General features: G+C 59.1%; 42 protein-coding genes and 2 pseudogenes (1 of these 44 only partly in view). 16 read left to right on the forward strand and 28 right to left on the reverse strand.

The window, feature by feature from the left end; all coding sequences use genetic code 11:
* From MHZ97_RS07960 to MHZ97_RS07980, 5 genes are all read right to left on the reverse strand, one after another.
* Positions 1 to 117, reverse strand: partial view of an ABC transporter ATP-binding protein gene (locus tag MHZ97_RS07960; protein ID WP_239314268.1) — the 5' end (the start) only. It extends 954 nt beyond the left edge of the window; only the first 117 of its 1,071 coding nucleotides appear in the window; the start codon lies at positions 115 to 117; its stop codon lies off the left edge, out of view.
* Positions 110 to 1,879, reverse strand: a complete 1,770-nt coding sequence (locus MHZ97_RS07965) for an iron ABC transporter permease (RefSeq protein WP_103794733.1) — start codon at positions 1,877 to 1,879, stop codon at positions 110 to 112. The genes MHZ97_RS07960 and MHZ97_RS07965 overlap by 8 nt, the downstream gene beginning before the upstream one ends.
* Positions 1,880 to 1,950: 71 nt before the next feature.
* Positions 1,951 to 3,039, reverse strand: coding sequence for an ABC transporter substrate-binding protein (locus MHZ97_RS07970; RefSeq protein WP_239314269.1), 1,089 nt, complete (start codon positions 3,037 to 3,039; stop codon positions 1,951 to 1,953).
* 176 nt (positions 3,040 to 3,215) lie between these two features.
* Positions 3,216 to 3,917, reverse strand: a complete 702-nt coding sequence (locus MHZ97_RS07975) for a response regulator (RefSeq protein WP_239314270.1) — start codon at positions 3,915 to 3,917, stop codon at positions 3,216 to 3,218.
* Positions 3,904 to 5,562: a sensor histidine kinase gene (locus MHZ97_RS07980; protein ID WP_239314271.1), complete on the reverse strand. Its 1,659-nt coding sequence runs from the start codon at positions 5,560 to 5,562 to the stop codon at positions 3,904 to 3,906. Before MHZ97_RS07980 ends, MHZ97_RS07975 begins: the two co-directional genes overlap by 14 nt.
* 411 nt (positions 5,563 to 5,973) lie before the next feature.
* On the opposite strand from MHZ97_RS07980, the gene cspA reads away from it, so the two are divergent.
* The 3 genes from cspA (at position 5,974) to MHZ97_RS07995 (ending at position 7,217) form a co-directional block, all read left to right on the forward strand.
* Entirely contained in the window at positions 5,974 to 6,186 is a 213-nt protein-coding gene (cspA, locus tag MHZ97_RS07985; RefSeq protein ID WP_023479762.1) for an RNA chaperone/antiterminator CspA, read from the forward strand.
* Positions 6,187 to 6,443: 257 nt separating this feature from the next.
* Positions 6,444 to 6,920 (forward strand): cold-shock protein, encoded by a 477-nt coding sequence (locus MHZ97_RS07990; protein ID WP_103794729.1) that lies wholly within the window; start codon positions 6,444 to 6,446, stop codon positions 6,918 to 6,920.
* Between the two features lie 51 nt (positions 6,921 to 6,971).
* The gene (locus tag MHZ97_RS07995) at positions 6,972 to 7,217 is read left to right on the forward strand and encodes a DUF2543 family protein (RefSeq protein ID WP_103794728.1); all 246 of its coding nucleotides are present in this window, start codon (positions 6,972 to 6,974) and stop codon (positions 7,215 to 7,217) included.
* Between the two features lie 42 nt (positions 7,218 to 7,259).
* Here the strand turns inward: MHZ97_RS07995 and MHZ97_RS08000 are convergent, their stop codons facing one another.
* The 3 genes from MHZ97_RS08000 to trmB form a co-directional block, all read right to left on the reverse strand.
* On the reverse strand, positions 7,260 to 7,973 hold the full coding sequence (locus tag MHZ97_RS08000; protein ID WP_103794727.1) for a DUF2884 domain-containing protein: 714 nt from the start codon (positions 7,971 to 7,973) through the stop codon (positions 7,260 to 7,262).
* 168 nt (positions 7,974 to 8,141) lie between these two features.
* Entirely contained in the window at positions 8,142 to 8,468 is a 327-nt protein-coding gene (locus MHZ97_RS08005; RefSeq protein WP_103794726.1) for a YggL family protein, read from the reverse strand.
* Positions 8,468 to 9,187, reverse strand: a complete 720-nt coding sequence (trmB, locus tag MHZ97_RS08010) for a tRNA (guanosine(46)-N7)-methyltransferase TrmB (protein ID WP_103794725.1) — start codon at positions 9,185 to 9,187, stop codon at positions 8,468 to 8,470. The genes MHZ97_RS08005 and trmB overlap by 1 nt, the downstream gene beginning before the upstream one ends.
* Positions 9,188 to 9,341: 154 nt before the next feature.
* On the opposite strand from trmB, the gene mutY reads away from it, so the two are divergent.
* From mutY to mltC, 3 genes are read left to right on the forward strand one after another with little or no spacing between them, the layout of a single operon-like run.
* Complete coding sequence (gene mutY / locus MHZ97_RS08015) at positions 9,342 to 10,427, forward strand: A/G-specific adenine glycosylase (RefSeq protein WP_103794724.1); 1,086 nt, start codon at positions 9,342 to 9,344, stop codon at positions 10,425 to 10,427.
* The gene (locus tag MHZ97_RS08020) at positions 10,427 to 10,699 is read left to right on the forward strand and encodes an oxidative damage protection protein (protein WP_033792153.1); all 273 of its coding nucleotides are present in this window, start codon (positions 10,427 to 10,429) and stop codon (positions 10,697 to 10,699) included. Before mutY ends, MHZ97_RS08020 begins: the two co-directional genes overlap by 1 nt.
* A 57-nt stretch (positions 10,700 to 10,756) precedes the next feature.
* Positions 10,757 to 11,836 (forward strand): membrane-bound lytic murein transglycosylase MltC, encoded by a 1,080-nt coding sequence (gene mltC / locus MHZ97_RS08025; RefSeq protein ID WP_103794723.1) that lies wholly within the window; start codon positions 10,757 to 10,759, stop codon positions 11,834 to 11,836.
* Between the two features lie 1,067 nt (positions 11,837 to 12,903).
* On the opposite strand, the gene MHZ97_RS08030 is transcribed toward mltC, so the two are convergent.
* Complete coding sequence (locus tag MHZ97_RS08030; RefSeq protein WP_239314272.1) at positions 12,904 to 15,066, reverse strand: ornithine decarboxylase; 2,163 nt, start codon at positions 15,064 to 15,066, stop codon at positions 12,904 to 12,906.
* Between the two features lie 555 nt (positions 15,067 to 15,621).
* Between MHZ97_RS08030 and MHZ97_RS08035 the strand changes: the two genes are divergently transcribed.
* Positions 15,622 to 16,605, forward strand: a complete 984-nt coding sequence (locus MHZ97_RS08035; RefSeq protein WP_103794721.1) for an MDR family oxidoreductase — start codon at positions 15,622 to 15,624, stop codon at positions 16,603 to 16,605.
* Here the strand turns inward: MHZ97_RS08035 and MHZ97_RS08040 are convergent.
* From MHZ97_RS08040 to MHZ97_RS08065, 6 genes and pseudogenes are all read right to left on the reverse strand, one after another.
* Positions 16,602 to 17,111, reverse strand: a complete 510-nt coding sequence (locus tag MHZ97_RS08040) for a CinA family protein (RefSeq protein ID WP_239314273.1) — start codon at positions 17,109 to 17,111, stop codon at positions 16,602 to 16,604. The two genes, MHZ97_RS08035 and MHZ97_RS08040, sit on opposite strands and share 4 nt — an antisense overlap.
* A 96-nt stretch (positions 17,112 to 17,207) precedes the next feature.
* Positions 17,208 to 17,982 (reverse strand): annotated as a pseudogene (locus tag MHZ97_RS08045) (heme ABC transporter ATP-binding protein).
* Positions 17,982 to 18,980, reverse strand: a complete 999-nt coding sequence (locus MHZ97_RS08050; RefSeq protein WP_239314274.1) for an iron ABC transporter permease — start codon at positions 18,978 to 18,980, stop codon at positions 17,982 to 17,984. The pseudogene MHZ97_RS08045 and the gene MHZ97_RS08050 overlap by 1 nt, the downstream one beginning before the upstream one ends.
* Positions 18,973 to 19,800, reverse strand: coding sequence for a hemin ABC transporter substrate-binding protein (locus MHZ97_RS08055; RefSeq protein ID WP_239314275.1), 828 nt, complete (start codon positions 19,798 to 19,800; stop codon positions 18,973 to 18,975). Before MHZ97_RS08055 ends, MHZ97_RS08050 begins: the two co-directional genes overlap by 8 nt.
* Positions 19,797 to 20,828 carry a hemin-degrading factor gene (locus MHZ97_RS08060; protein WP_239314276.1) on the reverse strand — a complete coding sequence of 344 codons (1,032 nt, stop codon included), beginning with the start codon at positions 20,826 to 20,828 and terminating at the stop codon, positions 19,797 to 19,799. The genes MHZ97_RS08055 and MHZ97_RS08060 overlap by 4 nt, the downstream gene beginning before the upstream one ends.
* A 55-nt stretch (positions 20,829 to 20,883) precedes the next feature.
* On the reverse strand, positions 20,884 to 23,208 hold the full coding sequence (locus MHZ97_RS08065; RefSeq protein WP_374044242.1) for a TonB-dependent receptor domain-containing protein: 2,325 nt from the start codon (positions 23,206 to 23,208) through the stop codon (positions 20,884 to 20,886).
* A 249-nt stretch (positions 23,209 to 23,457) separates the two neighbouring features.
* Here MHZ97_RS08065 and MHZ97_RS08070 point away from each other — a divergent pair, with 249 nt between their 5' ends.
* A complete protein-coding gene (locus MHZ97_RS08070) occupies positions 23,458 to 23,745 on the forward strand; it encodes a SelT/SelW/SelH family protein (RefSeq protein WP_239314278.1) in 288 nt (95 codons plus the stop codon).
* 10 nt (positions 23,746 to 23,755) lie between these two features.
* Here MHZ97_RS08070 and MHZ97_RS08075 read toward each other — a convergent pair whose 3' ends face one another.
* The 4 genes from MHZ97_RS08075 to MHZ97_RS08090 all read right to left on the reverse strand — a co-directional run bounded on the left by MHZ97_RS08075 (position 23,756) and on the right by MHZ97_RS08090 (position 26,655).
* Entirely contained in the window at positions 23,756 to 24,292 is a 537-nt protein-coding gene (locus MHZ97_RS08075; protein ID WP_239314279.1) for a PadR family transcriptional regulator, read from the reverse strand.
* 82 nt (positions 24,293 to 24,374) lie between these two features.
* A complete protein-coding gene (locus MHZ97_RS08080) occupies positions 24,375 to 25,166 on the reverse strand; it encodes a siderophore-interacting protein (protein WP_239314280.1) in 792 nt (263 codons plus the stop codon).
* A 233-nt stretch (positions 25,167 to 25,399) separates the two neighbouring features.
* The gene (locus MHZ97_RS08085) at positions 25,400 to 25,603 is read right to left on the reverse strand and encodes a hypothetical protein (RefSeq protein WP_239314281.1); all 204 of its coding nucleotides are present in this window, start codon (positions 25,601 to 25,603) and stop codon (positions 25,400 to 25,402) included.
* Between the two features lie 185 nt (positions 25,604 to 25,788).
* Complete coding sequence (locus tag MHZ97_RS08090; protein WP_239314282.1) at positions 25,789 to 26,655, reverse strand: helix-turn-helix domain-containing protein; 867 nt, start codon at positions 26,653 to 26,655, stop codon at positions 25,789 to 25,791.
* Positions 26,656 to 26,892: 237 nt separating this feature from the next.
* Between MHZ97_RS08090 and MHZ97_RS08095 the strand changes: the two genes are divergently transcribed.
* On the forward strand, positions 26,893 to 27,216 hold the full coding sequence (locus MHZ97_RS08095) for a hypothetical protein (protein ID WP_239314283.1): 324 nt from the start codon (positions 26,893 to 26,895) through the stop codon (positions 27,214 to 27,216).
* 10 nt (positions 27,217 to 27,226) lie between these two features.
* Here MHZ97_RS08095 and MHZ97_RS08100 read toward each other — a convergent pair whose 3' ends face one another.
* The 4 genes from MHZ97_RS08100 to MHZ97_RS08115 form a co-directional block, all read right to left on the reverse strand.
* Positions 27,227 to 27,394 carry a DUF2474 domain-containing protein gene (locus tag MHZ97_RS08100; protein ID WP_103794708.1) on the reverse strand — a complete coding sequence of 56 codons (168 nt, stop codon included), beginning with the start codon at positions 27,392 to 27,394 and terminating at the stop codon, positions 27,227 to 27,229.
* A gap of 1 nt (position 27,395) precedes the next feature.
* Positions 27,396 to 28,400: a cytochrome d ubiquinol oxidase subunit II gene (gene cydB, locus MHZ97_RS08105; protein ID WP_103794707.1), complete on the reverse strand. Its 1,005-nt coding sequence runs from the start codon at positions 28,398 to 28,400 to the stop codon at positions 27,396 to 27,398.
* 1 nt (position 28,401) lies between these two features.
* Positions 28,402 to 29,826, reverse strand: a complete 1,425-nt coding sequence (locus tag MHZ97_RS08110; protein WP_103794706.1) for a cytochrome ubiquinol oxidase subunit I — start codon at positions 29,824 to 29,826, stop codon at positions 28,402 to 28,404.
* 780 nt (positions 29,827 to 30,606) lie between these two features.
* A complete protein-coding gene (locus MHZ97_RS08115; protein WP_239314284.1) occupies positions 30,607 to 30,978 on the reverse strand; it encodes a helix-turn-helix domain-containing protein in 372 nt (123 codons plus the stop codon).
* Between the two features lie 103 nt (positions 30,979 to 31,081).
* Between MHZ97_RS08115 and MHZ97_RS08120 the strand changes: the two genes are divergently transcribed.
* The 4 genes from MHZ97_RS08120 to MHZ97_RS08135 all read left to right on the forward strand — a co-directional run bounded on the left by MHZ97_RS08120 (position 31,082) and on the right by MHZ97_RS08135 (position 36,334).
* The gene (locus tag MHZ97_RS08120) at positions 31,082 to 31,936 is read left to right on the forward strand and encodes an SDR family oxidoreductase (protein ID WP_103794704.1); all 855 of its coding nucleotides are present in this window, start codon (positions 31,082 to 31,084) and stop codon (positions 31,934 to 31,936) included.
* 183 nt (positions 31,937 to 32,119) lie between these two features.
* Entirely contained in the window at positions 32,120 to 33,220 is a 1,101-nt protein-coding gene (locus MHZ97_RS08125) for an NADH:flavin oxidoreductase/NADH oxidase (RefSeq protein ID WP_239314285.1), read from the forward strand.
* 398 nt (positions 33,221 to 33,618) lie between these two features.
* Complete coding sequence (locus MHZ97_RS08130; RefSeq protein ID WP_103794702.1) at positions 33,619 to 35,277, forward strand: alpha,alpha-trehalase; 1,659 nt, start codon at positions 33,619 to 33,621, stop codon at positions 35,275 to 35,277.
* A gap of 103 nt (positions 35,278 to 35,380) precedes the next feature.
* Positions 35,381 to 36,334 (forward strand): aliphatic sulfonate ABC transporter substrate-binding protein, encoded by a 954-nt coding sequence (locus MHZ97_RS08135; RefSeq protein WP_239314286.1) that lies wholly within the window; start codon positions 35,381 to 35,383, stop codon positions 36,332 to 36,334.
* 822 nt (positions 36,335 to 37,156) lie between these two features.
* Here the strand turns inward: MHZ97_RS08135 and MHZ97_RS08140 are convergent.
* The 3 genes and pseudogenes from MHZ97_RS08140 to MHZ97_RS08150 all read right to left on the reverse strand — a co-directional run bounded on the left by MHZ97_RS08140 (position 37,157) and on the right by MHZ97_RS08150 (position 39,962).
* On the reverse strand, positions 37,157 to 37,333 hold the full coding sequence (locus MHZ97_RS08140; RefSeq protein WP_103794700.1) for a general stress protein: 177 nt from the start codon (positions 37,331 to 37,333) through the stop codon (positions 37,157 to 37,159).
* Positions 37,334 to 37,936: 603 nt separating this feature from the next.
* Positions 37,937 to 38,758 (reverse strand): annotated as a pseudogene (locus MHZ97_RS08145) (alpha/beta fold hydrolase).
* Between the two features lie 259 nt (positions 38,759 to 39,017).
* Positions 39,018 to 39,962, reverse strand: coding sequence for a sensor domain-containing diguanylate cyclase (locus MHZ97_RS08150; protein WP_103794698.1), 945 nt, complete (start codon positions 39,960 to 39,962; stop codon positions 39,018 to 39,020).
* 245 nt (positions 39,963 to 40,207) lie between these two features.
* On the opposite strand from MHZ97_RS08150, the gene MHZ97_RS08155 reads away from it, so the two are divergent.
* From MHZ97_RS08155 to MHZ97_RS08165, 3 genes are all read left to right on the forward strand, one after another.
* Positions 40,208 to 40,990 (forward strand): MBL fold metallo-hydrolase, encoded by a 783-nt coding sequence (locus MHZ97_RS08155; protein ID WP_239314287.1) that lies wholly within the window; start codon positions 40,208 to 40,210, stop codon positions 40,988 to 40,990.
* Between the two features lie 72 nt (positions 40,991 to 41,062).
* The gene (locus MHZ97_RS08160; protein WP_239314288.1) at positions 41,063 to 41,587 is read left to right on the forward strand and encodes a TetR/AcrR family transcriptional regulator; all 525 of its coding nucleotides are present in this window, start codon (positions 41,063 to 41,065) and stop codon (positions 41,585 to 41,587) included.
* Positions 41,584 to 42,720, forward strand: coding sequence for an MFS transporter (locus MHZ97_RS08165; protein ID WP_239314289.1), 1,137 nt, complete (start codon positions 41,584 to 41,586; stop codon positions 42,718 to 42,720). Before MHZ97_RS08160 ends, MHZ97_RS08165 begins: the two co-directional genes overlap by 4 nt.
* On the opposite strand, the gene MHZ97_RS08170 is transcribed toward MHZ97_RS08165, so the two are convergent.
* Both MHZ97_RS08170 and MHZ97_RS08175 read right to left on the reverse strand, forming a co-directional pair.
* On the reverse strand, positions 42,717 to 43,151 hold the full coding sequence (locus MHZ97_RS08170) for a hypothetical protein (protein WP_239314290.1): 435 nt from the start codon (positions 43,149 to 43,151) through the stop codon (positions 42,717 to 42,719). The genes MHZ97_RS08165 and MHZ97_RS08170 overlap by 4 nt on opposite strands.
* Entirely contained in the window at positions 43,129 to 43,524 is a 396-nt protein-coding gene (locus MHZ97_RS08175) for a polymorphic toxin type 44 domain-containing protein (RefSeq protein WP_239314291.1), read from the reverse strand. Before MHZ97_RS08175 ends, MHZ97_RS08170 begins: the two co-directional genes overlap by 23 nt.
* Positions 43,525 to 43,885 lie beyond the last annotated feature (361 nt).

Below are 43,885 nucleotides of genomic sequence, written 5' to 3' on the forward strand. Positions count from 1 at the left end.
GCCGGACGGCCCAAGCAGTGAAACCACTTCGCCGCGCTGCAAATTCATGGAGACCCCTTTTAAAACCGGGTTGTCGCCATAGGTTAAATGCAGGTTTTCTACTGATAATTCAATCATGTAATTTCACTCCAAATCGCAGGGCGATACCCAGACCCACCACCACCAGCAGGATGTTAATAAACGAGAGCGCGGCGACAATATCGATCGCGCCTGCGGCCCACAGGGAAACCAGCATCGAGCCGATGGTTTCCGTGCCGGGGGAAAGCAGATAAACGCCGGTGGAGTATTCGCGTTCGAAAATCAGGAACATCAGCAGCCATGAGCCGATCAGGCCGTAGCGCGAGAGCGGGATGGTGACGTGGCGCGTAATTTGTCCGCGCGTGGCGCCGGTGCTGCGCGCCGCCTCTTCCAGTTCCGGGCCCACCTGCAGCAAGGTTGAGGAGATGAGCCGCAGGCCATAGGCCATCCATACCACCGTGTAGGCCAGCCAGACGCTGAAGATGGTGCTGCGCAGCGAGCGCAGCCAGACGATCAGGTTATCGCGCAGCCACTGCGACCAGGCGAAATCGGAAAGCCAGCCCGATTTAAGCGAGTTGTCCAGCCACAGCGGCAGGAACAAAAAGACCCAGAGAAAGGCCAGACCCGCCAGCAGTCCCGGCACCGCGCGCGGCACCAGCACGCTGTAGTCGAGAAAGCGCGTGGTATTGTCGGGCTTGCGGTGCATGGCGATGCCGATAAACAGGTAGCATCCCACCGCCAGCGCGCCGCCGATAACGCCAATTGCCATTGAGTTGACGATGGCGCGCAGCAGGTTCGGCTGCGCCCAGATGGTCTGGAAGGTTTTAATCGACAGCTCGTCCCACAGCGAGACGCCGACGCCCCAGTTAGAGATAAAGGCGCGCAGCACCACGCCCAGCAGCGGCACGCCGATGGTTACCGTCAGCCAGAACGCCACCACCGCGCCCGCCACCCAGCGCCATTTCCCCAGCGGCAGCGCGCGCGCCTGGGATGCTTTGCCCTTAAGGGTCACGAAGCGGTTGGCGGTGCGCATCAGGCGGCGCTGCAGCATCACCAGCGGAATGGTGATGCAGATCAGCACCACCGCCACCGCAGCCATCAGGTGATAGGAGGGGGTGCCGAGCTTGTTGGTCAGCTGATAGAGATAGGTCGCCAGCACCATGTTGCCTTCGGGATCGCCCAGCACCAGCATTAGGCCGAACACCTCCAGCCCGAGGAAAAACAGCAGTACCACGGCATAGAGGATAGAGGGGCGCACCATCGGCAGGCTCACCGCCGTCATCACCTGCAGCGGCGAGGCGCCGGCGATGCGCGCCGCCTCCTCTACATCCGATCCCACGCTGCGCAGCGCTGAGGAGATATAGAGATAGGCGTGGGGAACGTGCGTCAGCCCGGCAATCACCACGATGCTCGACATGTCGTAGATATTCCACGGCACAAAGCCCAGCAGAGACTGCGCCCACAGCGAGAAGAAGCCGACCGGCCCGGCAGCCACCACATAGCCGAAGCCCAGCACCATCGGCGAGACAAAGATCGGCACCAGGATCAGCGGCTCGATAATACGTCTGCCCGGCAGGTCGGTACGCACCATCAGAAACGCCAGAATGCCGCCCAGCGGAATAGCGATGATTACCAGCCCAAAGGCGAGAATAAAGCCACTTTTCAGCGCTTTATAGAAGTCGGGATCGGTAAAAATAAATTCAAATGCTTCCAGGCTCCACGCTTTTGACGGCACAAAAAAGGGGGCGGATAAAAAACTCTGGATAACGATAAACGACAGCGGAACGTAGATAACCAGCGCGGTTAACAGCACCACGACGCCGCGCGGCAAACTCTGCCACTTTCTGCGCAATGCATTCATATTGAGATCCTGAATGGCGAAACCTTAGGAAAGAGAAGCGCGACGCAGAGGGCCGCGCTTCCGTACTGCCGTTATTTACCGGCGGCTGTGCGCCACTGTTTGATGTAATCCAGACGTTTTTTCGGCTGCAGGTACTCCAGCAGGCTTTCGTCTACCGGGATAGGCTTCAGCGCGTTACCTGACATTTTGGTCAGGCCGTCGATATCGTTTTTGCCTTCGATATCGTTACGCAGCGAGGGGATATCAGCCTGGTTAGCCAGAATGGTTTGCCCTTTCTCAGAGAGGACGTAATCGAGCCACAGCTTCGCCGCATGGCTGTTCTGCGCCTGCTGGCTGATAAAGGAGACGCGCGACAGCACCAGCATGTAGTCCTTCGGATAGGAGATGCCCAGCGATGGATCGGTTTTGGCGCGCGCTTCCGCGTAGGAGCCGAGAATATTAAAGCCGATCAGGTTTTCGCCGGAAGAGACCCGCTCCATCATGGTGCCGGTAGAGGACTGCACCGCCAGGCCGCCTTTCGCCACATCCGCCAGCGTTTTGAAATAGTTGGGATCGGCTTTGAAATCCTGTACCGAGAGCATAAAACCTAACCCCGATTTCTCAATATCATAGGTGGTCACTTTGCTCTTGAATTTATCGGTCTGGCTGGCGATCAGCTTCGCCAGCGCGGTGTGGGAATCGGGCACGTCGCCAGCCGGGATCAGCCGTTTGTTATAGATGATCACCACCGGCTCGTAGGTGGTGCCGTAGGCGCGGTTCTTCCAGACCGCCCACTTCGGCAGCTGGCCGAGTTCGGGCGACTGATACTCCTGCGCGTAGTCGGTGGCCAGCTTCAGGCCGGTGTCCATCGAGGAGCTCCAGACCACATCGCCGCTGGTGCCGCCGGAGGCCTGTTCGCTGATAAAACGGTTGTACAGCTCGGTGCTGTTCATATCGTTATATTCAACCTTAATGCCAGGATAGGTCGCTTCAAAGCCTTTGATCAGCGGCCCGGCGGCTTTAACATCGGTGGTGGAATAGACCACGACCTTGCCTTCTTTGGTCGCGGCGTCGATAACGCCCTGATAGTCCGCCGGATAGCCCTGGGGCAGCGCGGAGAAGGCGGAGCAGGAGATAAATACGGTAGCGGCAACCAGAGTAAGAGGATATTTGTTCGACATTATATTTAACCTTTTAGTTACACTTTAGGAACTAAGGGTCAACATAGCCGAACGTGTTGGCCAGGCAAGAGGTGTCCGAACGTTATCTTCGCGAAGTGTGATTATTGGCGTTTTTTCGGCAATTAACACCATTAAAACCACGCCGGCATCGCCCGCCTCTATTGCGCGCGATCACACTATTTCAGGCCGCTTATTTTGCGGTAGAGCCGCCGGGGATGACCAATATTGCCGTACTGCATCTCGACGCCGATAAAGCCGATCTCCACGCAGTACTCCAGATAACGACGGCCGGTGGTTTTACTGATGCCGACGCTCTCTACCACCTGCTCTACCGACCAGCTGCAATCGGGCGCATCGCTAAAAAAGCGTTTAACCCGCGTCAGGGTCAGTGACTCGATGCCTTTGGTCGAGGGCGCGGGCGACGCGTCGCTGGCTGGCAAATTGAACAGCTTGTCCAGCGCGTGCTGATCCACATTGGTCATCTGGCGCATCGTCTGCACCAGCAGCATAAACCGCTCCAGCGAGGCGCGCAGGCGATGAAAAAAAACCGGCTTGAGCAGATAGTCCAGCGCGCCGCTGCGCATCGCGTGGCTACAGGTCTGCATGTCGCTGGCGGCGGTAATAAAGATCACGGAGCAGTCAAAACGCTTCAGCAGTGGATCGTCGATCAGCGTAACGCCCTGCCCGTCCGGCAGGTAATTATCCAGCAGCACCAGCCGCGGCTGATGCTGTTCGATCAGCTGGCGCGCCTGCTCCAGCGTGGCGGCAATCCCCACCACGCGCAGATGAAAATGCTGCTCGATAAATTCGCGATGCAAACCGGCGAGATGCGGCTCATCTTCCACAATCACCACCTCGAGCGGCTTAGCGTTGTTCATGAGAAAGTCCTGTCGAAACAGCGGGCGGGAACGGAATAAAAATCGTGAAAATGGTTCCCTGTGGCGCATTGTCGTTGATTTCGATGCTGCCGCCCGCCTGATGAACATAGCCCGCCGCCAGATAGAGGCCGATGCCGTGCTCCGAGCCGAGCGGGTCGTCGTCGCTGGCGGGCTTGCTGGTTACGCCCTGCTCAAACAGCCGGGGTTTCAGCTGCTCGTCCACGCCGCAGCCCTGATCGGCCACCTCAATCAACAGCTCCTGGTTGCGATCGGAAATATAGAGTTCGACCGGCGGAGCGGGTCGCTTTACCTTGAGCGTAGCGTCTACCGCGTTATCCAGCACGTTGCCGATCACCGACATCAGAGCGGTTTCGCTAATGGTCGCCGGGATGCGGGCGAGCTGGCAGGCGGGATCGAACGTCAGCTCGACCCCCTTTTCCCGCGCGCTGACATATTTGCCCAGCAGCAGCCCGCACAGCGCCGGCGAGGTAAAGCGCGCCGAGACGAAATCGAGCACCTGCTGCGCGCCGGCGGACTGCGCCTGGATATAGCGCATCGCGTCGTTATAGCGCTGCATCTGCAGCAGACCCACCAGCGTGGCGGTCCAGTTAAGCTGCTCATGGCGCATAATGCGCAAATTATCCGCGTAGCGCTTGACCTGGCTTAGCTGGCTGCTCAGGGTATTGATGTCATTTTTATCGCGGAAGCTGCAGACCCAGCCGCCCGGCACGCCGGGTTCAAGATCGATAGCGACCTGATTGACGATCACCTGACGCTGGTTGAGGACGGTGATCCGATCGTGCTGACGGCCCTTCTCCTGGCCGCCGCTCTCGCTGAGAAAGCCGGGAGGGATCTGCACCACCTCATGCAGCGGCTTGCCCAGCAGCTCACTCTCGCTGCGATCGATATCCAGCAGCTCTCTGGCGGCGCGGTTGATTAAGATCAGCTGCTTTTCGGCGTTGACGGCAAAGACCCCTTCATACATCGCTTCGAGCAGCGCTTTTTGCTGCAGCACCAGCAGCACGATATCTTTCGGCTCCAGCCAGAACATCTGCTTTTTAAGGTTGCGGCTAAAGGCCCATGAAAAGATAAACAGCAGCAGCAGCAGCGCCAGCCCGTAGAGGCTCGCCTGCCACAGCAGCCTGACGTTGATATTGGCGATCCAGGAGGTGAGATAGCCGACCGAGACGATACCGATAACCTGATGGTGCGCATCAAAAACAGGGGCTTTGCTGCGCAGCGACACGCCGATACCGCCCTTACGCACCGAAATAATGGTTTTCCCCTGTAGCACCTCGCCATTATCACCGCCAATCAGCGGCAGATTAATGCGCTCGGGCGATTCGGAATGGTAGAGATGCTGCTCGCGCGCGTCGCCGATCACGATATAGCTGGCGTCGCTTTGATCGCGCAGCGGCTGGATCAGCCGGGCGATGCCCGCAATATCGCGGCTCGCCACCTTTTCCGCCAGGCCGGGCATTAGCGCAATCACGCTCGCCTGTACCCGCGCGCGCTGCCCCAGATCGTGATGCAGTTGCCGATCGATAAAATGAAACAGGATAACGCCCTGCAGCGCCAGCAGCAGGCAGGAAAACAGCACCAGCGAGAGAAAGAGTTTTACCTGGAAAGGCAATCTGCGTTTCATACAACCTGTTATAAAGAGGAACGGGGGCGCGGCATCCGGCAAGACTAGCACGCACGCAGGGCACCCGCGGCTGGCTAAGGCCAGAGTTGTGAACTGGCTACCATCTCAGCGAGACGCCTGAATCTCTGATTCAGCCGGAATCGTGAGCCGCAGCGGCTATCCATGCAGCCGTCCAGGTGTATAAGTGGTTAAAATAAATTAATATAAATGTTGCCAGATCGCATTCCCTGTGGCTTAATAGCGCCATCGGTTTGGAATACAGACCTTATGAAAGCAGTTTTAGTAAAGCAGTCCTCAGTTCAAGTGTTATCCAAAGATACCCTTCTTCGTGAGCCTCCTCCTAAGCGCCCCATAAGTAATTCTCAGGCCATCTCTGCCGCTTTTAGTGGCTCATAAATTAAGGAAATATCTATGTCTAACAAAATGACTGGTTTAGTAAAATGGTTCAACTCTGACAAAGGTTTCGGCTTCATCACTCCGGACGACGGCAGCAAAGATGTATTCGTACACTTCTCTGCAATTCAGAGCGACAGCTACAAAACTCTCGACGAAGGCCAGAAAGTCTCTTTCACCATTGAAAATGGTGCTAAAGGCCCTGCTGCCGGCAACGTCACCGCGCTGTAAGACGCGCCCGTTATCAGCGACGCCTGGAACAGCGATGAAGGCAAAAGCCAGAGCAGCTAAGCGCCGCTGATAATGAATAAACCCGCCCCGTGCGGGTTTTTTTATATCTGTTTCCCCGGCGCTGTCCGCTCTCCCCTCGCAGCCGCGAAATTTATCATCCACACTTACCCCAAAGCCGTAGTCGGCACAGCCATTGTGCTTTACACTGCGCGCTGCAAAAATTGAGTAGATTAACGATTAAACAGGCGGTAACGGCGATGAACGGAACGATCACAACCTGGTTTCAGGACAAGGGTTTTGGATTTATCAAAGATGAAAACGGCGACAACCGCTATTTTCATGTGATCAAGGTCGCCAACCCTGAGCTGATCAAAAAGAATGCGGCGGTAACCTTCGAACCCACTACCAACAGCAAGGGGCTGTCAGCCTATGCGGTGAAAGTGGTCCCGGAGAGCAAATATATCTTTATCGCTGGCGAGCGCATCAAGCTTACCGCGATCAAATCTTTTGTGGTCTTCAGCGAAGAGGTGCCGGCAGATACCCGTATCGATAAAGAGAACACCGTGCTCTCTGTCGGCTCGCTGCTGAATAACATCAGGCCAAAAAGCGAGATCAAGCCTGGCGAAATGCGCGTGGTGAAAAAGCTGGCGATCACCACTTTCCAGGGCACCACGCTGATCTTCTCGGAAGATGAGATCGACATAGATGCCACGGCGAAAATGCTTAACGTCTGAAACAGCGCAGCGTGCCCTTCACCTACACAGGCATTATCCTGGAGACGCTTTATGAACAGTGAAATACCGATCAAATATTATGACGTTGCGGATGAGTATGCGACGGAGAGTGACAAGCCGGTTGGCGAATCGGAACGCGATTCGCTGGCGCACTATTTCCAGCTGCTGATTACGCGCCTGATGAATAATGAGGAAATCAGCGAAGAGGCGCAGCAAGAGATGGCTGTCGAAGCGGGCATCGACGCCCAGCGTATTGACGAGATCGCTGAGTTTCTTAATCAGTGGGGCAACGAGTAACCCCGCAAGGCGCGCCTGAAACCCACAAGCGCGCCGCTGCCTTTACGACTTCACGCTGCCGACCAGCTTCTTGCGCCGATCTTCCAGGCTAATAACGCGATTACAGACTTCCTGACCGAAGTTTTTGAAGTCCTGCTCCTGATTGCTCCACTCCGCCTGAATCGACTGCTGCAGACCGCCCAGATTGCCCATAATCGCCTGCAGCGGGTTGCTGCCGCTCGCCTGCTTGCTGCCCATCTCGTTCAGACTGTCCTGCAGCACGCCGCCCATGGTGCTCTGCACCAGACGTTCGCCGTCGGCGCGCACCTGGTCGATCGCCTGATGATGAAAGGTCAGGCCGTCGTCGCGGTGTTCGATAATGCGGTTCATCTGCTGCTTCAGCTGACCGTTAAGGGTGGTCAGGCGGTTGCGCACGTTGCTGTCGGCGCCAAGCTTCTCGACGATAACCTTATCCAGCGCCACGCGGCCCTTCTCCAGGCGCGACGAGGCTCCGCTATCGATCCACGGCAGATCGCGGCGCAGCGCATTCTGGTAGTCGATAGCCTGCTGACGCTGCGCGTTATTCACCGCCACTTTCTGGCCGTTGAGCTGCACATCGCCCTGCGGGGAGATCTCCAGGTTGCCGTTCGCGCCGACCACCTGCACGCTTTGCGGCTTGATGATCACGTCATCCTGCGGTTTGACGCTGCACTCCCAGGCAGCCTGCGCCTGCGTCGCTGCCAGCAGCAGCGCGGCGATAAGCGTTTTACGAACCATAATCTCTCCCTAACAATTGAACCAGCCGCGGTAATGACAGGTCGGCCGTCGGCGGCGCAGCGCGACTGGCGACGGCCAGCGCACAGCCTCCGCAGCGTACTGAAGTACGTGAGGAAGGCGAGCACTGCCCGGCGTCAGGAGCGCCAGCCAGCCAGGCCGATACGGAACTTAGTCCCACCAGACGTCGAAAAGTTCGGTAACCTGAACATCACTCAGCTGACGATCTTCCAGCCACTTGCGCACCAGCTCGCGGTGCTCGTCGGTGCATTTGCCGGTCTTCTGCAGGCAAACCAGTCCTTCCCACACCAGATAGCCGCTGCCGTCATAGGCCAGCCCGTTGGGCGCAATGACTTCGTTGATAAAATCGTCGACGGTTTTATCAATCTCCTGCTCCGAGGTGTTGTCGGCGAAGCGCCAGGCGACCGAGAAGCCCAGCTCCTGAAACTCGTCGATATGCAGTTTTTTACGTAAACGACGGCTGCGATGTGTGGCCATTATTTAATCCTCTCAAACATTAAGTCCCAAACGCCGTGGCCCAGTCGCTGCCCGCGCTGCTCGAATTTGGTCAGTGGACGCGTCTCCGGACGCGGCACATAGTCCTGGGTTTCCGACTGATTCTTGTAGCCGTCGATGCTGTTCATTACTTCCAGCATATGTTCAGCGTAGGCTTCCCAGTCGGTCGCCATATGGAAAACGCCGCCCAGCTTCAGCTTGCGCATCACCAGCTCGGCGAAAGGCGTCTGCACGATGCGGCGCTTGTTGTGACGCGCTTTATGCCAGGGATCGGGAAAGAAAAGCTGCACCATACGCAGCGAATTATCGGGGATCATCTTCTCCAGCACTTCCACCGCGTCGTGACACATCACGCGCAGGTTCTCAACGTTCGCCTCTTTTGCGGACGCGAGACAGGCGCCCACGCCCGGCGCGTGTACTTCGATGCCGAGGAAGTTCTGCTGCGGATTGTTCTGCGCCATCGTCACCAGCGAAGCGCCCATGCCGAAGCCGATCTCCAGCACCACCGGCGCGTCGCGGCCAAACAGGCCCGTCAGATCCAGCGGCTCGGGTTGAAACTCAACGCCCATCTCCGGCCAGTATTGGTCGAGCGCCAGCTGCTGTCCTTTTGTCAGACGCCCCTGGCGGCGCACAAAACTGCGAATACGGCGCAGTGGCCGCCCGTTCTCATCAAATTCCGGAGTGATGACGTCATTAATCATGTTGTAGCCTGCTGAGTAGCCTGTTTGGGAAAGGCGCATTATGCAAAGTTAATTAGCAGAAGCAAGCCCTTGCGATCTTCAGGTTTACACCGGGGCCGCGCCTGTGCTGGAATGCCTGCCTGAGTGTAGAGTAATCACGGAAAATTTCCTTCTTATGATGCAAGCGCCGCAGTTCGCGCAACAGGTGCTGGACTGGTATCAGCGCTTTGGCCGCAAGACCCTGCCGTGGCAGCAGGAGAAAACGCCTTATAAAGTATGGCTCTCAGAAGTCATGCTGCAGCAGACCCAGGTCGCCACCGTTATTCCCTATTTCGAACGCTTTATGGCGCGCTTTCCTGCCGTTGCCGATCTGGCCGCCGCGCCGATCGACGAGGTGCTGCACCTCTGGACCGGGCTGGGCTACTACGCCCGCGCGCGCAACCTGCATAAGGCGGCAAAGCAGATCGTCGACCAGCATCAGGGCGAGTTCCCGCGCAGCTTCGATGAGGTTGCGGCGCTGCCTGGCGTTGGCCGCTCCACCGCAGGCGCGGTGCTGTCGCTGTCGCTCGGCCAGCACTTCCCGATCCTCGATGGCAACGTAAAGCGCGTGCTGGCGCGCTGCTATGCGGTGGGCGGCTGGCCGGGCAAAAAAGAGGTAGAGAAGCGGCTGTGGCAGATTAGCGAAGAGGTTACGCCAGCCGAGGGCGTCAGCCAGTTTAACCAGGCGATGATGGATCTTGGCGCGCTGGTCTGTACCCGCTCAAAGCCCAAATGCGATATCTGTCCGCTTAACAGCGGCTGCGTCGCTTACGCCAACAACAGCCAGGCGAGCTATCCCGGCAAAAAGCCGAAGCAGATCCTGCCGGAGCGCAGCGGCTGGTTTTTGCTGCTGCAGGATGGCGACGAGGTCTGGCTGGAGCAGCGTCCGCCGGTGGGATTATGGGGCGGTCTGTTCTGCTTTCCGCAGTTCCCCACCGAGGATGCGCTGCACGACTGGCTGCGGGCGCGCGGTATCGATGCAAAGCCACAGCAGCTAACCGCGTTTCGTCATACCTTCAGCCATTTCCATCTGGATATCGTGCCAATGTGGCTATCGTGGTCATCTGTCGGGGCGGCGATGGATGAACCAGGCGGTCTCTGGTATAACTTAGCCCAGCCGCCGTCAGTGGGGCTGGCGGCGCCGGTTGAGCGGCTTCTGAACGAGCTGCGTCACCCGCAACAGCTGGCCCTGCACCGGCATGAGATTGAAGAGGAAAAGTAATGAGCCGCACAATTTTTTGCACCTTCCTGCAACGCGATGCTGAAGGCCAGGATTTCCAGCTTTACCCGGGCGAACTGGGCAAACGCATTTACAATGAAATCTCCAAAGAGGCCTGGCAGAAGTGGATGGCCAAACAGACCATGTTGATCAACGAGAAGAAGCTCAACATGATGAACCCGGAAGACCGCAAGGTGCTGGAGAAGGAGATGGTGAATTTCCTGTTTGAAGGCAAAGAGGTCCATATCGAAGGCTATACGCCGCCAGAAGCATAAATTTTAGGGCCTCAGCGTTGAGGCCCCTCTCTTTTCCGGGTCAGGCACGTATTTACAATGAATAAGAAATTGCTCGCACTGCTGGTGATCGCCCCCCTTCTGGTCTCCTGTTCAGGAAAGAAGTCTTCGCAATATCACGAAGAGTGGGTAAAGGACACCAACGGCTTCGATATTTTGATGGGCCAGTTTGCGCATAACATCGAGAATATTTGGGGTATCAACGAAGTCCTGATCGCCGGGCCGAAAGATTACGTCAAATACAGCGACAACTATTACACCCGCAGCCATATCAACTTCGAAAGCGGTAACATCACGATTGAAACCATTTCCGGTACCGATCCGATGGCCAGCCTGCGCCAGGCGATCGTGACCACGCTGCTGATCGGCGACGATCCGGGCAATGTCGATCTCTATTCCGACGCTAACGATATCGTGATCAGCAAAGAGCCGCTGCTCTACGGCCAGGTGCTGGACAACACCGGCCAGCCGATTCGCTGGCAGGGCCGCGCGGGCAACTTTGCCGATTATCTGCTGCAAAACAAGCTGCAGCGCCGCGTTTCCGGCCTGCATGTTATCTACTCGGTTACCATCCCGATGGTGCCAAACCACCTCGACAAGCGTGCGCACAAATATCTGCCGATGGTGCGTAAGGCTGCCGAGCAGTACGGCGTCGACGCCTCGCTGATTCTGGCGATTATGCAGACCGAGTCGAGCTTTAACCCCTATGCGGTCAGCCATTCCGACGCGCTGGGGCTGATGCAGGTGGTGCAGCATACCGCAGGCGTGGATGTGTTCCGCATGAAGGGCAAGTGGGGCAAGCCGAGCCGCAGCTATCTGCTCGATCCCGAGAATAATATCGACGCGGGCACCGCCTATCTTTCGCTGCTGCAAAACAACTATCTGGGCGGGATCCAGGATCCGCTGTCGCGTCGCTATGCGGTGATCACCGCCTACAACGGCGGCGCGGGCAGCGTGCTGCGCGTTTTCTCCAGCGATAAGGATCGCGCCTTTAACGCTATTAATAATATGTCGCCGGGGCAGGTTTATAACACGCTGACGACGCAGCATCCGTCTGCGGAGTCGCGGCGCTATTTGTATAAGGTGAGCACGGCGCAGCGTAGCTATCGGCGTTATTGATGGGGAGTGGGTGCTGAGCGGGTTTCGCTCGATGGGGGGGTGACTGCGCGGCAGGTAGCTTATGTTCGCTGCGCGAACGGGCGCTGAGCGGGTTCCCGCCCGATTGCAGTTTCTCTTTTGGGCAGGCGACTCAGGTTCGCTGCGCGAACAGGCTCTGAGCGGGTTCCCGCCGATTGCAGTTTCTCTTTCGGGCAGGCGACTCAGGTTCGCTGCGCGAGCGGGCGCTGAGCGGGTTCCGCCCGCCAGGCGGCAGGGAGTTTCAGCAGCTCCGCTGCCAGCGTGCGTGTTAAGGGGCTCGCCAGCCCCTTAACAATCCCGGCTTCCGGCAGCCTCCACGCCGCGCTCCGCGCGGTTCCTTCGTTGCTTACGTCGGCCCACGGACCGGTCGGGACAGGCCGTCCTGGCCTGGCCCTCCCTCTCGCCGACGTCCTGTCGGCTCGTCCTGGCCGCCGTGCGCGCCTCAGCGTGTCGGATGCCTCTGATACTGCCCCGCCTGTAATTTCCCTGTTTTTTATTAACGGCTGCGTTGTCTGTATGCAGGGTTCGCATTTACAGCGACAAGGTTCCGATTTTTAGTAACGACGGCGTCGTCTGTATGCAAGGTTCACGCTTGCAGCCATAAGGTCGCGGTTTTATTAACGACGCTGTCGTCTGAATACATGATTCACGCCTGCAGCGATAATGTTGCGCCTTAAAGAGTCAGGACGTGCAGCGGGGGGGGGTGGGGGCCATCGCAGCCGCTGAGCGGAGGAAGGATTTCAGGACGAGCGGCAGGGATGCCGCGAAGAGGCTGGCATGAGCCAGGGATGGCGAATCCAGCCGGTCCGTCAGAAATCCTGACAGAGCGAAGGGACCCGCGCAGCGGGCGGGTGAGCTGGCCCGGGGCGCGGGTGCAGGGCCGGCGCCTACCGGCCCTGCTCGGTCGCCCGCAGAGGGCGAAATGAAACTGCCCGGCTGCCGGGCGAACGAAACCTGCTCAGGCCCACCTGGACAGCAAACGAATCCCGCTCAGGCCCGCCTGCGCAGCAGGCAACGCCACCCGTCCGTCAGGCAACACCACCCGCCCGTCAGGCCTGCCCCCCCTCCACCATCATATTCGCCACCAGCCGCAGGCGCCCCTGCCCGTCATCCTCGGTATAAACCCCCTGCAGCTCCGGCGAGAAGCCCGGCAGCTGGTTGATCCCCTCCTCCAGCGCCAGGAAATAGCGCTGCACCGCGCCGCCCCACACCTCGCCTGGCACCACGCAGAGCACGCCTGGCGGATAAGGTAGCGCCCCTTCGGCGGCAATGCGTCCTTCGGCTTGCGCAATCGGCACCAGCTCGACGTCGCCGCGAATATAGGCCTGATGGGCGTCCTGTGGATTCACCTTCACCGCCGGGAAGCTCTGCTGGCGGAACATCGCCTTTTGCAAATCCTTCACGTCGAAGCTGACGTAGAGATCGTGCATCTCCTGGCAGAGCTGGCGCAGGGTATAGCCCCTGTAGCGCGCCTGATTCTTGCGATAAATGGTCGGCAGCACCTCCGCCAGCGGCGCATCTTCTCTGACGTGCTGTTCGAACTGCGCCAGCATCGCCACCAGATGGGCCATCTTCTCCGGGCTCTCCGCCGGCGTCAGCAGAAACAGAATAGAGTTAAGGTCGCACTTCTCCGGCACGATACCGTTTTCGCGCAGATAGTTCGCCAGGATCGTCGCGGGAATACCGAAGTCGGCGTACTCCCCGCTCGCCGCGTCAATTCCCGGCGTAGTCAGCAGCAGCTTACAGGGGTCGACCAGATACTGATCCCGGGCATAGCCGCCAAAGCCGTGCCACCGCGCCTCGGGCTCAAAGCTAAAGTAGCGGCTGTCGCGGGCGATGGTCTCCGTCGGCGCATCCTGCCAGCGCGCGCCGTTAACCTGCTCCGGCACAAACGGCAGGATCATCTCGCAGCGCTCGAGGATCGCCTTGCGCGTCTCGATGCCGAGCGTCACGCACGACTGCCACAGCTGACGGCCCGCCTCGCCCTGATGCATTTTGGCGTTGACGTCCAGCGCGGCGAACAGCGGATAAAAAGGACTGGTTGAGGCGTGCAGCATAAAGGCGTTATTCAGCCGCTTGTGCGGGCAAAAGCGCTTCTGCCCGCGGATATGGTTATCTTTTTTATGGATCTGCGAGGTCTGTGAAAAGCCCGCCAGCTGCTTATGCACCGACTGGGTAACGAAAATGCCGGGATCGTTCTCGGTAAGCTCTAGCGTCAGCGGCGAGGTGCCCGCCATCACCGGAATAAACTGCTCATAGCCGAGCCACGCGGAGTCGAACAGAATGTAGTCGCAGAGATGCCCGATGCGATCCACCACCTGCCGCGCGTTATAGACCGTGCCGTCGTAGGTGCCGAGCTGAATTATCGCCAGCCGGAAGGGACGCGTCTCCCCGGCGCGCTGCGGCGCCACCTCCTTGATCCGCTCGCGCAGCCAGGCCTCGTCGAAGCAGTGCGCGTCGATACCGCCGATAAACCCGAACGGATTACGCGCCGCCTCAAGATAGACCGGCGTCGCGCCTGCCTGAATCAGCGCGCCGTGATGGTTCGATTTATGGTTATTACGGTCGAACAGCACCAGATCGCCGCGCGTCAGCAGCGCGTTGGTCACCACTTTATTGGCGCTGGAGGTGCCGTTCAGCACAAAGTAGGTTTTATCCGCGTTGAACACCTTTGCCGCGAACTTCTGCGCATCTTTCGCCGAGCCTTCATGGATCAGCAGATCCCCTAGCTTGACGTCGGCATTGCACATATCGGAACGAAAAACGTTCTCGCCGTAGAAATCGAAAAACTGCCTTCCCGCCGGATGCTTACGGAAAAACGCCCCGCCCTGATGCCCAGGACAGGCGAAGGTGCTGTTCTGCATATCGACATAGCGCATCAGGGTGTCGAAAAACGGCGGCAGCAGGTTCGCCTCATACTCCGCTGCAGCCGCTTCCAGCGCCGCCCACTCCTGAGCGGAGCCGTTCAGCTCGCCGGTCACGCCTGGCAGATGCAGCACATCCTCTTCCCAGGCGTTGGCGACAAATACCGGCAGGTTAAAGCCGGTATGGCGCAGCAGCGCCAGCACGCCGCTGCGGGTATCGGCCAGCGAGACGACCACCGCCGCCACGTCGGTAAAGTCGGTGTTGTCCAGCGTCACTACGTCACGCCCGGTATTCAGAGTAAGGCTGGGAGCCACAGCGGCGCTGGCGGCAATTTTCAGTGGTGTCATAACACAAATCCCCAACGGTGAAGGATGAGTGGGTGCCAGAGGCACGGCAATAGGGAAGATTCCCCGGCGAATAACGTCAGGCGGAAGCGGAGAGAGAGCGAAAAGCAAAGCCGCACCCGATAGACATCAGTAAAGCCAGATCGCGTCTGTCTTTACGCATGCCCAACAGCGAACGTTTAGCTGGCCTCACCGCATGAGGCGCGGGAAGGATTGACAGCAGCGAGCAGAGGAGAGCGCCTTGCGCGCAGGGCAAAGCGAGCGGAGGCAAGTGCTGTTGCGCATTGTTCCGGCCAAATCGGCATCCTCAACGGTAGGCGAAAAGAGGCGCAATCATGTCATTTTTTTCGCGGGGGAACAACCCGCCCGATGAAACAGGCCTGCAACATAAAAAACAGCAACTCAATGATAAATAAGCCTTTAAAAAAATACCGCGTTATATAATCGCTTAATTATCTTAACTTTTTGAAATATTATGCAGCGGCCTGCCCCCTCTCTACCCCTCGCCGTCGAGGAGGAGTAGACTGACCGGCACATTTCCTGATTGCCGGAGGCTGCATGTTTACAGCATTAGTCATTGAAAATGATGAGCAAGGCTACCGCTCCAACCTGAAAACCCTCAACGAATCCCAGCTGCCCGACCATGATGTGACCGTCGACGTCGCTTACTCCACGCTGAACTACAAAGACGCGCTCGCCATCTGCAATAAAGGCCCCATCGTGCGCCAGTTCCCGATGGTGCCGGGCATCGATTTCGTCGGCCGCGTCACCGCCAGCCGCCATCCAGAATGGCAGCTGGACGACGTGGCGCTGCTGACCGGCTGGGGCGTCGGCGAGAAACAGTGGGGTGGCCTGGCGCAGAAGGCGAGCGTACCAGGCGACTGGCTGGTAGAGGTGCCCGCCGCCCTGAGCCCGCTACAGACCATGGCGATCGGCACCGCGGGCTTTACCGCAATGCTGTGCGTGATGGCGCTGGAGAAACAGGGCGTAACGCCGGATCGCGGTCCGGTGCTGGTCACCGGCGCCAGCGGTGGCGTCGGCAGCTTCAGCGTCAGCCTGCTGGCCCGCCTGGGCTATGAGGTGATCGCCGCCAGCGGACGCGCCAGCGACGAAGGCTATTTGATCGACACCCTCGGCGCGCGTTCGGTTATCGACCGCAGCGAGCTGTCGCAGCCCGGCAAGCCGCTGGCGAAAGAGCGCTGGGCGGCGGCGATCGACAGCGTCGGCAGCCACACGCTGAGCAACGTGCTGGCCGCAACCCAGCGCGACGGCGTGGTCGCCGCCTGCGGCATGGCGCAGGGGCTGGATCTGCCCGCCAGCGTGGCGCCCTTTATCCTACGCGGCGTGACCCTGGCCGGCGTCGACAGCGTGATGTGCCCGAAACCGCTGCGCCAGCAGGCGTGGCAGCGCCTCGGCGAACTGCTGAACGGCGATATTCTGACGCAGCTTACGACGCTGATCCCGCTCAGCGAAGCGAAACAGGGCGCGCAGGATCTGCTGGACGGCAAGGTGCGCGGCCGCCTGATCGTCGACTGCCGCTAAGGATTTTGATGCAGGGCGACGTCGCGCAGCAGCACCGCAAGACGCTCCAGCGCAAACTGCGCGCCCTGCTCCATGACCGATTTCGGCTCGCCCTCGAAGCGTCGCATCTCCGCCACAACGCTGCCGTCGGGCAAGCCCCAGCCAAACCAGATGGTGCCCGCGGGCGTGCCGTCTTCGCCGCCGTCCGGGCCGGCATAGCCGGTAATCGCCAGGCTGACCGGTTCGCCGGAGCGCTCGCGGGCGCCAGTTGCCATCTCGCGCGCGGTCTCTTCGCTCACTGCGGTATGCGCTTCAAGGGTTTCCGGCCGCACGCCCAGCAGCTGGCTTTTCGCCGTATCGCTGTAGGTCACGAAGCCGCTGGTATAGAAGTTGCCGCTGTTTTCCACTTTTGCCAGCGTCATGCTGATCAAGCCAGCGGTGCAGGACTCGGCGGTCGCTAACCGCCACTCAGAGGAGAGAAGACGCTCGCCAAGCTGTTCGGCGGCCTGATCTAGTGCATCGTTCATAGGTTGCTTCCCTGTTCAGTGATTCAGAGTAGCAAGTATGGTCGAAAATCCGCAGGCCGCTAAGCGCTAACGCTATGAATAGTAAGCCAAACGGCGCTAAAGGCGCAGCTGAATCGTCGGCCTGCCGCTCTCCTGATGCGAGGAAACGCGCAGGTCTGCCCGATACCAGCGGGTCAGCGTCTCCTCGGTCATCACCGCCTGCGGCGAACCCTGCGCCACCAGTTTGCCCTGATGCAGCAGCAGAATGCGATCCGCCCAGAGCGCGGCCAGGTTGAGATCGTGCAGCACGGCGCACACGCCGAAATCGCCCTGGCGCGATAGCCGGTGCAGCAGCCGCAGCGTGCTCTGCTGCCAGTAGAGATCGAGCGCCGAGGTCGGCTCGTCGAGAAACAGCCAGCCGCGCGGTGCGCCGTCGCACCAGAGCTGCGCCAGCACGCGCGCCAGCTGTACGCGCTGCTGTTCGCCGCCGGAAAGCTGCCGATAGTCGCGCCCGGCCAGCTCACCGCAGCCGGTCAGCGCCATCACCTCCTCAACGATGGCCGCCGTACCGGCGGCTGGCCAGGGCGCGCGCCCCATCGCCACCACGGCGGCGGCGGGCAGTGCAAAGGCGAGCGGATTCTGCTGCCGCATCACCGCACGCCGCTGCGCCAGCCGCGCGCGGCCACTCCGCTAAGGAGCGGCCGCCCAGCCGGCATTCGCCTCTGTCGGGGGGCAAAAAGCCGGTCAGCATACGCAGCAGCGTTGACTTGCCTGCGCCGTTTGGGCCAATCAGCGCCACCAGCTCGCCCGAGGCCAGCGACAGATCCAGCGCGTCGATCACTATTCGTCCGCCCGGCGCATAGCGCAGGCGGCGCGCCTCTAACCGCTCCATTATTCCACTCCTTGCTGCTGGCGCAGGATCAGCCAGAGAAACCAGGGGCCGCCCAGCAGGCTGGTCAGCAGCCCCACCGGCATCTCGGCGGGCACCACGACGGTGCGCGCCAGCGTATCCGCCAGCAGCAGCAGGATGGCACCCGCCAGCGCCGAACCCGGCAGCATCCAGCGGTGATCGCTGCCGAGACAGAAACGCATTACATGCGGCACCACTAAGCCCACGAAACCGATAATGCCGCTGACCGAAACCGCCGCGCCCACCAGCAGCGCGCTCAGCGTCAGCAGCTGCCGCTGGGTGCGCCTGACGTCAAGCCCCATATAGTGCGCATCCTCTTCGCCCAGCTGCAGCAAATTCAGATGGCGCGCGCGCCGCTGCGTCAGCAGCAAGGCGGGCAGGATAAAGGCGGCGCACACCGCCAGCATCGGCCACTGCGCCTGGCTCAGGCTGCCCATACCCCACAGCGAGAGCTGGCGCAGCTGGCGATCGTCGCTCAGCCAGGAAAGCACGCCCACCGCCGCGCCGCACAGCGCGTTGATGGCGATACCCACCAGCAGCAGGCGCGCCAGACTGCCCTGCGCCCGCTGGCTGAGGCTGAAGATCAGCAGCATCACCGCCAGGCTGCCGAGAAAGGCCGCCAGGGTTGGCAGCCAGAGCGACAGCAGCGGCGGCAGCGTCAGCGGCAGAAGAATGGCGATCGCCACGGCCAGCCCCGCGCCGCTGCTGATGCCGAGCAGGCCGGGATCGGCGAGCGGGTTGCGAAACAGCCCCTGCATCACCGCGCCAGAGAGCGCCAGCGCCATGCCGATAAGCACCGCCAGCAGCACGCGCGGCAGGCGGATATGCAGCCAGATCTGCCAGGCCATATCGCTGAGCGGCGTTTGCCACAGCGTGCGCGGCGACAGCGACATGGCGCCGAAACTCGCCGCCAGCGCCATCGCCGCCAGCATGCTCGCCAGCATCAGCGCCAGCCAGCGCAGCGCAGCGCCACTACTCATGCCGCGCCGCTTCCGCCGCTTTGCGTAGCTTAACGATGGCGCCTGGCGTATCCAGGCCAAAACCGAGCAGCGCCATCTCATCGATCACCAGCAGGTTTTTATGCTGACCCGCCGGGGTCAGCGCCAGGCCGGGCAGCTGCCACACCTTATCTTCGTCGCCCAGCGTTTTCAGGCCATCGTTGCCGATCACCACCAGATCGGGCGCGGCGGCGATAATGCCCTCCTGCGACAGCGGCTGATAGTGCGGAACCGCCGCCATAGCGTTAACCAGGCCCGCGCTGCGGATGGCACCGTCGGCGGCGGTATCGCTGCCCGCCGCCAGCGACTTCATGCCGCTGTGCGTCATAATAAACAGCACCTTCACCGGCAGCGGCCGCTTCGGCAGCGCCGCCAGCGTCCGGTTAACCTGCTGCGCCAGCGCCTGCGCCTCTTCATCGCGGTGCAGCGCCTTGCCGATGGCGGCGATCTTTTTAGGGATCGCCTCAAGGCTGTTCTCGCCGGTGATCGCCACCACCTTAACGCCAGCCTGGGCAACCTGCTGCAGCGCCAGCGACGGTTTTGCCAGCTCGCTGCTCAGCACCAGCGTCGGCTTCAGCGCCAGGATGCCTTCGGCGTTGAGCTGACGCATATAGCCGATATCCGGCAGACGCTTCGCCAGCGCCGGATGCTGGCTGGTGCTGTCGCGCGCCACCAGTGCCTGCTGCGCCCCCAGCGCGTAGACAATCTGCGTGACGTCGCCGCCGATGGTGATGACGCGATCCGCCGCCAGCGACGGCAGCGCCAGCAGCAGCAGCATTAATCCGGGGATCAGCCGTTTCATACCTCTTCTCCCGCCGCGCTCAGCGAAGTCACCTGCTCGCGCCAGCGCGCCTGCTCCGGCGTGCCTTCGCTGCGCTGGCCGTAGAGCTGGGCGATCTGCGTGCCGTCGGCCGCAAACAGCTCCAGGCTGGTGACAAAGCCGTCGCCGCTCGGTTTGCGCGTCACCCAGCTCTCATGGATCTGGTCTGCCATCAGGTGCAGGGTGAAGTGCGGGTTAAACAGGTTGAGCCAGTTATCCATCGGCACCACTTTTTCCACCGCCCCGGTAAAGATCTGGGTGCAGCCGCGATTGCCGACGAAGATCATAATTTCATTGCCCTCCTGCTGCGCCAGCGTCAGCAGCCGCGCCAGCGCGTCGTTATCCACGCGCCACGCCAGATCGCGGCCTGCCGCGCGAAACGCCTGCGGGCGCGAGACGTTGTGGCGCTTCAGCAGCGCGAAAAACTGATGCACGTCGGTCATGGCGCGCCACTCGCGGTCGAGGACGACGGCGTCGATATGCCGGGCGAAGCTCGCCGCCTCTACCGGCTCGACGCGCAGCGCGGCGGGCGCATCCTCAGCGAAGCGCGCAATCAGCGCCTGCCAGGCTGGCATATCGGTATGGTCGGTGGCATAGATTTTCAGCACCGCGTCGCCGTGACGATCGAAAATCTGAATGCTCTGCCGCTCGCCGCCCCCGCTCTGCTCGCGCAGAAAGAAAGCGCTGCGCCACTGGCTAAGGAAGAAGCGCAGGTCGAGGGCGCGCGGGTTCAGCACCAGCCCGGCGTGCTCGCCCAGCTTCAGGTTCTGATAGCGGCCCAGATGCTCATGCACCGCATATGCATTGCGGGTGATGTTTTTCGTTTCGCCGACCGCCTCCAGCGCCAGCAGTAGCGCGCGGAACTGCGGTTTCAGCGGCTGCGCCTCATGGCCGACGCGCGCCTCGCACAGCGCGGCTTCGCTGATGCCCATTAACGCCGCCAGCTCGCGGGCGTATTTTTTCGGATGTTCGCTTTTCAGCGTCTGGTAGTGCTGCCACAGTAAATTCATAGCGCCTTGCTCCCGTAAGAGAAGCGCCCTGCGCCTGCGCAGGGCGATCCAGTGATCAGAAATCGACGTTGACGCCCAGCTGGTACGTCCGGCCCGGCATAACCGCCAGCGCCAGATCGTTACGATCCTGCGCGGTATCGCTGGTCAGCGCGCGGCTGCTGGTGTAATCCCAATATTTGCGGTCGGTCAGGTTATAGATACCGCCGCTCAGCCTGACGTGTTTCGCTATCTGCCAGTAAGCCGTTGCATCCACCATGCCATATCCCGGCACGCGCATATACTCGCCGGTGGCATCAGCAATCGCCGCGCCGCTGTTGCTGTAGCTTTCGCGGTTAGTCTCCGTGGCGCGCTTGCCTTTCACAAAGGTGGCGGTGACGGCAGCACCATAGCCGCGCTGTGCGTCATCCCACGCCAGGCCGACGATCGCCTTCATCGGCGCGACGCTATCAAGGTCGACATATTTGTCCCCGGCGTAGCTCGATTTCGACTTCCCTTCGTTATAGCCCAGCGCAAAGGTGGCGCTCAGCCCGTCGACCTGCTGGAACCAGCTGCCAAAGTTCAGCCTGGTCGCCAGCTCAGCGCCGTAGATATAGGCTTTGTCGCGGTTTTCCGCCTGATAGGTGGTATAGATATTACCCGGCACGTTAACAAACTTATCGGGATTGCCAGCGCGGGTGTAGCGCGTATAGGCGATAAAGTTTTTATACCGGTTATAGAACAGCGAGCCGTTTACCGTTACGCCTTTTACCGGCTCGCCTTTCAGGCCCCACTCAACATCGTTGCTGGTTTCGGTGTCGAGATCCGTATTGCCCACCAGCGCGTACTGGGCGCGGCCGGCGTAGCTGGAGCCGAGGTTCCAGGAGCCGTAAAGCTGGCTGGCGGTCGGGAATTGCACGCCGCGCTTGTACTGCAGATAAGTGGTGAGCGTCGGCGTCAGATCGTACTGGAAGGTGAGCGATGGCAGCACCTCGGTATCGCTGTTGCCGGATCCGTAGAGCGTTTCCAGCTGCGTCTCGTTCAGCACGCTGCTGCCGGCGGCGAGACTGGAGAGGTTGCGCGGTTTGGTATTTTGATAGATCACCCGCACGCCGGGAACGATCGCAACGTTATGGCTGTTGAGATCGACGTTAATCTTGTCCTGCAGATAACCGGCAACGGTGTAGCTGCGGCTGTCGGCCTGCGGCTGCATAATCACGCTGTACTGGCTCTGCACGGGCGACTGGCGGAACGGGCGCTCGGTATTTTCCGTGCGGGCGTTGACGCCGGCGCTTAGCTCATGGCGGCCGACGGTTTTGCTGGCGCGGGTGTCGAAGCCCAGGCTGCGCGTGTTGTAATCCGAATAGACGCGTTCATAGGCGCGGGCGCTGGCCGGCATCCAGGTATTGTCGTGGGATTCGGTTTTCTGCCAGTAGAGCCGCGTGGTCAGCGTATCCAGCAGGTCGCTATAGGGCGTCCACTCATCCGCCAGGCTGACGCCAAAACGGCGCGTGTCGCTCTGCTGCTGCGCAGTGCCCCAGATGGTGTTGCCAGAGCTATCCCAGCCGTCGTAGTGGGTGTGGTTGGTTTTATGGTAGTAGTCAAAGGTGGCGCTCAGCTTGTGGAGATCGTTGGGCTGCCAGATGCCGGAGGTCATAAAGGCGTCGGAGTGCCAGTTAGCCGGGTAAGCATCCTTTACGCCGCTGTTGTTTTGGGTTTCCTGGCCGTCGCGACGGCTGTAAACAAACAGCCCGCGCAGCTCATCGTCCCCCGCCGCCGCCGTGATGCCGTTGTGCCAGCTGCGGCTGGAAGAGTCGTAGTTGCTCTGATAGCCGAAGAAGGTGGTTTTGGCGCTGCTCAGGTAGTCGTCGGCGCTTTTGTTATGGAAAGAGACGTTGCCGCCGATAGAGGCGTTAGGCTGATCGACCGCCGTGGCACCTTTTTCAATCTCGACGCTGCTGAACATATAGGGATCGATATAGTCGCCGCGGCCGATGCCGAAGGTGTTATTGCCGGCGCGGCTGGCGTAGGCGCGGCCGGTGGCGTTCGGCAGCGGAATGCCGTCAACGTCGAGGCCGACGCGATTGCTCTCCAGCCCGCGAATGTTGTAGCCGCTGTAGCCGGCGCGGTCGAAGCCGCTTTTGCCCGAGGAGGAGCCGCCCGCCGAGCCCTGGGCGGCGATCAGCGGCTCATATCGCATAATGGCGCCGAAGTCGTTCGCGCCGCGCTTTTGCAGATCGACTACGGTCAGAGTGGTTGAATTGCCCGCTTTCGGCTTCGGCGCGGTAACGGTCATCACCGTATCGCTGCTTTCTGCGCTGGCGGCGTAGCCGCAGGCGGCGTGAACAGATGAGGCCAGCAGCGCGATTTTACACAGCCGCTGATGGGTCAGTCCCTGGAAGATTAAAGACATAAGCGCAAATACCTTTTTGATTGTTAGTATTTGCTCACTTACTTGCTGTCAGTAGCTAAATGCCGGTTTCGTAAATAAAACCGTAAAGAGAAATGTTATTTTTATTACGAATTATTTCGCCAGAAATGTAATGCAAGTGGTAATCATTATCAACTAGCTTTAAAGTAAGATGTATCTTACACCGCACGATTTGCTAAGCTGCCCCGTGCGCCCTTCTCTTTTTCGCTATGGAAAAACGCTATGACTGAGAAACCGTCCGTCACCATTCACTACTGCACGCAGTGCAACTGGATGCTGCGCTCCGCCTGGATGGCGCAGGAGCTGCTGCAAACTTTCGCGGACGATCTGGCGGCGGTTACGCTTAAACCAGGCACCGGCGGCGTTTTCGTGATTACCGTTGATGGCGAAACAATCTGGGAGCGTAAGCGCGACGGCGGTTTTCCCGACGCGGCGGCGCTGAAGCAGCGCGTGCGCGACCGCTGCTTCCCGGAGCGTTCGCTGGGTCACGTGGACAAGAACAAGCCCTGAGGCCGTGGCGTTAGCTGGCGGCGATCTTATCCGCCGCCGCATTCAGCGCATCAACCACCTTTTGCAGCGTTTCCGGCGAGATATCTTCCTGCGACAGGCGGCTGTTGAGCGTAACGCGCATGCGGTGAATCGCCCGATCGACATCAGGAAGGCTGCGGTTGTTCACCAGCACCGCCAGCGACGAGAGACGCTCAATAAGGTGATCGATATGCGCCTGCTGTTCGGCGAGCCGCGCGCGTCCCGCCGCATTCAGCGTATAGGCCTTGCGCGACGCCTGCGCATCCACCACGCGGATAGCGTCCATCTCTTCCAGCAGCGTCAGGTTGGGGTAAATAATGCCGGGGCTGGGGGAGTATTCCCCTTTAGAAAGCTCTTCAATTGACTTGATCAGCTCATAGCCGTGCGCATCGTTTTGCGCGAGGAAGTGCAGCATCAGCAGGCGGATATCGCTGGCATCCAGCATCTTTTCACGACGTTTACGGCGACCGCCGCACCCGCCGCGCGAGGCGGAATCCTGATGACACGAAAAAGCCGGATCCTGTTTCATTGCCTGCCTGAAGGGGAGTTTTTACGGGAGGATGATAGTAGTCCGCCGCCTGGCAAAATTCAACACGGGCGGCGGCGGTGGCTTATCTGGCGTGCCAGTAAGCGACGGCGCGCACAAAGGCGGCATCCAGGCCGCGACGCTCCACAAAGTAGTCGCCGAGCGCCCTGGCAAACGCGCCTTCACCGGTCAGCCAGATAAAGTAGTCCTCCTGCGGCACGGCGATGTTATCCAGCTCGGCGATCAGCGCGTCAAGCTTACCCGCCTGCGCCGCGCCGCTGCCGAGCCAGCGCACGTTCACGCCGGTCAGATCCGGCAGGTAGTCGCGCCCGGTCGCTTCATCCACGCAGGCGAACAGATGCAGATCCTGCGCTTCGGCAGCTGCCATGCGCCGCTTCAGGGCCGGCAGGCTGGTTTCATCGCAGACGTAGAGCTGGAAGGCGTAGTCGGTGGGCACCACCAGCGAGCCGCGCGGGCCGCCGATAATTAACTGCTCGCCCTCCTGCGCCCGCTGCGCCCAGCCGCTGGCGACGCCGCCCTCATGGATATAGAAATCGATCGTCAGCGAGGACTCGCCATCGAAGGCGAGCGGCGTATAGTCGCGCGCCGGCGGACGAGCGCCCTCCGCCCAGACGACGCCTTCGTCAGTCATCTGCGGCAGCGGCAGCGCCGCGCTGCCTCCCTGCGGGAAGAAGAGTTTGATATGGTCATCAAAGCCCGGCGAAGCGAAGCCCGCCAGGTCGCTGCCGTGGAAGACCACGCGCCAGAATTCACCGGCGATTAACGTTTTGCTGGCGACGGTAATGCGGCGGAAACGCAGTTCGTTACGCACGCGCTGCGGCGCGCGGCTGCGGGAGGCTCGGTTGTCGGAATGCATGGGTTCTCCTTTTACGCAGCTGGCCGGGCCGTGGGCTGCAAACGTCAGTGCACAGGTTAATTCATGAATGATTCTCATTTGAGGCGCTCAGATTACTCATGATATATCTTAGGCGCAAGGATCGATTGTGCTATTTCCGCGCAGCCGAAAACCTGCGCGGGCGAGCGCCTGCACAGGTTTTACCAGGAAGAGAGACAGAGCGAAGGCGCGTCCCGGATGGGCGCGCGTAGCGATCAGAGGGTGTCGCTTAAGGCGTCTGAGCGGAACGGCTGTTGCGACTGCTGCGGCAGCGCATTGTCGCCCAGGATTTCGTGCTGGGCTGGCTGGGCATGCGGATGCAGGCCAGCAGGCGGCGTAAAGGGTTCAGCCATTTGGGCGCTGGCGAAAAGCGGCAACGCAGCAATCGCCGTAACAAGGAACAGCGTAGAAAGTTTCATGATTGTCGTCGTGTTAACTGTCTGGTTCAGAAAGAACCTGAAAGGCAGATGAATATCCAGTCCGGCAGGCCATATGCAAGATATCCGCATGGCTTCCGGGTTAAGGCAGGAATTTTACGCCAGATAACGCATTCATTTTATAAAATCGTGCGGTTTATCACGTTTCACCGCACGAAAAGCTGCTGTCAGCTCTGCGTGACCGGAATTGAGAAGAGGCCGACCAGCGCATCCGGCGTTGAGGCTTTCATATCCAGCCGCAGCAGATCTTTGCCCTGGCGGCGCGCGACGCCCAGCGCGGGCAGATGTACATAATAGAGATCGGCGATAAAGCGCGTTAGCTGTTCCGGCGCGCCCTGCCAGGGAACGGTGGCGTAGAGGCCGCGCGCTGAGGTCCAGTTGACGATTTGCGCTCCCAGTATGTCGGCGTGCTGGCTCTCCAGCGCCTGGAACAGGCTGATATGCTGCTGTTCCGCCGCCGAGCTGCCTGGGCCGTACTGAAAGCCGAGCCAGCCGCGCTCGACGTGGGGCGACGCCAGCTGCACGAAATGGCGCGCCTGCTGCGCGACGGTTTGCGCATGGTCGCGCACGTAGTCGCCGAATTTGCACTCCCACTCGATCAGTTCGCCGCGCAGCTGCAGCTCATCGCGCTCCACCAGCTGCGCCTTTAGCATTTCGCCATGTACTGAGATTGGCCCGTGAAAGCTTTTCAGCTGTAGTTCGGGCACGCGGCGAAAGGCGCCCGGCGTGAGGGAGAAGTGGCTTTTGAAGACGCGAGTGAAGTTTTGCTGGTTATCGAAGCCGAAACGCACCGCGATGTCGATCAGCGGCAAGCGCGTCAGGCGCAGCGCCATAGCGGACATGGTCAGGCGACGCTTGCGCGTGTAGGCCGCCAGCGTCTGGCCGGTCATTTCTTTGAACATGCGCTGCATGTGCCATTTGGAGTAGCCGGATTTGAGGGTGATCAGATCGATATTGAGGTCGTCGGTCAGATTCGCCTCAATCCAGTCCACCAGATCGCTGATGTACTGTTTTTTAACGTTCAGGCTGAGCATTCGGTGTGGATCGTAGAAAATTTTGCGAGATTAGTCACATAATTATAACAAGAACGTTTTAGGTATGTAAGAAAGGGTAAATGAAGCCAGAGTTAAGCGCGGCTAAATGGCACTTTATGTTTAGCCTGATAACTGAACAGTAGAGTGTGGCAGAGGGCGCTTTTGTTACGGGGGTGGGTGCGGGTAAGCAGGTGCAGGTGCAGGTGCAGGGGCCAGTGCAGTGCAGTGCAGACGCGGATGGCATGGCCCGATCGCAAAGTCGCTTTACGCATCCCTGCTCGCTCGGCCCGCGACTTCCCTGTCGCGGGACGCTTTGCTCCTCGGGCCATGCCATCCGCGTTTCAACTTTTGTGCGGTTTTTTACAGGATGAGCGTTGCTTGTTGCTGTTTGCGTTTCAGCTTTTGTGCGGTTTTTTTTCAGGGCGGGAGTTGTTTGTTGCTATTGGCGTCTCAACTTTTTGGCGGTTTTTTGCAGGACGAGGGTGGCTTGTTGCTATTGGCGTCCGCGCCGATATCCGCAGCATAAAAAAAGGCTGGCAGAGCCAGCCTTTACATCGTTAACCAGAAACCACTAGTGGCTGCGCATGCCTGCCGCAGTCATCATCATCCGGAACAGCGTAGCCACGACACCGAGTGCCAGCACGCTTGCTCCATAGATCACCACCAGCCACAGGATGCGTTTCCACAACGGGGCTTTGGTTTCCTTGTGGTTTTTCACGCTGCCGACCTCGGTTCGCATATCAATGGTATCCTTCGTCTGCTTTGATTTTCCCGCGGAACACGTAGTAGCTCCAGAAGGTGTAGCCCAGGATCATCGGAATAATTAACAAGCTGCCTACCAGCATAAAGGCCTGGCTAATCGCTGGCGACGCTGCCTCCCAGATGGTCACGGAAGGCGGAATAATGTTCGGCCACACGCTAATGCCCAGGCCGGAGAAGCCGAGGAAAATCAGCGCCAGCGTCAGCAGGAACGGCGAATAGTGCGCCTCGCGCTTGATGGCGCGCACAATGCCCCACGAGCAGAGCAGCACCAGCACCGGAACCGGCAGGAACCAGTAAAGGTTTGGACGGGTGAACCAGCGCTGTGCGATGGCGTCATGGCTGAACGGCGTCCAGAGGCTGATAATGCCCACTACCACCAGCAGCGCGATCACCAGCGGCGTCGCCAGCGCGGACATCTTACGGTGCAGCTCGTTCTCGGTTTTCATAATCAGCCAGGTACAGCCCAGCAGCGCATAGGCGATAACCAGACCCACGCCGCAGAACAGCGGGAACGGCGCCAGCCAGTCCATCGCCGAACCGCTGAAATGACGGCCCGTCACCTGGATGCCGTCGAGCATCGCGCCAACCGCCACGCCCTGGCTAAAGGTCGCCAGAACTGAACCCGCGACAAAGGACTTGTCCCAGAATGCGCGGTGCGTCTCGGTCGCCTTAAAGCGGAACTCGAAGGCGACGCCGCGGAAAATCAGGCCAATCAGCATCGCCGTCAGCGGAATAGAGAGCGCATCGGCAATCACCGAGTAAGCCAGCGGGAAGGCGCCATACAGGCCTGCGCCGCCCAGCACCAGCCAGGTTTCGTTACCGTCCCAGACCGGCGCGACGGTGTTAACCATCATGTCGCGCTCGACCGCGTCCTTGTTAAAGGGAAACAGCAGCCCGATACCGAGATCGAACCCGTCCATAACGATATACATCAGGGTGGCGAAAACGATAATCGCGAACCAGATAATGGAAAAATCGATCATTTTATTTCCCCTCCTGCGGATCGTTCAGACTTTCATGCGCCGCAGAGAGCGGACGAGCCGGGGTTTTGCCGTGGCCTGGACCGCCGTGACGTACATCCTTGCCTTCGCCGGTAAGCGGGCCTTTCTTAATCAGACGGACCATATAGATGTAACCCACGCCGAACACCGCGGAGTAGACCAGGATAAAGGCCAGCAGGCTGATGCTCATATGCAGATCGCCATGACCGGAAACCGCGTCGATGGTGCGCTGCACGCCATAAACTACCCACGGCTGACGACCGATTTCCGTCGTAAACCAGCCCGCCAGCAGCGCGATCAGGCCAGACGGCCCCATCAGCAAGGCAAACCACAGGAACGGACGTGACTGGTAGAGACGGCCTTTATAGCGTAGCCACAGGCTGACCACGCCGAGCGTAATCATCAGCAGCCCCATCGCCACCATCACGCGGAACGACCAGAAGATAATCAGCGAGTTAGGACGATCCTCTTTCGGGAAGGTCTTCAGCGCCGGCACCTGCTTATCGAGGCTGTGCGTCAGGATCAAACTACCGAGATAGGGAATTTCCACCGCGTATTTGGTGCGCTCCTCATCCATGTCCGGGATACCGAACAGGATCAGCGGCGTCGCTTCGCCCGGCGGGTTTTCCCAGTGGCCTTCAATCGCGGCGATTTTTGCCGGCTGATGCTCAAGGGTATTCAGGCCGTGCGCGTCGCCTATCATCGCCTGAATCGGCGCGACAATCAGCGCCATCCACAGTGCCATAGAGAACATTTTGCGGATCGCCGGGTTGTCGTTGCCGCGCAGCAGATGCCATGCGCCGGACGCACCGACAAAGAAGGCGCTGGCAAGGAACGCCGCCACCGACATATGGAACAGGCGATAGGGGAACGAGGGGTTAAAGATGATTTTTAACCAGTCCTCTGGCACCACAATCCCGTTCTGAATCAGGTAGCCCTGCGGCGTATGCATCCAGCTGTTGGAGGCGAGGATCCAGAAGGTGGAGATCAGGGTACCGAGCGCAACCATACAGGTGGCAAAAAAGTGCAGCCCAGGCCCGACGCGGTTCCAGCCGAACAGCATTACGCCGAGGAAGCCCGCCTCAAGGAAGAAGGCGGTCAGGACTTCATAGGTGAGCAACGGCCCGGTAATGCTGCCCGCGAACTGCGAGAAGCCGCTCCAGTTGGTGCCGAACTGATAGGCCATCACCAGCCCCGAGACTACGCCCATGCCGAAGTTAACGGCAAAGACTTTGGACCAGAAGTGATAGAGATCGCGATAGGTTTCGTTACGGCTTTTTAGCCACATCCCTTCGAGCACGGCCAGGAAGCTGGCGAGGCCGATGGTAATGGCGGGAAAAAGGATGTGAAAGGAGACAGTAAACGCGAACTGTATCCTGGCCAGATGAAAGGCGTCTAATCCGAACATTGCTTACCTCGTTGCCACATATAACACCATATATTTACTTATAGTTAACAACTTAAGCACAGCGTTAATATTTACGCTGCGCTTGAGCCAATACCGACGCGAATTTATAAGAACTCGCGCCTGACAAACAGAAACACTTTGGGATGCAAAAACTATAACAGCGTTTTTTGATTTTGGTCATTGTTTTTGTCCGCAATTACCTATTTTATCGCAACGTTTTAGGTTAATTCACAGGCTTCAATGTGACATCTTTGTTATTTATTGTTGCATGTTTACAGCAGAGAGGAAGTCCGGCGGCACAGCGCGCCTTTCGCGCTGCAATGCCCTGTTTTGGCATATTATTTTATCTATACCCACAGCTGAAAAGCGGTCAATTTTGCAGTTCACCGCGGCGCTTAATGAAAGTAAATGAAGCATTTAGGCCATTAAGAATCTTTTTTAAAGCGTTACGTTTAAAAAACGGCTTTTATGCGCACCAGCCATTATCCCTATTTCCGCCACGCTTAATTAACGGCGTCGAAGAGATGAAATAAAGTTGTTAATAAAATTCAGGCCCGCCTTAGCGGGAATAAAGGGATCAGCGCCAGTTTTTATTCAGGGCGGATATTGACCGTGCTGCATCGCCTGCGCGCACTTGCTTCAGCCACGGCGGATTCTGGCTGGCGCGCTGGCACCGCATAAGCAGCGCGCGCCTTAGCGGGCAGGCGCGCGCAGCTGGCGGTCGCGCGCTATGCTCTGGTAAGGGTAACGCTTTCGCTTACCCGGTGATAAGGGCCGCGCTCAGGCTTTGTCACGCGGCGCCAGAATACGGTTTACGTTTAGCTCCAGCCAGTCTGCCAGGCCGACCACCTGCCCTTGCAGCTCCTGGCCGAGCGGTGTCAGGCGATATTCCACATGCGGCGGCACCACGTCATAGGCGATGCGCTCAACGAAACCGTCCTCTTCCATATGGCGCAGCGTCTGCGCCAGCATGCGCTCGCTGACGCCGCCAACGGCGCGGCGCAGCTCGCTAAAGCGCAGCGTGTTGTGGCGCAGCGCGAGGAAAATCAGCACGCTCCAGCGGCTGGTAACGCGCTTGAGCACCTCGCGTGACGGGCAGTTGACGTTGAGCAGTTCGCCGCGGCTAAATTTTTCACTTATTTTTTCAGACACTTAATTTTGCCTCTCCAAACTAACAAAGCTGTAAGTACTTACGAAAAGTTAGCGCATATCCTACTCTTGCTGGCGACAACAACAAACCTGAAGGAGAGAGAAAATGATTGCAGTCACAGGCGCAACCGGCCAGCTGGGCCGTCTGGTTATTGAAGCGCTGCTGAAAAAAGTGCCGGCGGAACAGATTGTCGCCGCCGTGCGATCGCCGGAAAAAGCCGCTGACCTGGCGGCGAAAGGGGTGACGGTGCGTAAGGCGGACTACAGCCAGCCGGATACCCTGATGTCAGCCTTTTACGGCGTCGACAACCTGCTGCTCATCTCCGGCAGCGAAGTTGGCCAGCGCGAAGCGCAGCATAAAGCGGTGATTAACGCGGCTAAGTCAGCCAGCGTAAAATTTATCGCCTATACCAGCCTGCTGCATGCGGATCGCTCGCCGCTGGGCCTCGGCGTCGAACATCGCGCCACCGAGGCGCTGCTGCAGGCCTCAGGCATCCCGTTCGCGCTGCTGCGCAACGGCTGGTACACCGAGAACTACGCGGCCAGCATCGCCCCGGCGCTGACGCATCACGCCTTTATCGGGTCGGCGGGCGAAGGACGTATCGCCTCGGCTGCGCGCCGGGATTACGCCGAAGCGGCGGCAGAGGTCATCAGCCGGGACGATCAGGCGGGCAAAATTTATGAGCTGGCGGGCGACGACAGCTATACCCTGGCGGAATTTACTGCAGAGATCGCGCGCCAGTCCGGCGAGCAGCTGGAGTACGTCAACCTCTCTCCCGCCGAGTACGCCTCCGCGCTGAAAGGCGCTGGCCTGCCGGACGGTCTGGCGGAGATGCTGGCGGACTCAGACAAGGGCGCATCGCAGGGCGGCCTGTTTGACGACTCGCGCAGCCTGAGCAAACTGATCGGCCGCGCCACCACGCCCTACCAGGAGGTGATCGGGGCAACGCTGGCGAAGTAAGAAAGTCGCAGATTTGCCGATCGACGTCGCCCTCTTGCGCAGCACAGGGAGCGTAGGCTGCGGGCGACGTCTCAGGATAGAGTGCACAGCGAATCGGCCCCGTTTTTCCCCTCTCTGCCGCTGCCTGCGGCGCGTCCTGCGGGAAAACAGGCGGCTGAAATACCCCATGACCATGAGGATGCTATGTCTCTGTTTTCTGAATTCCGTCTGAAAGACGTTACGCTGCGCAACCGCATTGCGGTGCCGCCAATGTGTCAGTACAGCGCCGAGCAGGGCCTGGTCAACGACTGGCATCGCGTACACTACGCGACGCTGGCGCGCGGCGGCGCGGGCCTGGTAGTTGTCGAAGCAACTGCGGTTTCGCCGGAAGGCCGCATCACGCCGGGCTGTCTGGGTCTGTGGGATGATGCGCAGGCCGAAGGGCTGGCGCAGGTTGCACAGGCGATCAAAGCGGCGGGCGCCGTGCCGGGCATCCAGATCGGCCACGCCGGTCGCAAAGCGAGCGCCAACAAACCCTGGGAAGGTGACGACCATATCGCGGCTGACGACGGACGCGGCTGGGAGACCCTCTCCCCTTCCGCCGTCGCCTTCAGCAACAACCTGCCGCAGGTGCCGCGCGCCATGACGCTCGACGATATCGCGCGCGTGCGCAACGACTTCGTGCAGGCGGCCATTCGCGCGCGCGATGCCGGCTATGAGTGGCTGGAGCTGCACTTCGCTCACGGCTATCTGGCGCAGAGCTTTTTCTCGGTACACGCCAACCAGCGCACCGACCAGTATGGCGGCGACGCCTCGGGCCGCAGCCGCTTCCTGCGCGAAACCTTCGACGCGGTGCGCGAAGTCTGGCCGGAAAACCTGCCGCTGACCGCGCGCTTTGGCGTGCTGGAGTATGACGGCCGTGACGAAGAGACGCTGGCTGAAGCGATCGATCTGACGCGCTACTGGCGCACCAACGGGCTCGATTTGCTGAGCGTCAGCGTCGGCTTCTCCACGCCGGACACAAATATTCCGTGGGGCACGCCCGCCTTCCTGGCGCCGATTGCCGAACGCATTCGTCGCGAGGCGGATATCGCCGTCGCCTCTGCGTGGGGCATCGATGCGCCGCATATCGCTAACGCCACCGTCGAAAAAGGCCAGCTTGATCTGGTAATGGTCGGCCGCGCGCACCTGAAGAATCCGCACTGGCCTTATCAGGCGGCGCTGGCGCTCGACAAGCCGCAGCCGTCATGGGTGCTGCCTGCACCTTATGCGCACTGGCTGGAGCGCTATCGCGTCAGCGAGTAAATTCGCATGACTTCGCCGTCCTAAAAGCGACGCCGCAGGCGGACATGCGGCGGGTATTTTGTTCGCAAACCCCGGTGCCCTCTCTGGAGGGCCCTGTTGCTAACTGCACAAAAATGCCACAAATAGCTCATTTCACAGCGAGGCGGCAACGCCCTTTTTTGTCAATTTTTGCCACTTTTTTTCAGCCTCCCGTTATTTATTTCTTTTCTACAAAGATTACTCCTAAATAGATGTTTTAAGCGCAGCGCGTTATTTGCTTGATAACCAGAGCAATTCCGCTAAATAGCCTGTTGATAGACAATTTTTATTACGTTCATAGATATTCTGCATTGTTGTTTGAGCCTGCCATAAGTCTATAATTTTCCTTTTACGAACCCCTCAGACTCCAGGAGGCCGCTATTAATACTTATCGCCAGCAACTCAACGCATTCGATGAGGTTCGCAACGGGGCGGAAGTTGAGTATCAATACGATCCCCATGAGGTCAGACTCGATCGTATGGAGGACTCTGAGCCGGAGCCGGAGCTGATTGAAGGCCTGCCCGCGCCGGATGCGCTCACGCCTGCCGATCGCTACATGGAGCTGTTCGAGCATGTGCAGATGTCGCGCATCTTCGAAGACAGCAAAACCTTTCCGGACTGTTCGCCTAAATACGATCCGCTGGACGTATTAATGCGTTATCGTCGTCAGAAACGCAGCCGCGATTTCGATCTGGCGCGCTTCGTGTCGGACCATTTTTATTTACCGGGGATAAACGAAAGTTTTTATGTTTCGAACCCCGATAAAACGCTGAACGAGCATATTGATGCCCTGTGGCCGGTATTAACTAAAATGCCGCAGCAGCATCTGCCGCATTCGTCTCTGCTGCCGCTGCCTAAACCCTATGTGGTGCCCGGTGGCCGCTTTGGCGAAACCTATTACTGGGACTCTTACTTCACCATGCTCGGCCTGGCGGAGAGCGGACGCGACGATCTGCTGCGCCATATGGCGGACAACTTCGCGTGGCTGATCGACAACTATGGCCATATTCCCAACGGCAACCGTACCTACTACCTGAGCCGTTCGCAGCCGCCGGTCTTTGCACTGATGGTCGAGCTGTTTGAAGAGGATGGCGTGCGCGGCGCAAAACGTTATCTCGACCAGCTGATGAAAGAGTATCAGTTCTGGATGGACGGTGCGGGCGCGCTGATGCCGCGTCAGGCCTACCGCCACGTGGTACGTATGGCTGACGGCTCGCTGCTGAACCGTTACTGGGACGACCGCGATACGCCGCGTGACGAGTCCTGGATTGAAGATGTGGAAACCGCGAGCCACTCCAGCCGTCCGGCGAGTGAGGTCTATCGCGATCTGCGCGCGGGCGCGGCGTCCGGCTGGGACTACTCTTCCCGCTGGCTGCGCGATCCCAAACGTCTGTCGAGTATTCGCACTACGCAGTTTATTCCGATCGATCTCAATGCGTTCCTCTATAAACTGGAACTGATGATCGCCACCCTCTCTCACGCTAAGGGTGAAGAGCTGACCGCGCTGGCGTGGCAGAAAAAAGCGGAAGCGCGCAAACGCGCTATTAACCGCTATCTGTGGGACAGCACGGCGGGCGTCTACCGCGACTACGACTGGCGCCGCGAGCGCTTTGGCGCCTTTACCGCCGCCGCCGTGGTGCCGCTGTTTGTCGGCCTGGCGACGCCGAAACAGGCGCATCTGCAGGCTATCGCGCTGCGCCAGCTGCTGCTGACCAGCGGCGGGCTGGTTGCCTCAATGGTTGAGAGCGGCGAGCAGTGGGATAAACCCAACGGCTGGGCACCGCTGCAGTGGATGGCGGTTATTGGCCTTAATCAGTATGGCGAAGAGACGCTGGCGACGGAGATCGCGGTAAACTGGCTTACCACGGTGAACAACTTCTATCAGCTGCATCATAAGCTGGTAGAAAAGTATGACATCAGCGGCGAGCGTGCTCGTCCCGGCGGCGGCGGCGAATACCCGCTGCAGGACGGCTTCGGCTGGACGAATGGCGTAACGCGTCGCCTGATGGCGATGTATGGCCATCTGATGGCCGACTAGCGCATTCCCGCGCTGGCGCAAAGCTTATGCAAAAAAGGCGTTTAGCGCGTCCCTGACGCGCTTTTATCATCATTCCGATGATAACCCTCTGACAGGAACGCCCATGAAACCTTTTCGTCCGTTACGGGGCGGTGTGCTGTTGCTCACCGCCCTTTTCTCTTTCGCTACGCACGCAGATAACACCCTTCGTATCGGCTATCAGAAATCCTCTACGCTGCTGACGCTGATCAAGCAGCGCGGCGATCTCGACAAAACGCTGGCGGCGCAGGGGGTGAAGGTCAGCTGGCATGAATTCTCCAGCGGGCTGCCGCTGCTGGAGGCGCTAAACCTCAATAACGTCGATCTCTCGGCTGACGTCGCCGACACCGTGCCGCTGTTCGCTCAGGCGGCGGGCGCCAGCCTTACCTACTATGCGCGTGAAACCCCTTCGCCAGCGGCGCAGGCGATTCTGGTGCCTGCCGACTCGCCGATAAAAACGCTGCAGGATCTGAAAGGGAAAAAAATCGCCGTAACCAAAGCGGCGGGCAGCCACTATTTGCTGATCGCCGCGCTAAAAAAGGCCGGCTTGCGCTTCAGCGACATTTCGCCCGCCTGGCTGACGCCCGCTGACGGACGCGCAGCGCTGGAGAACGGTAGCGTCGCTGCCTGGGTCACCTGGGAACCCTATGTCACCAGCGCGCAGGTCGAACAGCATGCGCGCGTACTTGCCAGCGGTAAGGGACTGGCAAACTATCAGCGCTACTACCTCGCCTCCTCCTCTTACGCCACGGCTAATCCGCAGGTGCTCAACAGCGTCTATCGGGCGCTGAAGCAGGAAGCCGCCTGGCTGAAAGCTCATCCTGCCGAGGCGGCGGCGCAGCTTTCACCGCTGTGGGGCAGGCTGCCGGTCGCGACGATCGAGCAGGCCAATGCGCAGCGCAGCTATCAGGTCGAACCGGTGAAGAAAAGCGATCTGACGGAGCAGCAGACCATTGCCGACGCGTTCTATGAGGCGAAGCTGCTGCCGACGCGCATTGATGCGCAGGCACCAGCCACCTGGCAGCCCACGACGCCCTGACCCTCTCGCTGGCTCAGCCGAGCCAGCACCCTTTGTCCGTTAGCCTTAAATAAGAGTAAGCACGTACTTTCATCAGGTAGCCTGATATACCTGGATTTGATCCTGATATCTAATTAAGACAGCCTGCTTGCCGCTTATCCAGACATCTTTTAAACCGAGGCTGGCGATATTTAGCGCGCTGGCGAAGAGACCTTTCCATCACGCTAAGCTGCTGTAATCAGAGCGATGTTGATGCACACGCCCCTCCGGCAGAAGGCAATAAAACCGGCTATCACATTTTGTCCACACGGGCTGGCGGCTAACGCCTGCGGCTATTCCCTTTTTTGGCTCAACCAGGATGGTCTCCATCCTTCTTACAATCCTTCATTGGGGCGCTATAAAGAAGGCGGGCTTTCCCACCCTAATTTCATAAAAAAGTTATCCGCTATTCTACAAAAGTGGCATGTTAAATGCATTTTTCTATTGCCGCCAATGAGTTAGCTCAAACTTCTTTTGTATAACGGGTGAATTTTAAATCTCTTTTCTTTACCGATAATTGTACAAGATGCAGCGCGTTGTATAATTTAACGTGTTTTTTTCATAATCAATTTTGGTTATAGGTCACGATGTGAAACTGCAAATTAAGCTTTCGTTGCGTCCTCTTTACATAAAAAGCAATAAAAAAACCGGACAGGGAAAAGACCGTGTCCGGTTTAATTAAGGCGATCCTGGTTTCCTGAGAAAGACAGGAACATGCTCTTGTCTGGGAGATTTCGCAAGGAGAACTAAAAGAGTAAAAAGATGACTCACCCGCGGTCAGATGTTGACAGCCAACCCATCTAACTAATTGATATTTGAGCTACGACGACTGATTTTTCCTCCCTTCCGTCCGGCTTCGATTGCGCGCTCAGGATTGTTTTTGAAATTGCCGCCGCTTTTCTGGCCGCCTTTTCTACCCGCTTCCGCTGCACGTTCACGATCAACCGCAAAGTTTCCAGCTCCACCACGATATTGAGACATACTGTGTTCCTCTTAAGGATTAATAATAAAAATATCACAGCCTACGCTTCATCAGCATTGATGGCGCAGGGTTAAATGTAGCTTTTAAAAATAATGGATCAAGTATTGGTTGCCAGCAAATTTTAAAAGCTTGCAGGCAATAACAAACAAATCAACAGGCCAACTATTTCTTGAGGAAATCATGTTTATCCGTTATCAGAGAGTTAAAAACCTCAATTGTTATCCATTATTTAGCGCTATAACGGCTCAAAAGCGGACTATTTAACCTTTACTCTGGACGAATACGCTTATTTAAGCGAAGCGTAAAGAAGGCGGCAAAGAACCGTTAAAAGCGAAGCGGTTGATCAGAAAATGATCTTTTTTATTAGAAAAATAAGATAATTCCTCAACGAAAAGGCGACGCGTAAACGCTTAATAAAGCGAAACGGCTTGAAAGGCTATTCCACGCGCTAAACCAGTACAAAAGATCGCTAAATACCCCCTCCCCCCTTGATTAACAGCGACTTTTTTCCTGCCCATTATTTTTCATTCTTTGATTAAGCGAAGCGTAAATAAAAAACGCCCTGTCAGGGCGTTTGTATCCGCGGTTCTACAGCGTTCTCGTTAATGCTGCTGTAAAAATGCCAGCAGATCCTGGTTAAGCTGCTCCTGATGCGTCACGGCGAAACCATGCGGGCCGTTCTCATAAACCTTAAGTTCCGATCCGGCGATCAGTTCGTGCGCCAGCTTACCGGTCGCTTCAAACGGCACGATCTGGTCGTTGCTGCCGTGAATAATTAGCGTTGGCACGTCGACTTTCGCCACGTCGGCGCGGAAATCGGTTTGCGAGAAGGCGGTAACGCAGTCGAGGGTGCCTTTCAGCGACGCCAGCAGCGCGATATTCAGCGTCTGGGTCAGCACGCCGTCGGAGACGGTCTGTCCAGCGTTGATGCCGTAGAACGGCGTGGCGAACTCTTTGATAAACTGCGCGCGATCGTTACGCAGCCCGGCAATAATGTTGTCGAACACCGCTTTTTCCGGCCCTTCCGGGTGATCGGCGGTTTGACCGAAGATCGGCGTCACCGCGCCAAGCAGCACCAGGCTTTTCACTTTTTCCGTGCCCTAACGGCCGATATAGCGCGTTACGTCGCCGCCGCCCATAGAGAAGCCCACCAGCGTAATATCGCTCAGCCCCAGATGTTCAATCAGGCCGTGGATATCTTCGGCAAAGGTATCGTAGTTATACCCTTCCCACGGCTGATCGGAGCGACCAAAACCACGACGGTCGAAAGCGATGGCACGGTAGCCGTTTTCAGCCAGGTGAACCAGCTGGCTCTCCCACATATCCGCATCAAGCGGCCAGCCGTGGCTGAACAGAACCGGCTGCCCTTTACCGTAATCTTTGAAGTAAATACGTACGCCATCTTTCGTCGTGAAGGTGCTCATATCTGCTCTCCGTTATCAGTGAGGTTGTGTCTCGCTAATCAAACTAACCTGGGGGCACGATAAAACCTAAAGCAGAAATTTTAATAAGTCGTTCAGGAATTTTAACGAGCAAGGGGGTGAAAAATCCTTGGCACGCCGTGGGGAGATTTTTCAGGTGATGCGACCCTGGTCGCGCGGGGGGCTAGCTGTGGATGCCGCTGCTGATGTTTTTACTGAAAAACTGGCTGCTTCCGCCGGGATAGCGGCGGCGGCGGGCGTATCAGCCCAGCCCAACGCCGTTTTTGCCGTTGCGTTTGATGCGGTACATCGCCTCGTCGGCGCGGCTCAACGCTGCGCTGAATCCCTCCTGCGCCTGCGCCTGCACGATGCCGATCGACGCGCCGATGGTCGCCGTGCCGTTCTCCAGCTCAAAGGGGGTCAGCGCCGCCTGCAGGCAGGCGCGACCTACCTGCGCCACCAGGGGATCGTCCTGGCCGTACGGCATCAGCAGCACAAACTCGTCGCCGCCCAGTCGCCCCGCCACCACCGGCTCGGGGCAAACCCCGCTCAGGCGCTGGCTAAGCTGGATTAGCAGGCGGTCGCCGCTGCGATGGCCGAAGGTGTCGTTTACATGCTTGAAATCGTCGAGATCGATAAAGGCGACGCAGAGCGCGTTCTCTCTGCGCATCTGGCTGAAGGCGTTGCGCAGGGCGTGACGGTTAGCGAGCTGCGTCAGAGGATCGTGATTCGCCAGCATCGCCAGCTGCGATTCATACTGCTTCTCTTTTGTCATATCGATATGGGTGCCGGTGACCTTCAGCGGTCTGCCCTGCTCATCCCATTCGCTGATGCGGCCGCGATCCAGCACCCAGGTCACACCGCCGTTTTTGGCGATCATCCGGTGTAGCGCCTCGTAGTAAGGCGCTTTGCCTTCGATATGGTCGTAAAAGGCTTTCAGCACCTCGGCAGCGTCGTCGGGATGCAGACTCTCTTTCCACTCGGAGAAAAGCGCCCGGCTCTCTTTTGGCTGATAGCCCAGCATCGCCCCCCAGCGCCGGTTAAAGATCACCAGCTTGCCCGAGGGGATATCCAGCTGCCACAGGCAAAGGCCGGTGCCGTCCAGCGCCGCGTCGAGCTTGCTGCGGGCGTCATGCGCTATACGCTTGAGTCGCGCATTATGCTTTTTCAAAATCTGTATCTGCTGGCGCAGCGCTTCGTCAGACATGGCACGCGGACATTGAGAAATAAGATGTATTTTGCCTGTGCGGATTTTTCTGTAAAGAGAAGCGCTGGAAACGTGATCAGCCGCGCTTTATCGGCTTAACCGCAAGATTTTATCCGGTTTAAATCCGGCTTTCCGCATACTCGGCGGCAAGGGGCGTCATTTCCCCACTTTGCAGGGCGATCCTTCGCCCGGGCGTCTGGCAGCTATAGTCAGTCAGAGTAACCCTGATTCTGGAGGCTTTAACCATGAAACTTTGCGCCACCTGCGGCACCGCTTACGCGGAAGTTTTACCGCCGCGCTGCCATATCTGCGAGGACGAACGGCAGTGGGTGCCCGCCGCCGGACAGCAGTGGACCGATTTTGCTGCGCTCACCCGCAGCCATCAGAATAAATGGCAGCAGCTTGAGCCGGGCCTGCTCAGCATCAAAACCGTGCCGGACTTCGCTATTGGTCAGCGCGCCCTGCTGCTGCGCAGCGGCAGCGGCAATATCCTCTGGGACTGCATTGCCAACCTGGATCCCGCCACCGCTGAGTTGATCCACGCGATCGGGGGCCTTTCCGCCATCGCTATCTCGCATCCGCACTACTACACCACCATGCAGGCCTGGGCGGAAGCGTTTAACGCGCCGATCTATCTGCACGGCGACGATCGGCAATGGGTGATGCGCGACAGCGACGCCATTCAGTTCTGGCAGGGCGAGACGCTGCCGCTAAACAGCGAAGTCGATATCGTGCGGCTCGGCGGCCATTTCGCCGGCGGCAGCGTGCTGCACTGGAAAGCCAGCGGCGGCGTGCTGCTGGCGGGTGATATTATTCAGGTCGCGCCGGGCAAAGATGCGGTCTCCTTTATGTGGAGCTATCCCAATATGCTGCCGCTCTCCGCCACGACGGTAAGCGAGATGCTGCGCCGCTGCGACGCGCTGGCCTTTTCACGCCTCTATGGCGCGTTCGAAGGACAGGATGTGACACAGGAGGCGAAGGCGATCGTAATGCGATCCGGGGCGCGTTACCTGCGCTGCCTGGCCTAATCTGGCCCTGGCGGAAAAATAAATCGTCGCTGCCGCTACGCAAAAGTAAAACGATCGGTTTACTTTTAAGAGATGAACAAACGCGACGATATTTTGCAGGCGGCCGAGAGGCTGTTCTACAACAACGGCTTTCATGCCACCAGCACCGACCAGATTTGCCGGGAAGCGGGCGTCTCGACGCGCACGCTCTATCACCACTTCGCCTCGCGCGAGGCGCTAACCATCAGCGTGATGGCGGCGCGCCGGGCGCGATTTTTCGGCGACCTGCTGCCTGCGCAGCATCCGCAGGCGCTGCAGCGGCTGTTTGAGACGCTTGCCGAATGGACAGAGCAGTATGGCGCGCAGGGCTGCTTTTTTATTAAGGCCTGGGGCGAATATGCGGAGAAAGACGCGATGCTGGCGGCGCATGCGCTCGACTATCGCTATGCGCTGCGCCGCTATATCGGCGACTGCGTCGCGGATGAACGTCTGGCAAATGCGGTGTGGATGCTGTTTGAGGGCGCGGTAATCTCAGCGCTGATGCTTGGCGCGGACGCGGCAAAGCATGCAGGCGACGCCGCCGCGCGGCTGATGCTGCCGCGCGAGGAGCAGCCATGAGATCCGCTATTGCGCTGGGCGTTACCGGCTTCTCCCTGATTGCCGTCACCTACGGCATGGCGCGCTTTGCCTGGGGCCTGATGATGCCTGCGGTGATGAAAGAGATCCCGTTCAGCGTCCATCTCGCCGGCATTGTCACCGCCTGCAGCTATATCTCCTACTGCCTCGCCACCGCCGCCGCGCCCTGGCTGGTGGCGCGCTTCGGCGCCAGAGCGTCGGCCTGCCTCGCCGCGCTCTGCGCCGCAGGCGGACTGCTGCTGCTCGCCTGCGCCTTTTCGCCGCTGATGCTCGCCGCCGGGCTGTTTATCGCCGGGCTGAGCGCGGGGGTCGCTTCGCCCGCCATCGCCAGCGCGGTGAGCGACGCTCTGCCGCCTGCGCAGCAGGATGCCGCCAATACCGCCATCAACGCCGGCACCAGCGCGGGCATTATGCTTTCCGTGCCGGTGCTGCTGCTCTTACCCGGCGGCTGGCGCGCCGCCTGCGTCGCCTTTGCGCTGCTGGCGTTGCTCTGCCTGCTGCCGGCGCGACGCTATCTGCCTGCGGATCGGCGCGCCAGGCAGGACGATCGCGCGGGCTGGCGCGATCTGATCCGTCAGCGGTCGCTGATCCGTCTGGCGATCGTGGCGTTTATCAGCGGATGCGCCAGCGCGGCCTGGTGGAGCTTCGGCCCCGATATTCTGCGTAATCACCTTCATCTGGACGCGCGCACCAGTAGCCTGCTGTGGCTGATCGGCGGCGGCGCGGGCATTGCGGGCGCGCTCACCGGCGCGGCACGGCGTGCACTCAGCCTGGTGCAGATCTATCGGCTGTCGCAGCTCTGTATGGCGCTGCCGCTGCTGCTGCTGGCGAGTCTGGGGGGCTTTTCATGGTGGCTGTTTCCCGCCGTGGCGCTGGGCGGCGCGGGCTACGTGACGCTTTCCGGCGTATTGCTGGTCTATGGCGCGGCCGCGACCCCCGCATCGCCGGCCTCCGGCGTCGGCGTCGCGTTCTTTATGCTGGCGGCTGGTCAGGTGGCGGGTTCGGCGCTGTTTGGCGCGGTCTATGCTGGCCTGAGCGCAGGGGTGGCGCTGGCGGGATTTGCCGCGCTGGCGCTGGCGCTGATGGCGGTGCTGCCGGGCGCGCGAAATGGCTAGTTTATCTGGTAAGAAAGGCTGAGCGTGACGGCGTTTCCCTCGGCGCGGTAAGTCGCTGTTCGTTCTAAAGATAAGACATTGCCGCTGTAGACAATTTTCACCTTGTTGTTATCGTCTTCCGTAATGGCTGAAAGGGTTCCATCGCCTATAAGGAACGGCGTTTGCTGTTCTAGCTGCTGTGCTTGCGCTTTACTGTTGCCGCGCAGTTCGCCTGAAAGAAAGTAGCGATAGATAACCGGAACGGTCGCGCCGCCGCTGTCATTGCGGGTGGTATAGAGCCACAGGCGTTCGTTAATCTGATGGCTGCCCTGTAGAACGTCGCAAGAACGGTCGTCAGGAGAGTGGTTGAGCCAGAAAAAGAGTGCGGCGACTGCTAATACGCCAGCCGTAACGAAGCGGTAAATCCCTTTAAAAGCCATGTTGACGCGCATACGCTATTCCCTCCCTGATAGCGCGTTGATCGGCTGGATCGTCGCCATAGGGAGCATCGCCGTACCACGCTCCCCATATTTCCTTTGAGGTTCCAGCATGCAATTGAGCCCATCCGGCTCCCATCAACAATATACCGGCAGGTATACCCGCAGCCGTGCCGGCAGCGCCAAAATTGAAATTGCCGAATTCAGCCCAGTAAGGATTAAATTGCTTATAGTCCCAGGGACCCCGATTACGGATTTTTTGATAGAACCAGTAATACGTTTGAGGTAATGCCTTATCGCGTCCGTAGCAACGACCACGTGCCTCTTGCATATTGTTTTGTAGAATTTGCCAACCGCCGCTCGGGCCGATCAAAGGTGGAGATGCCATCCATGACTCCTGACAGATTTCAGTCTGGCTGTTTAATATACAAGATTATGAGCAGGATTAGCGTGAACTAAGCGCGCTGACAGGCTGAATCAACTGTCATCTGGCAATCAATATTGAGCAACGGTGAAGGGGGAGATAAATTTCAACGGAGCGGGAATGTCTGGGCTGAAGCTTGCCAGCGTGTAGACAAGCAATAGTCAGCCACGCTTTACTTGTACCAGCCTGTCTAACGCCATTCCACACAAAAGCAAAAACCCAGCCATAAGGCTGGGTTCTCTAATTAGTGGTGCCCGAACCCGGACAAAAATGCCGGGAGCATTTTTGCTTTGTCGCGCCTGCGCGGCAAACCCGCAGGGCGAGC

This window comes from Pantoea sp. ACRSC (genome assembly GCF_022346785.1).
Taxonomy (GTDB): domain Bacteria; phylum Pseudomonadota; class Gammaproteobacteria; order Enterobacterales; family Enterobacteriaceae; genus Pantoea; species Pantoea alvi.

What these genes read in the sequence shown, in the direction of transcription:
- MHZ97_RS08080 (WP_239314280.1), bottom strand. Translation starts at nt 25,166, where the DNA reads ATGCATTCCGACAACCGAGCCTCCCGCAGCCGCGCGCCGCAGCGCGTG.
- MHZ97_RS08055 (WP_239314275.1), bottom strand. Translation starts at nt 19,800, where the DNA reads ATGAAACGGCTGATCCCCGGATTAATGCTGCTGCTGCTGGCGCTGCCG.
- mltC (WP_103794723.1), top strand. Translation starts at nt 10,757, where the DNA reads ATGAATAAGAAATTGCTCGCACTGCTGGTGATCGCCCCCCTTCTGGTC.
- MHZ97_RS08170 (WP_239314290.1), bottom strand. Translation starts at nt 43,151, where the DNA reads ATGCGCGTCAACATGGCTTTTAAAGGGATTTACCGCTTCGTTACGGCT.
- MHZ97_RS08020 (WP_033792153.1), top strand. Translation starts at nt 10,427, where the DNA reads ATGAGCCGCACAATTTTTTGCACCTTCCTGCAACGCGATGCTGAAGGC.
- MHZ97_RS08050 (WP_239314274.1), bottom strand. Translation starts at nt 18,980, where the DNA reads ATGAGTAGTGGCGCTGCGCTGCGCTGGCTGGCGCTGATGCTGGCGAGC.
- MHZ97_RS08060 (WP_239314276.1), bottom strand. Translation starts at nt 20,828, where the DNA reads ATGAATTTACTGTGGCAGCACTACCAGACGCTGAAAAGCGAACATCCG.
- MHZ97_RS08005 (WP_103794726.1), bottom strand. Translation starts at nt 8,468, where the DNA reads ATGGCCACACATCGCAGCCGTCGTTTACGTAAAAAACTGCATATCGAC.
- MHZ97_RS08030 (WP_239314272.1), bottom strand. Translation starts at nt 15,066, where the DNA reads ATGACACCACTGAAAATTGCCGCCAGCGCCGCTGTGGCTCCCAGCCTT.
- MHZ97_RS08085 (WP_239314281.1), bottom strand. Translation starts at nt 25,603, where the DNA reads ATGAAACTTTCTACGCTGTTCCTTGTTACGGCGATTGCTGCGTTGCCG.
- MHZ97_RS08155 (WP_239314287.1), top strand. Translation starts at nt 40,208, where the DNA reads ATGAAACTTTGCGCCACCTGCGGCACCGCTTACGCGGAAGTTTTACCG.
- MHZ97_RS08175 (WP_239314291.1), bottom strand. Translation starts at nt 43,524, where the DNA reads ATGGCATCTCCACCTTTGATCGGCCCGAGCGGCGGTTGGCAAATTCTA.
- MHZ97_RS08165 (WP_239314289.1), top strand. Translation starts at nt 41,584, where the DNA reads ATGAGATCCGCTATTGCGCTGGGCGTTACCGGCTTCTCCCTGATTGCC.
- MHZ97_RS07980 (WP_239314271.1), bottom strand. Translation starts at nt 5,562, where the DNA reads ATGAAACGCAGATTGCCTTTCCAGGTAAAACTCTTTCTCTCGCTGGTG.
- MHZ97_RS07995 (WP_103794728.1), top strand. Translation starts at nt 6,972, where the DNA reads ATGAACAGTGAAATACCGATCAAATATTATGACGTTGCGGATGAGTAT.
- MHZ97_RS08120 (WP_103794704.1), top strand. Translation starts at nt 31,082, where the DNA reads ATGATTGCAGTCACAGGCGCAACCGGCCAGCTGGGCCGTCTGGTTATT.
- MHZ97_RS08140 (WP_103794700.1), bottom strand. Translation starts at nt 37,333, where the DNA reads ATGTCTCAATATCGTGGTGGAGCTGGAAACTTTGCGGTTGATCGTGAA.
- cspA (WP_023479762.1), top strand. Translation starts at nt 5,974, where the DNA reads ATGTCTAACAAAATGACTGGTTTAGTAAAATGGTTCAACTCTGACAAA.
- MHZ97_RS08125 (WP_239314285.1), top strand. Translation starts at nt 32,120, where the DNA reads ATGTCTCTGTTTTCTGAATTCCGTCTGAAAGACGTTACGCTGCGCAAC.
- MHZ97_RS08160 (WP_239314288.1), top strand. Translation starts at nt 41,063, where the DNA reads ATGAACAAACGCGACGATATTTTGCAGGCGGCCGAGAGGCTGTTCTAC.
- MHZ97_RS08070 (WP_239314278.1), top strand. Translation starts at nt 23,458, where the DNA reads ATGACTGAGAAACCGTCCGTCACCATTCACTACTGCACGCAGTGCAAC.
- MHZ97_RS07965 (WP_103794733.1), bottom strand. Translation starts at nt 1,879, where the DNA reads ATGAATGCATTGCGCAGAAAGTGGCAGAGTTTGCCGCGCGGCGTCGTG.
- mutY (WP_103794724.1), top strand. Translation starts at nt 9,342, where the DNA reads ATGATGCAAGCGCCGCAGTTCGCGCAACAGGTGCTGGACTGGTATCAG.
- MHZ97_RS08095 (WP_239314283.1), top strand. Translation starts at nt 26,893, where the DNA reads ATGGCATGGCCCGATCGCAAAGTCGCTTTACGCATCCCTGCTCGCTCG.
- MHZ97_RS08035 (WP_103794721.1), top strand. Translation starts at nt 15,622, where the DNA reads ATGTTTACAGCATTAGTCATTGAAAATGATGAGCAAGGCTACCGCTCC.
- MHZ97_RS08135 (WP_239314286.1), top strand. Translation starts at nt 35,381, where the DNA reads ATGAAACCTTTTCGTCCGTTACGGGGCGGTGTGCTGTTGCTCACCGCC.
- MHZ97_RS08040 (WP_239314273.1), bottom strand. Translation starts at nt 17,111, where the DNA reads ATGAACGATGCACTAGATCAGGCCGCCGAACAGCTTGGCGAGCGTCTT.
- MHZ97_RS08090 (WP_239314282.1), bottom strand. Translation starts at nt 26,655, where the DNA reads ATGCTCAGCCTGAACGTTAAAAAACAGTACATCAGCGATCTGGTGGAC.
- MHZ97_RS08075 (WP_239314279.1), bottom strand. Translation starts at nt 24,292, where the DNA reads ATGAAACAGGATCCGGCTTTTTCGTGTCATCAGGATTCCGCCTCGCGC.
- MHZ97_RS07975 (WP_239314270.1), bottom strand. Translation starts at nt 3,917, where the DNA reads ATGAACAACGCTAAGCCGCTCGAGGTGGTGATTGTGGAAGATGAGCCG.
- MHZ97_RS08110 (WP_103794706.1), bottom strand. Translation starts at nt 29,826, where the DNA reads ATGTTCGGATTAGACGCCTTTCATCTGGCCAGGATACAGTTCGCGTTT.
- MHZ97_RS07990 (WP_103794729.1), top strand. Translation starts at nt 6,444, where the DNA reads ATGAACGGAACGATCACAACCTGGTTTCAGGACAAGGGTTTTGGATTT.
- trmB (WP_103794725.1), bottom strand. Translation starts at nt 9,187, where the DNA reads ATGATTAATGACGTCATCACTCCGGAATTTGATGAGAACGGGCGGCCA.
- MHZ97_RS08100 (WP_103794708.1), bottom strand. Translation starts at nt 27,394, where the DNA reads ATGCGAACCGAGGTCGGCAGCGTGAAAAACCACAAGGAAACCAAAGCC.
- MHZ97_RS08000 (WP_103794727.1), bottom strand. Translation starts at nt 7,973, where the DNA reads ATGGTTCGTAAAACGCTTATCGCCGCGCTGCTGCTGGCAGCGACGCAG.
- MHZ97_RS07970 (WP_239314269.1), bottom strand. Translation starts at nt 3,039, where the DNA reads ATGTCGAACAAATATCCTCTTACTCTGGTTGCCGCTACCGTATTTATC.
- cydB (WP_103794707.1), bottom strand. Translation starts at nt 28,400, where the DNA reads ATGATCGATTTTTCCATTATCTGGTTCGCGATTATCGTTTTCGCCACC.
- MHZ97_RS08150 (WP_103794698.1), bottom strand. Translation starts at nt 39,962, where the DNA reads ATGTCTGACGAAGCGCTGCGCCAGCAGATACAGATTTTGAAAAAGCAT.